General features: G+C 41.5%; 50 protein-coding genes and 1 riboswitch (2 of these 51 cut by a window edge). Of the genes, 42 read left to right on the forward strand and 8 right to left on the reverse strand.

Annotation, left to right across the window (positions count from 1 at the left end):
• Positions 1 to 604 carry the 3' portion of a lysozyme family protein gene (locus IRB79_RS12260; RefSeq protein ID WP_243508689.1) on the forward strand. 71 nt of this gene lie to the left of the window's left edge, so the window shows 604 of its 675 coding nt (coding positions 72–675); the start codon falls outside the window, past its left edge; the stop codon is at positions 602 to 604.
• A 671-nt stretch (positions 605 to 1,275) separates the two neighbouring features.
• Positions 1,276 to 3,282: a lipoteichoic acid synthase gene (locus tag IRB79_RS12265; RefSeq protein WP_243508691.1), complete on the forward strand. Its 2,007-nt coding sequence runs from the start codon at positions 1,276 to 1,278 to the stop codon at positions 3,280 to 3,282.
• 58 nt (positions 3,283 to 3,340) lie between these two features.
• Here IRB79_RS12265 and IRB79_RS12270 read toward each other — a convergent pair whose 3' ends face one another.
• The gene (locus IRB79_RS12270; protein WP_243508693.1) at positions 3,341 to 4,852 is read right to left on the reverse strand and encodes a NarK family nitrate/nitrite MFS transporter; all 1,512 of its coding nucleotides are present in this window, start codon (positions 4,850 to 4,852) and stop codon (positions 3,341 to 3,343) included.
• 322 nt (positions 4,853 to 5,174) lie between these two features.
• On the opposite strand from IRB79_RS12270, the gene nirB (IRB79_RS12275) reads away from it, so the two are divergent.
• The 14 genes from nirB (IRB79_RS12275) (at position 5,175) to IRB79_RS12340 (ending at position 24,856) form a co-directional block, all read left to right on the forward strand.
• Positions 5,175 to 7,526, forward strand: coding sequence for a nitrite reductase large subunit NirB (gene nirB, locus IRB79_RS12275; protein ID WP_243508695.1), 2,352 nt, complete (start codon positions 5,175 to 5,177; stop codon positions 7,524 to 7,526).
• A 55-nt stretch (positions 7,527 to 7,581) separates the two neighbouring features.
• Positions 7,582 to 9,717, forward strand: a complete 2,136-nt coding sequence (nasC, locus tag IRB79_RS12280) for an assimilatory nitrate reductase catalytic subunit NasC (protein WP_243508697.1) — start codon at positions 7,582 to 7,584, stop codon at positions 9,715 to 9,717.
• Positions 9,718 to 9,774: 57 nt separating this feature from the next.
• Positions 9,775 to 12,189: a nitrite reductase large subunit NirB gene (nirB, locus tag IRB79_RS12285; RefSeq protein WP_243508698.1), complete on the forward strand. Its 2,415-nt coding sequence runs from the start codon at positions 9,775 to 9,777 to the stop codon at positions 12,187 to 12,189.
• 15 nt (positions 12,190 to 12,204) lie between these two features.
• Entirely contained in the window at positions 12,205 to 12,531 is a 327-nt protein-coding gene (gene nirD / locus IRB79_RS12290) for a nitrite reductase small subunit NirD (protein WP_243508700.1), read from the forward strand.
• Between the two features lie 24 nt (positions 12,532 to 12,555).
• A complete protein-coding gene (locus IRB79_RS12295) occupies positions 12,556 to 13,371 on the forward strand; it encodes a uroporphyrinogen-III synthase (protein WP_243508701.1) in 816 nt (271 codons plus the stop codon).
• A 22-nt stretch (positions 13,372 to 13,393) separates the two neighbouring features.
• Complete coding sequence (gene cobA / locus IRB79_RS12300; RefSeq protein ID WP_243508703.1) at positions 13,394 to 14,875, forward strand: uroporphyrinogen-III C-methyltransferase; 1,482 nt, start codon at positions 13,394 to 13,396, stop codon at positions 14,873 to 14,875.
• 169 nt (positions 14,876 to 15,044) lie between these two features.
• A complete protein-coding gene (locus tag IRB79_RS12305; RefSeq protein ID WP_243508704.1) occupies positions 15,045 to 16,052 on the forward strand; it encodes a LacI family DNA-binding transcriptional regulator in 1,008 nt (335 codons plus the stop codon).
• An 81-nt stretch (positions 16,053 to 16,133) separates the two neighbouring features.
• Positions 16,134 to 17,366 (forward strand): ABC transporter substrate-binding protein, encoded by a 1,233-nt coding sequence (locus IRB79_RS12310; RefSeq protein WP_243508706.1) that lies wholly within the window; start codon positions 16,134 to 16,136, stop codon positions 17,364 to 17,366.
• Positions 17,367 to 17,428: 62 nt separating this feature from the next.
• Complete coding sequence (locus tag IRB79_RS12315) at positions 17,429 to 18,292, forward strand: carbohydrate ABC transporter permease (RefSeq protein WP_035330521.1); 864 nt, start codon at positions 17,429 to 17,431, stop codon at positions 18,290 to 18,292.
• A complete protein-coding gene (locus IRB79_RS12320) occupies positions 18,292 to 19,113 on the forward strand; it encodes a carbohydrate ABC transporter permease (protein ID WP_243508707.1) in 822 nt (273 codons plus the stop codon). The genes IRB79_RS12315 and IRB79_RS12320 overlap by 1 nt, the downstream gene beginning before the upstream one ends.
• A 28-nt stretch (positions 19,114 to 19,141) precedes the next feature.
• Entirely contained in the window at positions 19,142 to 20,827 is a 1,686-nt protein-coding gene (locus IRB79_RS12325; protein WP_243508709.1) for a glycoside hydrolase family 13 protein, read from the forward strand.
• Positions 20,828 to 20,885: 58 nt separating this feature from the next.
• The gene (locus IRB79_RS12330; protein ID WP_243508710.1) at positions 20,886 to 22,505 is read left to right on the forward strand and encodes a glycoside hydrolase family 13 protein; all 1,620 of its coding nucleotides are present in this window, start codon (positions 20,886 to 20,888) and stop codon (positions 22,503 to 22,505) included.
• Between the two features lie 95 nt (positions 22,506 to 22,600).
• The gene (locus IRB79_RS12335) at positions 22,601 to 23,401 is read left to right on the forward strand and encodes a PP2C family serine/threonine-protein phosphatase (protein WP_243508711.1); all 801 of its coding nucleotides are present in this window, start codon (positions 22,601 to 22,603) and stop codon (positions 23,399 to 23,401) included.
• A gap of 369 nt (positions 23,402 to 23,770) precedes the next feature.
• Positions 23,771 to 24,856 (forward strand): nitric oxide synthase oxygenase, encoded by a 1,086-nt coding sequence (locus IRB79_RS12340; protein ID WP_279401059.1) that lies wholly within the window; start codon positions 23,771 to 23,773, stop codon positions 24,854 to 24,856.
• 36 nt (positions 24,857 to 24,892) lie between these two features.
• On the opposite strand, the gene IRB79_RS12345 is transcribed toward IRB79_RS12340, so the two are convergent.
• On the reverse strand, positions 24,893 to 25,048 hold the full coding sequence (locus IRB79_RS12345) for a hypothetical protein (RefSeq protein ID WP_243508713.1): 156 nt from the start codon (positions 25,046 to 25,048) through the stop codon (positions 24,893 to 24,895).
• 134 nt (positions 25,049 to 25,182) lie between these two features.
• Here IRB79_RS12345 and IRB79_RS12350 point away from each other — a divergent pair, with 134 nt between their 5' ends.
• On the forward strand, positions 25,183 to 26,598 hold the full coding sequence (locus IRB79_RS12350) for an FMN-binding glutamate synthase family protein (protein ID WP_243508714.1): 1,416 nt from the start codon (positions 25,183 to 25,185) through the stop codon (positions 26,596 to 26,598).
• A gap of 32 nt (positions 26,599 to 26,630) precedes the next feature.
• Here IRB79_RS12350 and IRB79_RS12355 read toward each other — a convergent pair whose 3' ends face one another.
• On the reverse strand, positions 26,631 to 28,121 hold the full coding sequence (locus IRB79_RS12355; protein ID WP_243508715.1) for a spore germination protein: 1,491 nt from the start codon (positions 28,119 to 28,121) through the stop codon (positions 26,631 to 26,633).
• Between the two features lie 120 nt (positions 28,122 to 28,241).
• A complete protein-coding gene (locus IRB79_RS12360) occupies positions 28,242 to 29,132 on the reverse strand; it encodes a TetR/AcrR family transcriptional regulator (RefSeq protein ID WP_243508717.1) in 891 nt (296 codons plus the stop codon).
• A gap of 186 nt (positions 29,133 to 29,318) precedes the next feature.
• Here IRB79_RS12360 and IRB79_RS12365 point away from each other — a divergent pair, with 186 nt between their 5' ends.
• Entirely contained in the window at positions 29,319 to 30,860 is a 1,542-nt protein-coding gene (locus IRB79_RS12365) for a DHA2 family efflux MFS transporter permease subunit (protein ID WP_243508718.1), read from the forward strand.
• Between the two features lie 93 nt (positions 30,861 to 30,953).
• Here IRB79_RS12365 and IRB79_RS12370 read toward each other — a convergent pair whose 3' ends face one another.
• On the reverse strand, positions 30,954 to 31,136 hold the full coding sequence (locus IRB79_RS12370; protein WP_009334884.1) for a hypothetical protein: 183 nt from the start codon (positions 31,134 to 31,136) through the stop codon (positions 30,954 to 30,956).
• Positions 31,137 to 31,309: 173 nt separating this feature from the next.
• Between IRB79_RS12370 and IRB79_RS12375 the strand changes: the two genes are divergently transcribed.
• From IRB79_RS12375 to IRB79_RS12410, 9 genes are all read left to right on the forward strand, one after another.
• The gene (locus tag IRB79_RS12375; RefSeq protein ID WP_243508720.1) at positions 31,310 to 32,677 is read left to right on the forward strand and encodes a sigma-54 interaction domain-containing protein; all 1,368 of its coding nucleotides are present in this window, start codon (positions 31,310 to 31,312) and stop codon (positions 32,675 to 32,677) included.
• Positions 32,678 to 32,927: 250 nt separating this feature from the next.
• Entirely contained in the window at positions 32,928 to 34,475 is a 1,548-nt protein-coding gene (locus IRB79_RS12380; protein ID WP_243508721.1) for a class I adenylate-forming enzyme family protein, read from the forward strand.
• A 13-nt stretch (positions 34,476 to 34,488) separates the two neighbouring features.
• Positions 34,489 to 35,280, forward strand: a complete 792-nt coding sequence (locus IRB79_RS12385; RefSeq protein ID WP_243508723.1) for an enoyl-CoA hydratase — start codon at positions 34,489 to 34,491, stop codon at positions 35,278 to 35,280.
• A gap of 23 nt (positions 35,281 to 35,303) precedes the next feature.
• The gene (locus IRB79_RS28035) at positions 35,304 to 35,429 is read left to right on the forward strand and encodes a hypothetical protein (RefSeq protein WP_279401060.1); all 126 of its coding nucleotides are present in this window, start codon (positions 35,304 to 35,306) and stop codon (positions 35,427 to 35,429) included.
• Positions 35,426 to 36,925, forward strand: coding sequence for a sodium/proline symporter (locus tag IRB79_RS12390; RefSeq protein WP_243508724.1), 1,500 nt, complete (start codon positions 35,426 to 35,428; stop codon positions 36,923 to 36,925). The genes IRB79_RS28035 and IRB79_RS12390 overlap by 4 nt, the downstream gene beginning before the upstream one ends.
• Positions 36,926 to 37,043: 118 nt before the next feature.
• Positions 37,044 to 37,187 (forward strand): hypothetical protein, encoded by a 144-nt coding sequence (locus IRB79_RS12395; protein ID WP_243508725.1) that lies wholly within the window; start codon positions 37,044 to 37,046, stop codon positions 37,185 to 37,187.
• A 23-nt stretch (positions 37,188 to 37,210) separates the two neighbouring features.
• A complete protein-coding gene (locus IRB79_RS12400; RefSeq protein ID WP_243508727.1) occupies positions 37,211 to 37,372 on the forward strand; it encodes a hypothetical protein in 162 nt (53 codons plus the stop codon).
• Between the two features lie 171 nt (positions 37,373 to 37,543).
• On the forward strand, positions 37,544 to 38,575 hold the full coding sequence (locus IRB79_RS12405; RefSeq protein ID WP_243508729.1) for a VanW family protein: 1,032 nt from the start codon (positions 37,544 to 37,546) through the stop codon (positions 38,573 to 38,575).
• Positions 38,576 to 38,935: 360 nt separating this feature from the next.
• Entirely contained in the window at positions 38,936 to 40,624 is a 1,689-nt protein-coding gene (locus tag IRB79_RS12410; RefSeq protein WP_243508732.1) for a methyl-accepting chemotaxis protein, read from the forward strand.
• A 31-nt stretch (positions 40,625 to 40,655) separates the two neighbouring features.
• Here the strand turns inward: IRB79_RS12410 and IRB79_RS12415 are convergent, their stop codons facing one another.
• Both IRB79_RS12415 and IRB79_RS12420 read right to left on the reverse strand, forming a co-directional pair.
• Complete coding sequence (locus tag IRB79_RS12415; protein ID WP_243508734.1) at positions 40,656 to 41,642, reverse strand: TIGR03943 family putative permease subunit; 987 nt, start codon at positions 41,640 to 41,642, stop codon at positions 40,656 to 40,658.
• A gap of 10 nt (positions 41,643 to 41,652) precedes the next feature.
• On the reverse strand, positions 41,653 to 42,645 hold the full coding sequence (locus tag IRB79_RS12420; RefSeq protein WP_243508735.1) for a permease: 993 nt from the start codon (positions 42,643 to 42,645) through the stop codon (positions 41,653 to 41,655).
• 304 nt (positions 42,646 to 42,949) lie between these two features.
• On the opposite strand from IRB79_RS12420, the gene IRB79_RS12425 reads away from it, so the two are divergent.
• The 4 genes from IRB79_RS12425 (at position 42,950) to IRB79_RS12440 (ending at position 45,857) form a co-directional block, all read left to right on the forward strand.
• Positions 42,950 to 44,152 (forward strand): GTP-binding protein, encoded by a 1,203-nt coding sequence (locus tag IRB79_RS12425; RefSeq protein WP_243508737.1) that lies wholly within the window; start codon positions 42,950 to 42,952, stop codon positions 44,150 to 44,152.
• A complete protein-coding gene (gene rpmG, locus IRB79_RS12430) occupies positions 44,149 to 44,298 on the forward strand; it encodes a 50S ribosomal protein L33 (RefSeq protein WP_113883922.1) in 150 nt (49 codons plus the stop codon). Before IRB79_RS12425 ends, rpmG begins: the two co-directional genes overlap by 4 nt.
• Positions 44,299 to 44,648: 350 nt before the next feature.
• Positions 44,649 to 45,401, forward strand: coding sequence for an SDR family oxidoreductase (locus IRB79_RS12435; RefSeq protein ID WP_243508739.1), 753 nt, complete (start codon positions 44,649 to 44,651; stop codon positions 45,399 to 45,401).
• Positions 45,402 to 45,530: 129 nt separating this feature from the next.
• Positions 45,531 to 45,857 carry a hypothetical protein gene (locus tag IRB79_RS12440; RefSeq protein WP_243508741.1) on the forward strand — a complete coding sequence of 109 codons (327 nt, stop codon included), beginning with the start codon at positions 45,531 to 45,533 and terminating at the stop codon, positions 45,855 to 45,857.
• A gap of 52 nt (positions 45,858 to 45,909) precedes the next feature.
• On the opposite strand, the gene IRB79_RS12445 is transcribed toward IRB79_RS12440, so the two are convergent.
• Positions 45,910 to 46,188 carry a phage holin family protein gene (locus IRB79_RS12445; protein WP_345798935.1) on the reverse strand — a complete coding sequence of 93 codons (279 nt, stop codon included), beginning with the start codon at positions 46,186 to 46,188 and terminating at the stop codon, positions 45,910 to 45,912.
• 339 nt (positions 46,189 to 46,527) lie between these two features.
• On the opposite strand from IRB79_RS12445, the gene IRB79_RS12450 reads away from it, so the two are divergent.
• The 11 genes from IRB79_RS12450 to selB all read left to right on the forward strand — a co-directional run.
• On the forward strand, positions 46,528 to 46,728 hold the full coding sequence (locus tag IRB79_RS12450) for a cold-shock protein (RefSeq protein WP_009334826.1): 201 nt from the start codon (positions 46,528 to 46,530) through the stop codon (positions 46,726 to 46,728).
• Between the two features lie 116 nt (positions 46,729 to 46,844).
• A complete protein-coding gene (locus IRB79_RS12455) occupies positions 46,845 to 47,429 on the forward strand; it encodes a DUF421 domain-containing protein (RefSeq protein WP_243508746.1) in 585 nt (194 codons plus the stop codon).
• Positions 47,430 to 47,589: 160 nt separating this feature from the next.
• A riboswitch (SAM riboswitch) is annotated at positions 47,590 to 47,694 on the forward strand.
• An 85-nt stretch (positions 47,695 to 47,779) separates the two neighbouring features.
• Entirely contained in the window at positions 47,780 to 49,060 is a 1,281-nt protein-coding gene (locus tag IRB79_RS12460) for a Na+/H+ antiporter NhaC family protein (RefSeq protein WP_243508747.1), read from the forward strand.
• A gap of 183 nt (positions 49,061 to 49,243) precedes the next feature.
• A complete protein-coding gene (locus IRB79_RS12465; protein ID WP_243508749.1) occupies positions 49,244 to 50,389 on the forward strand; it encodes an exonuclease SbcCD subunit D in 1,146 nt (381 codons plus the stop codon).
• Positions 50,386 to 53,520, forward strand: a complete 3,135-nt coding sequence (locus IRB79_RS12470; protein ID WP_243508751.1) for an SbcC/MukB-like Walker B domain-containing protein — start codon at positions 50,386 to 50,388, stop codon at positions 53,518 to 53,520. The genes IRB79_RS12465 and IRB79_RS12470 overlap by 4 nt, the downstream gene beginning before the upstream one ends.
• A gap of 65 nt (positions 53,521 to 53,585) precedes the next feature.
• Positions 53,586 to 54,275, forward strand: a complete 690-nt coding sequence (locus IRB79_RS12475) for a Dph6-related ATP pyrophosphatase (protein WP_243508753.1) — start codon at positions 53,586 to 53,588, stop codon at positions 54,273 to 54,275.
• Between the two features lie 21 nt (positions 54,276 to 54,296).
• The gene (locus IRB79_RS12480) at positions 54,297 to 54,671 is read left to right on the forward strand and encodes an SET domain-containing protein (protein WP_061791647.1); all 375 of its coding nucleotides are present in this window, start codon (positions 54,297 to 54,299) and stop codon (positions 54,669 to 54,671) included.
• Between the two features lie 68 nt (positions 54,672 to 54,739).
• Positions 54,740 to 55,471: a YwaF family protein gene (locus tag IRB79_RS12485; RefSeq protein ID WP_243508755.1), complete on the forward strand. Its 732-nt coding sequence runs from the start codon at positions 54,740 to 54,742 to the stop codon at positions 55,469 to 55,471.
• Positions 55,468 to 56,064, forward strand: a complete 597-nt coding sequence (locus IRB79_RS12490) for an acetate and sugar kinases/Hsc70/actin family protein (RefSeq protein WP_243508758.1) — start codon at positions 55,468 to 55,470, stop codon at positions 56,062 to 56,064. The genes IRB79_RS12485 and IRB79_RS12490 overlap by 4 nt, the downstream gene beginning before the upstream one ends.
• Position 56,065: 1 nt before the next feature.
• Entirely contained in the window at positions 56,066 to 56,272 is a 207-nt protein-coding gene (locus IRB79_RS12495; protein ID WP_243508760.1) for an acetate and sugar kinases/Hsc70/actin family protein, read from the forward strand.
• 100 nt (positions 56,273 to 56,372) lie between these two features.
• A protein-coding gene (selB, locus tag IRB79_RS12500) for a selenocysteine-specific translation elongation factor (protein ID WP_243509379.1) crosses the window boundary here: on the forward strand, positions 56,373 to 57,671 show its 5' portion. Its footprint extends 555 nt past the window's final position; only the first 1,299 of its 1,854 coding nucleotides appear in the window; its start codon is at positions 56,373 to 56,375; its stop codon lies beyond the right edge, outside the window.

The following is a 57,671-nucleotide window of genomic DNA, read 5'->3' on the forward strand; positions in this document are numbered from 1 at the left end:
TTTGATCTTTGTCCTATTTGATCAATTCAAGCAGCTTAATATTAAGGAAACAGCGGTTTCCTTACTGCCTAATACTGTGTCAAGGGATGTTCAGAATTATACGCCAATCCTTCAGAAGGAGTTGAAGGAAGTTAACCTTGAAGAATATACTCTCGTATTGGCCGCGATCATGCAGCAGGAAAGCAAAGGGAAGGGCGGGGACCCGATGCAGGCTTCAGAATCAGCAGGATTACCCCCGAATTCCATTCGGGATCCGGAACAAAGCATTAAGCAGGGTGTTAAACACTTTCAGAAAGCATTAAATTATGGCAGTCAAAAAAAGGTAGACTTCCCTGCCGTTATCCAGGCTTACAATATGGGAATCGGCTATATTGACTTTGTTGCTGAACAGGGCGGAAAACACAGTGAAGAAATCGCGAAAGAATTCTCACTCAAACAGGCTGAAAAAAATCCGGAAGTTTATAATTGCGGAGGCGACAAAAATAATTTCCGCTATCCATACTGTTATGGGGATTTCACGTATACAACAAAAGTAACGAAAAATATTGAGATTCTTACGGCAAGTAACACAGGAAAATCCGGAGAATTTAAATCAGTATGGTGAAACGAAACATAATAATATTGTGAAACGAAACATAATAATATTATGGTAAACTAAAACCGCGCTTGTTAAAAAAGTGCGGTTTGTTTTGTGTTTCCATACAGGTTTTAATCGCCAAGTTTTTATGGATCCTGTTCCAACCTGAATTATGGCAATCGTGGTTATGAATAAAGAGGTTTAAAAATACTTAAAAAGAGGAATGGTTCTAGGTCATAACCGGTCTAAGAGCTGCATAAGTTAATTTCCTCCATTGTATTCATTTAAATGACTCGGCTTTTATGTATAATTTGTTTAAACGAATCATATATATAGGCTGTTGTCTGTTTTTTCTCTTCCTTGAAAAATTATAGATTTATAAGTTTTTACATAAAAAGTGAAACCAAATTGCATTTCATTCGTCTATATAGACGTGCAGCATTTATTAATGTGCAACAGCCAGCTTAGGCTGTGAACAGGGCACTCCCCTGTTTTATAGTCATTAAAGAGCATTTTATCTGGACATGCTTGACATTTTATCAAATGCGAGTATAGTTATATTCTTGTGCAGTGCTTTTTTTGCATGTTCATAGATTATTAATATTTATCAGGTAAACTAATAATTGGGCTGATTGCCAACATAAGATTTTTAAATTACTAGCGAAGTATGTTAGAATAATGTGCTAGAAGGCAGGTGTATGATTTTGAATACTTTACTTCATAAAAGTCAGGATATATTTAATAAATATATAGGCTTTTTCTTTTTAGCAGTATTTCTGCTCTGGATGAAAACGTATATTACTCAAATGACACAATTTAACTTAGGCATTGAAAGTGCCTTGCAGCAGTTCCTTTTATTCATTAACCCGCTTGGATCTTCATTGCTGTTTTTAGGATTTGCATTCTTTTTTAAAGGCAGAAGAAAATATATCGCCTTAATGGTAATGTATTTCTTGCTTTCGTTCCTGCTGTTTGCAAACGCAGTGTACTATCGTTTCTTTAATGATTTTATTACATTGCCGACTTTGACGCAGACACAGAATTTTGGTGACGTCAGCGGAAGCATCAGCTCATTATTACAGCCGACTGATATCTTTTTCTTCCTTGATTTCATCTTGCTTGCCGGCTTGCTTGTATTTAAAGCCGTTAAAATCGAAACAAAGGATATGACGCGCCGCCGATCTGCAGCTATAATTTATGCTTCACTGGCCATTTCCTTTGCTAACCTAGGATTGGCAGAAACAGACCGCCCGGAACTTTTGACAAGAGGTTTTGACCGCAACTATATTGTTAAGTATTTAGGCATGTACAATTATACGATTTATGATGCAGTTCAAAGCACGAAGGCATCCGCGCAAAGAGTTATGGCGGATAGCAGTGATACTACCGAAGTCATCAACTTTACAAAATCGAATTATGCTGAACCAAATCCGAAGTACTTCGGTAAAGGGGAAGGCATGAATGTAATCTACCTTCACCTGGAATCCATTCAGACATTCTTAATGAATTATGAACTGCACGGTGAAGAAGTAACGCCATTCTTAAATTCACTGATTGAAGAAGAAAATACAACGTATTTTGATAACTTCTTCCATCAGACTGCACAAGGGAAAACGGCAGATGCTGAGTTTATCCTTGAAAACTCCCTATATGGATTGCCGCAGGGTTCTGCTTTTACAACTAAGGGCATGAATACGTACAATGCTGCTCCTGCAATTCTGAAAGATAAAGGATATACATCTGCAGTCTTCCACGGTAACTCAGGAAGTTTCTGGAACCGTAATGAAATTTATAAATCATTTGGATATGACAACTTTTTTGATGCAGATTACTATGATTTAAAACCAGAAAACATGGCTGACTATGGTCTGATGGATAAACCGTTCTTTGAACAATCCATGCCGTACCTGAAGTCGCTAAAACAGCCGTTCTATTCAAAGTTTATTACAGTATCTCATCACTATCCGTATCATATGGATCAGGAGCAGGCAACAATTGAGCCGCATACCACTGGGGACAAATCAGTGGATAATTATTTCCAGACAGCCCGGTATGCTGATGAAGCACTTAAACAGTTCTTTGAACAGCTAAAAGCTTCCGGCCTGTATGAGAACTCAGTGATTGTCATGTATGGTGACCATTATGGTATTTCCAAGAATCATAATAAAGCAATGGAACAAGTGCTTGGCAAGGAAATTTCAGCGTTCGATAGTGCCGGTCTGCAGCGTGTGCCTCTGTTCATCCGAGTACCTGGCATGGAGGGCGGAGTAAATCATGAATTTGGCGGACAGATTGACCTTATGCCGACATTGATGCACTTGCTTGGCATTGATACTAAACAGTATTTGCAATTCGGTACTGACTTATTATCAGAAAATCATGATGACCTTGTGCCGTTCCGTAACGGAGATTTCATGAGTCCAACCATTTCATCTGTTGACGGCAAATTCTATGACTCAACAACTGGTGAACTGCTGGATGAAAGCCGTTTTGAAGAAGCGAAAAAACTTCAGGAAAGTGCCGAGCAGAAATTGGCGCTATCTGATAAAGTGGTAAATGGAGATCTTCTCCGCTTCTACACACCGGAAAATTTCGAACCGGTTGACCGTTCGAAATACGATTACAAAGCCGAAGGCAATGGAGTAAACAAGAAAAGCGAAGTAACTGAAGAAACGGCTGAAGCAGATAAGCCATCAAATGAATAACTAGTAAAGGCTGCCTGGAAATTCCAGGTAGCCTTTTTGGTTACAATTGGTAAAGTCCTTATAATGCCTTTTGTTCGCGGATGCTCTCTTTGGCATGTGCAGGCTTGTTATGCTGATGGTCCAGTTCGGAAAGATAGTATTCTGAGCTGAACGAGTTCTTCGGCTCCTCAAGCCAGAACAAACATATGGCAAAGCTTACCAGTGCTCCACCTGCAAGAATAAAAAAGAATGTTTGCGGTGAAACAAAGGTATATAGGGTTAAATATATCGTTGCGCCGACATTGCCATAAGCGCCTGCCATTCCGGCTATCTGGCCTGTTATACGTTTCTTTATCATCGGTATGACCGCAAAGGTTGCTCCCTCTGCCCCCTGTATGAACATGGATGTCAGAATGGTCATGAGAACAGCGGCAAGGAGGGGCCAGCTGGAATCGATAAAGCCCATTCCGAGGAGGCCAGCAGAGATTCCTAGCATATATACAAGCATCACCCGCTTGCGATTTCCCATCCTATCTGAAAGGATCCCGCCAAGAGGCCGGGCTATGAGGTTAATAAAAGCAAATGAAGCTGCGATTAATCCTGCTGTCGAGGGAGTCAGGGAAAAAGTCAGCTGAAAAAACATGGGCAGCATGGATACAATGGCAAGCTCTGCTCCAAAATTTGCAAAGTATGTACTGTTCAATGCTGCCACATTTTTAAAATTATATTGATCTTCATCTGGTACTCCTGCTTTTAGAATCGGGATGTTCACTTCCAATATCTTATAAAGCTGTATGATGAAAGCTATTCCAATCAGGCTCAAGACAATATATAAAGTGCTTTCCGCAATAAATCCCAGATTTTCGATCCTCCATGCACTGATTGCCAAAGCACCGCCAAGCGGAATCGACCACAAAATCAGTCTGAACATATCCCCCCAAGTGCTGACTTCCATTGCCCCCGATTTTTTCGGTTTAACAAGGGACTTTCCCTCAGGAGTATCCTTAACTGCCCAATAATAGAAGATTCCATAAGCAAAACAAATGAGTCCTGTAAGGGCTAAGGCATATCTCCAGCCATTTTCTCCGCCGAAAAGCGTAAGACCGATAAAGGGAAGTACCATCGCTGCTGCAGCTGAGCCGAAATTTCCCCAGCCTCCATATAATCCTTCTGCAAACCCTACATCTTTTGGCGGGAACCACTCTGAAACCATGCGTATGCCAATAACGAAGCTCGCTCCTATGCTGCCGAGCACTAAGCGGGAAATCATGAGCTGCAGCCAGTTATCTGCGAACGCAAAAATCAATGCAGGAACGGACATGACAATTAATAAAGAAGAATAGATTATCCGGGGTCCGAACCGATCCAAAAGGCTGCCAATAATAATTCTGGCTGGAATGGTTAAGGCTACATTCAAAATTCCAAGAGCAGCCATATGCTCGGCAGTAAGCCAATTCATTTCACTCAGCATCGTCGTGGCTAAAGGTGCCATGTTGTACCAGGTAAAAAATGAAATAAAAAAGGCTATCCATGTTAAATGCAAAATCTTCATTCGCTCATCTTTAAATTTAAAAATGTCCGCTAACTTCAATTAAAATCCTCCTTCAATTACCTGAATATTTTTATATCATTGCATAAAATTTAATTGAATGTGATTATTATGTAAGGTTTTCTTACATACGACAAAAGTCCTATTATTGATCAAACCTCTTGATATATCCGAGATTAAACGCTTTCATATCAATGTAAACTAAGGTAAAAAGTAGGAGTGGCGCCAATTGGAAAAGATAGGGCAAAAGGATAGTAAAAATAAAAATATTCAAAAAGTTATGTTAATTACGATTTCCATGTGATATTATCTAACATATCAAAAAAGAAATGAGGAAAGGCGGGGAATAGCTTGGGGAGGGAGTATGATGGCTAAAGAAAAGCTAGTTGTCATTGGAAACGGGATGGCAGGCGTACGATGTGTGGAGGAAATCATTCAGCATGATCCGGAAAGATTTTCGATTTCTATATTCGGAAGTGAAAAGTATCTCAATTATAATCGCATCTTATTGTCTTCTGTCCTGCAGGGGAATTCTTCAATTGAACAACTGACCATACATCACTCAGACTGGTACGCCAGAAACCATATCAATGTCTTCACAAATGAAACCGTATTGGATATTGACACCGCCAGAAAAACAATTTACACAATCAAAAATAGAATAGTTCCCTTTGACAAGCTGATTATTGCGACCGGATCAACGCCTATTGTCCCTTCGCTGGCAGGCGGCAGCAAAGATGGGATCCTGACGTTCCGTACGATAGAAGATTGCAGGCGGATTATGAATGCAACAGAAAAGGGCAGAAAAGCAGCAGTTATTGGGGGAGGTTTTCTTGGGCTTGAAGCTGCTCAGGGCCTGATCCAAATGGGTATGGACGTTCATGTCGTTCATAACGCTGAAAGAATTATGAATAAACAGCTGGATGATAAAGCGGCAAAACTCCTGCAAAACTCACTCGAAGCTCAAGGGATGAACTTTCTGCTGAACAGGGAAACGGAACGCTTTGAAGGAAGAGAACGAGTCGAAAAGCTTATTTTTACCGATGGATTGGAACTTGTGGCAGATCTGGTCATTATTGCTGCAGGTGTGACTCCAAATAGTAAGCTGGCCAAATCCTCTGGATTAAAAACGAACCGGGGAATTCTGGTCAATGATTTTATGCAGACAAGTAATTCAGCTATTTATGCAGTAGGGGAATGCGCTGAACATAGAGGGAGGATCTATGGGCTGGTAAAACCGCTGTATGAGCAGGGCAAAATACTCGCTGCACATATTTGTGGAAAGGATGTACCGCCATATCAGGGTTCAATTCTATCTTCAAAGCTGAAAATATCCGGAACAAATGTATTTTCTGCAGGCAATCTTTTTGAAAAAGGCTTTACTCAAGCCATGACACTTTACGATGAAGATGAAAAAACATATAAAAAAATAGTGTTTAAACATAACAAAATTGCCGGATTTTTATTAGTAGGAGACCTAAATGGCCATGTGAGGTTAATGGACATGATGGAAAAAAAGCAGAAGTTTTCAGATGAGGAAAAGCTGCTTTTGCTGAATTCCTCAAAAGAAGAATACCCTATCAGCTCAATGGCTAAGACCGGTATCATATGCAGCTGCAATAGTGTGACAAAAAAAGCAATTATTGAAGCTGTTTCAGCAAATGGGCTAGAAACTACTGAAGAAGTGAAAAAATGCACAAAGGCTTCGGGTACATGCGGTGGCTGCAAACCTTTGGTAGAAGAGCTGCTTTCCTATATAAAGAGTGATGATTTCCATGAGGATATTGAACCCGGCACATTCTGTTCCTGTACAAATCTAAGCGAAGAAGAGGTAATAGAAGAAATCCAGCTTCGAGGGCTGATAAGCATAAACGAGGTCTTTGCTGTTTTGGGATGGCGGAATCAAAATGGCTGCCGCTTTTGTGTGTCTGCTCTTCATTATATTCTTCGAATGGCTGTTCCTGGTTATGAAGGAGATGGGCAATCGGTCTTCTATGAAGATACACACAATGCTGTTAAGGAAGAAGACGGCACTTTTACCATAATTCCCCAAATAAACGGAAGTGAAGTGTCTGGCGGCCTATTAAAGAAGATAGGTGAGGCAGCCGAGCAATACAGCATACCTGAAATTGCTTTGAGCCATGATGGACGGATCCTATTAAAAGGGATCATGCAAGAAAATCTGCCGGCCATTTGGGAGACCCTGAATACGAAATTAATCCCTATTCCCATTGATAATGCCGTTCGTGTTTTGCTGGTGGCTGGTTTCAATGGCTGCAGCTGCACAAAAGACAGTTCAAGGAATATGGCTGTACGGCTTCAGGGAAAAACGGAATATTTGCTGTCGCCAAACAGGCTCGAGATTGGAATTGCGGCTTGCGTACATGGAAAAAATAGCATGGCCGGTCATGATATCGAGGTAAAGGTGCACGTGCAGGAATGGGAAATCCACATCGGCGGGACTGAAGGAAGCCAATTAAGGGGTGAGCTTTTGGCTATTGCTTCAACTGAAGAGGAAACGGAAGAACTGTTATGCTCATTGGTTCAGTATTTCAGAGAATCGGCCAGATACCAGGAAACCTTGAAGGAATGGACAGATCGAATGGGGATTATTCACCTGCGAGAAGTGGTGTTCGACTTTGAGCTGAGAAGCATCTTGCTTCGCCGTCTTGAAATAGATTCATCTGGCAGCCGGAGAAGATTGCCCGTTACCTAGCGGGAACCTGTCTATATCAATGAAAGAATATAGGAAAGGCGGAAAGGAACGGACTATGACAGAACTGTTATTAAAATATTTCCGAACAAAGCAGCGGGAGGTTCAATCAGAGAGAGTTTATGATACGCAATGTCCTTTCTGCAGTATGCAATGCAAAAAGCAGGTGATTGAACAGTCCGTCGTAACAAGGAAGAAATATCGGGTTCTAGGAAAAGAGAATCCTGCATCACACGGACGTTTATGCATTAAAGGGATGAATGCCCACCAGCATGCCATGCATCCGGACCGCCTGCAATATCCGCTGCTTAAAGTGAATGGGAAGTTCGAACAAATTCCCTGGGATAAGGCAATGAGAATTATGAAGGAAAAATTTCAATCCATTCAGGCTATGCATGGATTTAATGCCTTATCCGCGTATGGAGGGGGTTCCTTAACGAATGAGACAGCATACCTTTTGGGCAAATTTGCACGAGTGGCATTAAAAACGAAATATATTGATTATAATGGGCGGTTCTGCATGTCTTCAGCGGCAGCGGCTGCCAATCATGCTTTTGGCATAGACCGGGGAATGACGAATGGACTTAATGATATTCCGCTGGCTAAATGCATCATACTGGCCGGCTCCAATATAGCCGAATGCCAGCCAACACTTCTTCCTTATTTTGAAAAAGCGAAGGAAAACGGATCCTTTATTATCGTAATAGATCCGCGGGAAACAGCGACAGCGAAAATGGCTGATTTGCATTTAAAACCGAGGCCTGGCACTGATGCAGCATTGGCTAACGGGATATTACAAGTTTTGCTTGCAGAAAAAGAGATTGATCTTTCTTTTATTAAGGAAAGAACGAACGGCTTTGCAGAGCTTAAGGCTTTTGTGGAAACGATTAAGCTGGAAGACATTGAGGAATTGACCGGAGTGCCATCCAGCCAAATTAGAAAAGCGGCTATCCTGTTTGGCAAAGCTGCAACCGGGATGGTTTTTACAGCAAGGGGCGTTGAACAGCATACGAATGGATACCAAACTGTAAGAAATTTTATAAATATTCTATTAGTTACAGGGAAGATTGGCAAGGCCGGCAGCGGATATGGGGCAATTACCGGTCAGGGAAATGGCCAGGGGGGACGGGAGCATGGCCTGAAAGCAGACCAGCTTCCAGGATACCGTTCCATTGAAAATCCGGAACACCGCCGCTATCTCGCACGTGTCTGGAATATAGACGAATCGGATTTGCCCGGCAAAGGCGTTTCTGCTTATGAAATGATGGAGAAAATCAGCCAGGGTGAAATAAGAGGAATGCTGTTGATGGGCTCAAATCCAGTTGTTTCTAATCCCAATGCAGAGTTTGTTAAAAACACATTGGAAAAACTCGATTTCCTTGTTGCTGCTGATCTATTTATCTCTGAAACAGCCGAATTGGCAGATCTGATTTTGCCGGTGAGTTCTTATTTGGAGAATGAGGGCACGATGACAAATCTGGAGGGACGTGTCATGCATCGTCCCTGTGCCATGCCTAGCCCAGGATCAGTAAAACATGATTGGCAAATACTTTGTGAGATTTCCAGATTATTAGGGAAGGAAGAGTATTTTTCTTTTTCAGGTCCTGAAGAAATCTTCAATGAACTGAGAGAAGCCAGCAGAGGCGGTATTGCAGATTATTACGGAATTGATTATAAGCGCCTTAAAAATGGGGATGGGGTTCTGTGGCCTTGTCCGGATGCTGCCCATCCGGGAACAGAGAGGCTTTTTGATGACAGCTTTGCCCACGAAGACAAGAGAGCAGTCATGATTCCTGTACCCAGCAGGGCAGAAGCAGAAAAAGAGACACCCAATAGGAAATATCCCCTTTACCTTACAACAGGCAGAGTCGTTTCACATTATTTGACCGGAGTTCAGACAAGAAAGAGCGCTTCACTGGCAGCCAGAAATGTTGAATCTTTTGCCGAAATACACCCGGAAACTGCCAATCGATATAGCATTGGGAACAAGTCGCTTATCAAGATTGAATCAAAAAGAGGCAGTATTGTGGTTAGGAGCCATTTGACGGAGGCTATTAGGAAGGATACAGTTTTCGTTCCTTTTCACTGGGCTGAAACTCAAAATGTCAATCTCCTGGTATCGGATCAGCTCGATCCGGTTTGCCGTATGCCTGGTTTTAAAATAACAGCAGTGAACATAAGCCGTTTAGAATGACCATCAGCAGGACAGTGAATAATCCATAAAAAAATCAAATGACCGGGAGGCTTTTTAATGGAAAAAAAGAAATTGGTTCTTGTTGGAAATGGAATGGCAGGCGTCAGGACAGTAGAAGAAATTTTAAAAGCTGCTCCTGAGAAATTTGAGATTACTATATTCGGCAGCGAGCCTCATCCCAATTATAATCGTATTCTGCTATCAAAAGTTTTACAGGGGGATACAGATGTAAAAGATATTACACTGAATGATTGGGAGTGGTATAAAACAAATAACATTACTTTATATTCAGGAGAAACGGTAGTGAAGGCAGACCCGGACAGGAAAGTTGTCATCTCTGATAAGGGAAGAGCAGAGCCTTATGATGAACTTATTCTTGCAACAGGCTCTGTGCCATTCATTCTTCCTATACCCGGATCAGATAAGGAAGGGGTTACGGCTTTCAGGGATTTGGAGGATACCGATATAATGCTGCAGGCATCCAAAAAATATAAAAAGGCGGCGGTCATTGGCGGCGGGGTGCTTGGTTTGGAGGCTGCGAGAGGCTTGTTGAATTTAGGCATGGAAGTGTCAGTGATCCACATATCACCTTATTTGATGGAAAGGCAGCTGGACGAAACAGCTGGAAAGCTTTTGCAAAAAGAGCTAGAAGATCAAGGGATGAATTTTTTGCTTGAAAAGCAGACAGAGGCCATCATTGGGAATGAACGCGTTGAAGGATTGACGTTCACTGACGGTACAATGCTTGAAGCAGATCTGGTAGTCATGGCAGCTGGCATCCGTCCGAATATAAAGCTTGCGCAGGAGAGCGGTTTACAGGTGAACCGGGGCATCGTGGTCAATGATTATCTTGAAACGAGCATTCCCCATATATATTCAGTCGGTGAATGCGCCGAGCATAAAGGAATTCCATATGGCCTGGTCGCCCCGCTCTATGAACAGGGAAAAGTGCTGGCCAAACATATCTGTGGAAAGGAAACAGATCCCTATAAAGGGTCCGTTCTCTCTACCCAGCTAAAAGTATCGGGGGTAGAAGTATTCTCCGCGGGAGATTTTTTGGAGGATCAAGAGAAAAAAGCATTAAAAATATTCGATGACCATGAAGGAGTTTATAAAAAAATCGTCTTTCGTGGAAATAAAATCGTTGGTGCCGTTCTGTTTGGCGAGAGCCAGGATGGAAATCGCCTGTTCTCAATGATTAAAAAGCAGGCCGACATTTCTGATACGGCAAAGGTTTCCCTATTGCAGCCGATCGGGAGTGAAGAAGGAGGAAGCCATGCTGCTGAAATGACTCATGAGGAAATCATCTGCGGATGCAACGGTGTTACCAAAGGAATGATCGTTGAAGCCATACAATCGGAAGGCTGCACAACAGTAGATCAAATAAAAGCATGCACAAGTGCTTCCCGTTCATGCGGCGGCTGTAAACCACTTGTAGCTGACCTGCTTCAGCATACTCTTGGCGCGGAATTCGACGCGAGTGCTCAAAAGGAGGCGATTTGCAGCTGTACTTCATTTTCGAGGGATGAAGTGGTAGAAGAAATTCGATCGAAGGGACTAACCCATGTAAAAGAAGTAATGAGTGTCCTTGGCTGGGATTCAGAAGAAGGCTGTTCCAAATGTCGTCCTGCCATCAATTATTATTTGGGAATGGTCAACCCAACTCGCTATGAAGATGAACGGGAATCTCGCTTTGTTAATGAAAGGATGCATGCCAATATCCAAAAAGATGGGACCTATTCGGTTGTTCCAAGAATGTACGGAGGAGTGACAAATTCGAATGATTTGCGCAAGATTGCCGATGTCGTTGATAAATTTGCAATTCCGCTGGTAAAAGTAACAGGGGGCCAAAGGATTGATTTGTTCGGCGTAAAAAAAGAGGATTTGCCTAAAGTTTGGTCAGATCTGGATATGCCATCAGGGTATGCATATGGAAAATCGCTCCGCACTGTCAAAACATGTGTCGGGGAGCAATTCTGCCGCTTCGGAACGCAGGATTCAATGGGCATTGGGATAGCACTGGAAAAGAAATTTGAAGGACTGCAGACGCCGCATAAAGTGAAAATGGCAGTATCCGCCTGCCCTAGAAGCTGTGCTGAATCAGGATTCAAAGACATCGGCTTCATTGGCATTGATGGCGGATGGGAAATCTACGTTGGCGGCAACGGCGGCACCCATGTAAGAGGGGGAGATTTACTTTATAAGGTAAAAACAGATGACGAATTAATGGAAGTCACAGGTGCTTACCTTCAATTTTACAGAGAAACGGCTAATTATTTGGAACGTACCTCCGCCTGGGTGGAACGGGTTGGTTTGGCTCACGTCCAGTCTGTTCTGGATGATAAAGAGAAGCGAAAAGAGTTAAATGCACGAATGGATGAGGCCCTATCAGTTCACAAAGACCCATGGAAAGAGATTATTAATAACCATAAAACAAAAATGGAATTGTTTGAGAATCTCGTAAGAACATAAAAGGGGGAGTTTCGTTTGGTTAATAAAAGCATCATCAAGGTCCTGGTTGGCTCCATTCAAGGTTTGCCCGAAAAATTGGGGAAAACAGTGAAGGCTGGCGGAAAAGAAATCGCTGTGTTCCGGTTATCAAATGGCAAAATCCGTGCAGTGGAAAACCGATGTCCACATAAAGGCGGAGTACTGACTGAGGGCTTAGTCAGCGGAGACTCCGTTTTTTGCCCCATGCATGATTGGAAAATCTGTCTGGAAGATGGCAAAGTTCACGCGCCAGATACCGGCTGTGTCCAGACTTTTAAAACAATAGTTGAGAATGAGACAGTCTATCTTATAATAGAAGAATAATAAGATCAGGCTGGAGGTTTAAGAATGAAAAAGCTGGAAGGAAAGAAAATTGCTCTATTGGGGTCTAGAAAAATCGAAGAAATAACTAAAATTGTTGAAAACCTGGGAGGTGCCGCCATCAGCAGGCCCGCGCAGGGAACTTCCCTTCGTATAGACAAAAAATTGAAAGAACATATTGGCCTTATTACATCAGGCGAGTTTGATTGGATTATCTTTACAACTGGGATCGGAGTAGAGACCTTGTATAATACCGCTCAGGAAATGGGAATGGGAGAAGAATTTATTAAGGTTCTTCGAAATTGCCAAATTGCAGCAAGAGGGTATAAAACAGTTAATATGTTAAAAAAACTGGGTGTCACACCAGAGGTACGGGATGATGATGGAAGCACAGCAGGGCTTGTCAGAAGTCTCGGAGACTATTCACTGGAAAACAAGAAGGTGGCTCTGCAGCTTCACGGTGATCCTGCACCAAAGCTGATTCAATGGCTTGATGAACAGAAAGCTCAATATGAAGAAGTTCTTCCCTATATTCACAATCCGCCGGAAACGGAAGTAATGGAAAAACTTCTTTCAGAGCTGCTGGGAGGGGAAGTGGATGCGGCTGTTTTTACCAGCACCCCGCAAGTGAGACATTTATTGCATTTTGCGCGTGAAGAGGGTGCTGAAAATCAATTGAAAGATGTTTTCTCCCAAAAAGTAATTGCACTGGCAGTCGGAAAAGTAACTGCACAAGCTTTATTTGATGAAGGAATTGACAGGGTTATTTTTCCGGAACACGAAAGGATGGGGAGTGCAATTGTAGAACTGTCCAGCTATTATCATAAAAACTCCGGGGAATAAAAGGAAGCAAAGGGGTGGGATTTTGAAGAAAGGGAAAGTATATCTTGTTGGTGCAGGCCCTGGGGATGAAGGCTTAATTACGGTTAAAGGGTTAGCAGCCATTCAGAAAGCTGATGTAATCTTATATGACCGCCTAATAAATCCAAAACTGCTGGAATCTGCGCCTTCTCATTGTGAGCTGATTTATTGCGGGAAGTTTCCGAAACAGCATTTACTGAAACAGGAAATCATCAATGAGATTTTAATAGACAAAGCAATGAAGGGATATAATGTAATCCGTTTAAAAGGCGGTGACCCGGGGGTTTTTGGCCGGGTCGGGGAGGAAGCGGAAGCACTAGTGGAACAAGAAATCCCATATGAAATTGTACCAGGGATTTCTTCAGGAGTTGCGGTGCCTTTATATGCAGGGATCCCTGTGACACATCGCGAATATGGGATTTCCTTTGCGCTGGTATCCGCCCATGATAAATCCAATGAAGGGAAGCCTGATATTGATTGGAGCGGATTAGTCTCAAGCGTGGACACGGTTGCCTTTTACATGGGAGTATCCAATATTTCTTATATTGCAGATAACCTTATCCTTCATGGAAAGCCGAAAGAAACTCCAGTGATCCTTATCCAATGGGGGACATATGGCAGACAGAAAACACTGCAGGGTACAATAGGGGATATTGCAGAAAAAGTAAAGGAAACAGGAATACAAAATCCAGCAATTACTTTAGTTGGCGGTATTGTTTCTTTAAGAGATAAATTAAAATGGTTCGAAAACAAGCCTCTTTACGGAAGACAGATTCTTTTAGCACGTACAGGCACTGCAAGAAGCACTTTGGCAGCACAACTGAAAGAACAGGGGGCAGATGTGATCGAGTTTCCGAAATGGACGAAAAAAGATGTTCCTTCAAATGATAAAATACTCAATCAACTTTTCACGTATAAACGCATTTTATTCACATCCCCGGAATGCACGAATGAGTTCATTGATTTATTGATTAATAGAAAAATGGATATAAGAAATGTTCGGGCAGATTTATACTGTTTGTCCAAAAAATCATTGAAAGTCTTGAAGGAACGGGGATTAACCGGCCGGCTTGCAGCTGAAATGAACTTTTGTGGACCGCTTCTGATAGTGGGGAATCGGAGTTTGAATGTGAAAAAAATCCCTTATATCGAGCCGGATGGAAATCATGATATTCTCCAAACCAGTGAAACAATCCTTGATGAATCTTTTATTCCTGTTGTTGGACATATGCTAAGGGAGACAACTTTAGACACCATCATATTTCCCAGCAGTTCCTCTGTCGATGCCTTTATGAAGAGTGTGGGCTATTATGGCATAGAGCCAGATGACCTGATCAAAAAGCTAACAATCGTTTGTATGGGAAAGAGTTCAGGGCAGCAAATAAACGCATACGGTTATACACCTGATTCTGTCCTGTCAGAACCAAATGCGTTTGAATTAGCGAAGGCTTTAATTCAGGAGAAAGTGCTGGAAAGCATAAAATGATAATAAAGCTTTCCCCTGATCCGGACACCTATTTAGGTGCCGGCTTTTATTTTATTGGGAAGCTTATATTTTTTCAAAAAATTATTGAAAAGGCTTACACAACATGATATTATTACAACGTAAACGTTTTCGTAACAAAAATAATACAGCAATTTAAAGCAGGTGGGATATGTCTTATACCATCAAAGATGTTGCCAAAAAAGCAAATGTCTCCATTGCAACAGTTTCCAGGATTTTGAATGGCCAGGGAGGCTATTCGGAAAAAACAAAATTCAAGGTTCTTAAAGTGATTGAAGAACTGGGATACCAGCCAAACGCAGTGGCAAGAGGATTAATTAACAAAAGAACACATACGATTGGGGTGCTTTTCCCGAAGCTTTCCAGTTCTCTGGTAACCGATCTGCTGGATGGCATTGAAAAGGCTGCTAATGACAACGGTTCCAGTGTGATCGTCTGCCATACAGAATCAAATGGCGAAAAAACGATGAAATACCTCCAGCTGCTTATCGAAAAAAGGGTAGACGGGATAATTTTCGCAAGTGAAATATTAAAAGATGAGTATTATCAATTTGTAACCAAAACCAAGATGCCGATGATTTTGCTTTCGACAGAGTCCTATGCGTACCCGGTGCCTTTTGTAAAGGTCAATGATTTTCATGCAGCATATGCTGCAGCTAAGCATTTAATCGACAAGGGGCATACCAAAATTGGAATGATAAGCGGAAACAAGGATGATATCATCGCGGGAATTCCCAGGATTGAAGGCTTTAAGAAAGCTTTATCAGATCATGGCATACCGCTGGGTTCCGAAAATATTGTGTTCAGCAGGGGATTTACATTCCCTGATGGGGTTGAGGGCTTTAAAAAGCTTGTCGAACAGTTCCCGGATGTTACGGCGATATTTGCTGCAAGTGATGAAATGGCTATCGGTGCCTTATCCGCAGCATATCAATTGAGAATTAACGTCCCGGAAGAGTTGTCTGTTATGGGTTATGATAACTTGAGCCTGGCTGAGATGTCCATCCCGCCGCTGACTACAGTAGGACAGCCTCTCGCAAAAATGGGTGAGGCTGCTGCAGAAATGCTTTTTACCATCATGGAAACTGGCGAAACTCCGGAAAGCCGGATTATGCCGCATAAAATCATTGAAAGAATGAGTGTGAAAGAGAGGCAATAAAGAACTCTCTTTTTCTCAGCTCAATTACGTAAACGTTTACGTAATTGAGCTATAAAACAAAAACACATAGGGGGATATACCATGTTTAAAAAAATGACTGCAGGTGTGATGGCATTAACTTTAGGAGCCTCTTTATTGGCTGGATGTTCATCTGATGGTGCTGATGACGGAAAAGTAACGCTTGAGCTATTCTCCAATAAATCAGAAAGCATCGAGACATACAAAGGATTGATTAAAGAATTTGAAGCGGAAAATCCGGATATTAAGATCAAATTGGATGCACCGCCAGAAGCGGAAACAGTCCTGAAAACACGGCTTACCAAAAATGATCTTCCTGATATCATGTCCATTGCTGGTAATGCAACATACGGCGAGCTTGGACGTGCAGGCGTTCTAGAGGATTTTTCAGGCACTGATTTAGCTAAAACAGTCCAGCCATCTTATATCGACATGATCAATCGTCTTGTAGGACCTGAAAGTGAAGGTACTTTCGGACTTCCGTATGCTACAAATGCGAATGCGGTTATTTACAATAAAGCGAAGTTTGAAGAACATGGCCTTGAAGTCCCTGCTACCTGGGATGAATTCATCGCCAGTCTTGAAAAGGTGAAGGCTGCTGGTGACACACCGATTTACTTCACGTTAAAAGATGCCTGGACTGGCATGATTGCGTGGAACTCTCTTGGTGCGAATGTTGCAGGAGAAGATTTTTCCGAAAAGAAAAATGCCGGCGAAACATCATTCATGGAAAAATATGATGAAGTTGCAGACAAGATGGCTACATTAGTCCAGTATGGCCACAAGGGCAATATGGGTGTCGCTTATGGAGATGGAAACAATGCATTTGCGGGCGGCAAGTCTGTTTTCTATCTGCAAGGCAACTGGGCAATCCCTGAAATTCTAAAGGCAAATCCGGACATGGAACTTGGTGTATTCCCAATGCCTGTAACAAACGATCCTGCAGAAAACAAACTTGTTTCTGGTGTAGATGTTCTTTTAGCAGTCAGCGAAAGCACCGAGCACAAAGAAGAAGCGATGAAATTTGCTGAATTCATGATGAATAAAGAAACAGCTCAAAAGTATATTGACGAGCAGAAAGCTTTCTCAGCCATTGAAGGAGTGTATCAGGAAGACCCGGTATTTGAAGGAATCAAAGCAAACTTTGAAAATGGCACCATCACAAGCTTCCCTGATCACTATTACCCTGCAGGCATGGGAGCTGAAAACCTAGTTCAGGAATTCCTGATTAAGAAGGATAAAGAAAAATTCCTGAAGAAAATGGACAGCGAGTGGGAAAAAGTTCAAAACCGCTAGCTAATGGCATAGGCCAGGGAATCTCTTTAGATTTCCTGGCCTTCTAAAAAGGAGTTGTCAATATGAAAAAGAAAAACAGTGTGTTTCTCATCATCACGATACCCGCTTTCCTTCTTTTTTTCATTTTCCACAGCTTTCCCGCTTTGCAGGGGATTTTTTACAGCTTTACGGATTGGAAAGGGTATGGAGATTGGAATTTTGTTGGATTGAAAAACTACCTTAACGTTTTTAAAGATGAACGAGCAGGAGATGCTTACTTATTTACTTTTAAATTTGCCATTGTTGCGACCATTTTGGTCAATATCATAAGCCTTCTCGTGGCCATCGGGCTTAATTCCAAGATTAAGTTTCACAAAACGCTTCGGGCAATCTACTTCTTGCCTTACATTCTGAGTATCTTGATTGTTGGCTTTATCTTTAATTTTATTTTTGCTCATTTCCTGCCGCAGATTGGCGATGCATTCGGATGGGAATTTTTGACCCGCAATATTCTTGGAAACCCGGACCTTGCCTGGATCGGCATTGTCATCGTGGCCGTTTGGCAGGCTGTGTCCTTTAATACCATTTTGTATCTTGCAGGGCTTGTGACAATTTCAGAGGATTTATATGAAGCAGCCAGCATTGATGGTGCCGGAGTCTGGACAAAGTTCTGGAAAATTACATTTCCGCTGATCGCACCATTTTTCACCATTAATATGGTTCTGTCATTGAAAAACTTCCTTATGGTCTTTGATCAGATTGTTGCCTTGACTGGAGGAGGCCCGGGAAAGTCGACCGAATCCATTTCCCTGCTTATTTACAGAGGAGGATTTGAAGGCGGCGAGTTTGCGTATCAATCAGCCAATGCAGTCATATACTTCATCGTCATCATCGTCTTTTCTGTTATTCAGCTTAAATTCTTAAATAAAAGAGAGGTGGAAAACTAATGAATCGCAAAAAATCGAGCTGGCTGGTGACCTCTCTATTAATCTTAGGTTCATTGCTCATTCTTTTTCCACTGTATTTAACCATAACCATTGCGTTTAAAACGCCGCCTGAAATGGCAGGAAATTTACTGGCTCTCCCTAAATCCTGGTCATTTGACAACTTTGCACAGGCCATCGAAATGACTAATTTCTTTAATGCGTTTAAAAACAGTGCATTTGTTACAATTTTCGTTGTGATTTTTACAGTGTTATCGAACTCGCTTGTATCTTATGCCATTGCCAGAAATCTTCATAAGAAGTTTTATAAGTTTCTATACTTCTATTTTTTAAGTGCCATGTTCATTCCTTTTCCCATCATTATGCTGCCGCTTGTCAAACAGACCAGTGCCTGGGGTATGGATAACCTGGTTGGATTAATCATTTTGTATATCGTTTTCAACCTTTCCTTTAATGTGTTTATCTATATTGGCTACATTCGTGCTATTCCTGTGGAATTGGAAGAAGCGGCCATTATGGACGGTGCAACTACATGGGGTGTTTTCTGGAAAGTCATTTTCCCGCTTCTTGCGCCAATGAATGCAACCGTCGCCATCATCACTAGTCTGGGTGCATGGAATGACTTCATGCTGCCGCTCGTTCTGCTCAGTGACCGGGAAATGGCCACATTGCCGCTTGTCCAATACATTTTCCAGGGCCAATTCAGCACAGATTATAATCTCGCATTTGCTTCCTACTTAATGGCACTTGCGCCAATGATTATTGTGTACATTTTTGCCCAGAAATGGATTATTAGCGGTGTAATGAAAGGTTCAATAAAATAAAATTATTCTTTGATCGGAGTTGTAAAAATTGAACAAAACATGGTGGAAAGAAAGTGTCATTTATCAAATCTACCCAAGAAGCTTTAACGATTCCAATGGGGACGGAATTGGCGATATCAACGGAATCACTGAAAAAATTCCCTATTTAAGCGAACTGGGTATCGATGTCATCTGGCTATCCCCCGTTTACGAATCGCCTAATGATGATAATGGCTATGACATCTCAGATTACCGCAATATCATGGACGAGTTCGGAACTATGGAAAATTTTGACAGAATGCTGAACAAAGCCCATGAGTACGGCATCAAAATCATGATGGATCTCGTTGTCAACCACTCAAGCGATGAACACCGATGGTTCCAGGAATCACGAAAATCCAAAGATAATCCCTGCAGAGATTATTATATCTGGAAGAAAACAGACAACGGCGAACCTCCAACGAATTGGGGTGCTGCGTTTGGCGGAAGTGTATGGGAATATGATGAACAAACAGGCGAATATTACCTGCACCTTTTCAGCAAAAAGCAGCCTGACTTGAATTGGGAAAATCCTGTATTAAGAAATGAAGTGTATGAAATGATGCGCTTCTGGCTGGACAAAGGCATTGATGGATTCCGCATGGATGTCGTCAATTTCATTTCCAAAGATACCAGCTATCCACAGGGGGAGATTCGTGAAGGTCACAAATATGGGGACGGCAGCAAGTATTATATGAATGGACCAAGAATTCATGAATTCCTGCAGGAAATGAACAAAGAAGCCCTTAGCCCCTATGATACCATTACGGTTGGCGAGATGCCTGGTGTAACAGTTGAAGAAGGCAAGCTCTATACAGGCAAGGACAGAAATGAATTGAATATGGTATTCCATTTTGAACATGTAGGGCTTGGCGACGGGCAATACGGCAAATGGGATCCGCGTCATTGGAAACTAACTGAACTGAAAGAGATTTTCAGCAAGTGGCAAAAGGGTCTTGAGGAAGATGGCTGGAACAGCTTGTACTGGAGCAACCACGACCAGCCTCGTGCCATCTCCAGATGGGGGAATGACTCAGAGGAATACCGCGTTACTTCTGGTAAGATGATTGCGGCATGCCTGCATATGATGCAGGGGACGCCTTATATTTACCAGGGCGAAGAAATCGGCATGACAAACGTCAAGTTCAATGACATCAATGATTACCGTGATATCGAAACGTTAAATGCATACAGTGATCTTACACCGGATTCCTTAACACATGATGAAATCTTTAAAGGCATTCATGAGAGAGGCCGGGATAATGCGAGAACGCCTGTTCAGTGGGATGCCAGCCCGAATGCAGGCTTTACAGACGGAACCCCTTGGATCAATGTGAATCCAAATTATGAGGGGATTAACGCCGAAGCAGTTTTAAAAGATGAAGATTCCATCTTCCATTTTTATAAGAAGCTCATTCAGCTTAGAAAGCAAAATGAAGTGATTGTTTATGGCACATTCGATTTAGTCATGGAAGAAGATGAGCAGATCTTCGCCTATACAAGAACTCTTGGTGATGACCAGCTGCTTGTGATCTGCAACTTCAGTAAAGAAACTCCTGACTTTAAGCTGCCAGACCATGTCCGGTACTCCTCTAAGGAACTGCTGATTTCCAACCTGGATGCAGATGAAAATGAAGAAATTGAAAACCTGCCACTCAAGCCATATGAAGCAAGAGTGTATCGTTTGAAGAAATAGAGATAGGGCCTGTTTAGGGCTCTTTTTTACGAAGAAATGATGAAGTGAGGTGTCCAATGTGAATAAAAAATGGTGGAAAGAAGCTGCAGTTTATCAAGTATACTGGCGAAGTTTTTATGATTCCAATGGTGACGGCTATGGTGATTTAAGAGGGGTAATGGAGAAGCTTGATTATATAAAGAATCTTGGGATTGATGTGATTTGGCTAAATCCATTCTATCATTCACCAGACCGTGATAATGGTTATGACATCTCAGATTACTATGGGATTATGAAAAAAGCCGGTGACATGGCGGCTTTTGAAGAGCTGATTGGTGAAATCCATCATCGCGGAATGAAGGTGATTATGGATCTGGTCGTGAACCATACTTCAGATCAGCATCCCTGGTTTTTGGAATCAAGCTCTTCCAAAAATAATCCGAAAAGAGATTGGTATATCTGGAAAGATCCAAAGGATGGAAGGGAGCCGAATAACTGGCGTTCCTATTTTGCCCCGTCCTGCTGGGAATGGGACAAAACTGCAGGACAATATTATTATCATTCCTTTGCTGTCGAGCAGCCGGATCTTAACTGGAAAAATCCCGAGCTCCGTCAGGAAATTTACAAAATGATGAGATTTTGGCTGGATAAAGGCATCGATGGGTTTCGAATGGATGTGATTAATTTATTGGCAAAAAGAGAAGATTTATCAGATGCAGAAAATCCATATGATATAAGTTATTTGGCCAATAACCCTGGTATCCATGACTATCTTCAGGAAATGCATCATGAAGTCCTTCGGCATTATGATGTGATGACAGTCGGCGAGATCCCGTTTGTTTCACCAGAAGATGGCCTGCTCTATGTGGATGAAAGCCGGAATGAACTGAACACATTATTCCATTTTCAAGTGGCAGATGAAATGCCGGCATGGGATATGCTCAGATTCAAGGAAATCCAAACAAGCTGGTATGCAGGCCTAAAGCAGAAAGGGTGGAATTCGCAATTCCTTAACAACCATGATCACACAAGGCAGGTTACCCGCTATGGAAATGATGGCCAGTATCGTATTCAGTCTGCAAAACTGTTGGCAGCAATGATTCATACATTGCCTGGAACTCCATATATCTATCAGGGCGAAGAAATTGGCATGACAGGTGTAAGATTTGATTCCATTGAAGACTACAATGACATTGCCATGAAAAACAAATATCATGAAGAAGTTTCAAAAGGGCGTGACCCCCAGGAGGTCTTTGAAAGCCTATTGCTCCTGAGCCGTGATAACTCCAGAACCCCGATGCAGTGGAATGACAGCTGCCAGGCCGGTTTTACAGCTGGCGAACCATGGATCAAAGTGAATCCGAATTATAAGAAAATCAACGTCGAAGCAGCTCTGAAGGATCAAGACTCCGTATTTTATTTCTACAAAAAGCTGATTGAATTAAGAAAACAAAACGAGGTAATGGTTTACGGGGATTATAAAGATCTATTGCCTGATGATGAACACTTATATGTATATACACGCTCCTATAATGGTGTAACCTGGCTGATCGTATTAAACCATGGTGATGAGAAGCAGACATTTAATTTTGATGGCTTTACAAGCCGGGAGCTGATTCTCTCTAATTACAAGAGTGACACTGAAAAAAATGAAGAAGTATTGCTTCCGCATGAAGCGAGAATTTATGAGATAAATTAATGGTTAAAACAGAGGACCAGTGCGGTTCTCTGTTTTTGTTGACAAACTTTTCTAAACAAATATTATTATGTTAAAACATGGAAGGGGCCGTCTCAATGACTATATTAGAATATTCCTGGGTTGGCAGTGAGGAGCCGTACCTGGACGAAATAGGCATTCAGCATGTCGGAAGAATGGTATTAGGGCGTTTCGGAGGAGCTAGGACTGCTGGACAAGATAAAAATGAAGACGGCTGCCTGCTATGGACAAGTATTAACCAAGATTGGGAGTTTACTGTTTTACTGGATGCCCATACTACAGCTGAAAGCGCTGAGTTAGTTATTCAAACGGTCAAATCACTGAAAACGGAAATCATTGCTTTATTAGTGCTGCCGCCTGGGGAAGCGTTTGAACAGGTTGGCGGATTACTGCTAAATAAATTTAAAAGTCAGGATTTCAAGGCGAAATGCAAAAAGGTTAAAGGTGAAACAGCCTTCCTATGTGTGATCAGACAAAGCTCTTTTCTTTGGTGGCTATCAATCGGGGATTGTATTTTGCATTTATTCCACCCTGAACTGGCTGCATTTAACGAATATCAGCAAAACCACCGAAGTTTTTATGAGTGGGTGGGAAAAGTCAATACCTTTGATTTGCCGGTACCCTGCTATAGCTCGGGTACAAAGGAGCTCAGAAAAGGAAGAAATCATATTTTTTTAACTACAGATGGACTGACAGAATGCCCTAACACCAACTTTGCTGAGCCAAAAGAAATTTTTAATCTCTTTAGCATGTTCGGGAATGAGGATGGGGTCCGTGAGCTATTAAAGTTAATAAAAAATAAGGATGTCCGGGACAGTACGACCATCATATCCTGGATAATTGATGCAGAAGATGAAGGAAGCAAGCCCAGCAGCTGAATTGACAGATTAATGGCAGAAAATCGGCGGAGTAAAAGGAGATAAACCGGAGACAAAAGAGAATCTGGATGAATAACGACGAAAAAGAAGATGGTGCACTAAGAATGGTAGTTAATCAGAGGGAATAACACCAAAAAAGAAGATGGTGCACTAAGAATGGTAGTTAATCTGACGGAATAACCACAAAAAAGAAGCCATGCCGCCCAGTATGAGAGTCAACCACAATAAAACAATAATAAAAATTAATCCGCTCCTTCTCAAAAAGCATGTTAACCAAAAAAATCCGGGAAACCACAGAACATCATTTCTTTCTCCCCAACCCTCCCTATGCTATCATTAACAAATAGTCTATTCTGGGAGGATTCATCTTTGAAAAAGGACTTACTTGAAGAAGCAGCAGAATTTATAAAAATGTTTTATAGTGAACAGAATAAAAGTCCTGCTGAACTAAACAACAGACTAAGGGAAATCGAACATTCAATTGCAGAGCATGGGTTATATGAACAAACTTTTGAAGAACTGGAATTTGGTGCAAAAGCTGCCTGGCGAAATAGCAATCGCTGCATAGGAAGACTTTTTTGGGATCAGCTGAAGGTTTTGGACAAACGGAATGCGAAACAAGAGGATGAAGTATTTTCTGCTCTGTTTGAACATATTCAATTTGCCACGAACAATGGCAGGCTCCGTCCGGCCATCACCATCTTATCTCAAGACACTTCCGAGCAGAAAATCAGAATTTGGAATCATCAGCTAATCCGGTATGCTGGCTATGAGACTGCGGATGGCATTATTGGCGATCCCCATTCCATCCCTTTTACCAAGCAATGCATGAAATTGGGCTGGGAGCCCAAGTACGGCAAATTTGATGTGCTGCCATTAGTTGTACAAATGAACAATCAGCAGCCCCAATTAAGGGAAATACCTGAAGAGCTGATTCTCGAAGTAGGGATTGAGCATCCAGAATATAATTGGTTCAGTGACCTCGGTTTGAAATGGTACGCAGTCCCGATGATATCGGATATGAAACTGGAAATTGGGGGCATTTCCTACAAAGCAGCCCCTTTCAATGGCTGGTATATGGGTACTGAAATCGGTGCGCGGAACCTGGCAGACGATTTTCGTTATGATATGCTCCCGCAGATTGCCTCATTAATGGGGCTGGATACCAGGTCGCATTCTTCGCTTTGGAAGGATCGGGCACTGGTGGAATTGAATGCAGCCGTATTGCATTCCTTTAAAAAAGAAGGGGTCAGCATAGTAGACCATCATACTGCTGCACAGCAATTCAAAAAATTTGAAGAAAACGAAAAGAGCCAGGGAAGAGACCTGACCGGTGACTGGAACTGGCTGATCCCGCCCGTATCCCCTGCAGCTACACATATTTTTCATAAACAGTATAATAATGAAGTAAAAACGCCTAATTACTTCTATCAAGATACTCCTTATCAAAAATAAAAGCCGGCATCCGATCATGCCGGCTTTCTTCATTGGTTAAATCATTTCTTCATCACTGGTTCTCCGGTCTGTCTTCTCAGGAGGAATCTTGGAAAGCTGATCCATAGGCTCCATCATAGATTCAAGAAGACTTCCTTTAACTTGATTCTGTTCTTCCATACTATCCGGCTGAATACGCTCGCCTTTGTCCATCACTTCACCTCATTTAATATTTTTTCATATAATTTACTTCCCGCTTCATGATTATTCCAAAAACCGAGAAGTCATAGGTTAAATTCCCTGCCAATGGAAATAATGGAAGCTAAAAGATCTTTTGGAGAAAACATATGACAAATATATTATTGATTGCAACTCTGGCTATAATTTCTATATTATTTATCTTTTTAATTTTAATGCTGATAGGCTGGCGCTGGATCATGAAGCGGGTAGTTAAGCAGGCAGGGAAAATAATTATGACAGACAGCTACCAGGAAAATCTCATTGAGCTGATTCCCGGCTTCAAGCATATGGGCATTCAAAATGCACTTGAAAACAACCTGCGTGCCGAAACGGGTGATGTCCTGCACCGCCCATTTGGTTCATCGAAAAAATGGCCGCATTTCGATGAGATTACCTTTATCCCTGCACAGACATCTCCCTTTGCTACAGACGGAGATGAAGACGTTGATGTGAAAGTGACAATCGGGCCAAAAGCGAAAAAACCGATGAAAATCAAAATCCCCCTGATGATTAGCGGAATGGCCTATGGAATCGCATTGAGTGAGCAAGTGAAAATTGCACTGGCATCAGCTGCTAAGAATACAGGAACTGCCGTCAATTCCGGTGAAGGAGGAATCCTCCCTGAAGAGCTTGAAAGTGCAGGGAAGTATATCCTTCAGTTCTCCAAAACCGAGTGGGGAAAGGAAGAAAAAACCATCCAACGTGCAGACATGATTGAAATTAAGCTGGGGCAGGGAGCTGTAATGGGGATGGGAGGAAACATATCTCCTGAAAATTTAACCGGCCGTGCAAGGGAAGTAATGGGGTTAAAGGAAAATGAAACTGCCCATATAATGGAGCACTTTTTTGATAAACAGACATTGAAGGATTTAAAGGAACTGGTAGATGAACTCCGCAAAATGACTGGAGGTGTTCCAATTGGTGCAAAAATAGGGGCAGGAGGAAAAATAGAAGAAGACATTGACCATTTAATCGAAATGGGCGTTGATTTTATAGCAGTTGATGGGGGACAGGGAGCATCTGTCGGTGCGCCGCCCTTACTGGCAGATGATTTTGGAATACCAACCCTGCATGCCCTCATCCGTGCCTCCAATCACCTTGAAAAACGAAAAAAGAAGGGGGAAATCAGCTTAATTGTATCAGGCGGCCTTTTTACACCAGGCCACTTCTTAAAAGTTCTTGCTCTTGGAGCGGATGCAGTCTATCTTGGATCCGTCATGCTGTTTACCGTTTCCCATAAGCATACCTTGAATGCTCTTCCTTTTGAACCGCCAACACAGGCTGTCTGGAACCAAGGTAAATTCAAGGATACTTTTAGTATTGAAGATGGGACAAAATCTGCAGAAAAGTTCCTAACCGCGAGCACGGAGGAAATCAAAATGGCTTTGCGTGCAATGGGGAAAAAGTCAATAAAAGAATTATCCAAGAAAGACCTTGTGTCCTATGATGAGCTGACGGCGAAAATGATCGGGATTCCATTTTCATTTGAACCATGGGAGGACAAATTAAAGAAAACAGAATAAAAGCCTGGCTTTTGGAGCCAGGCTTTCTCCTGCTATTCATCAATGTCTCTCTTTACTTTTGATTTCTGCGGCGGCTGAAACCGATGCGGGTTTTGCGTTCTTAAATATACTGGCCTTAAAGGCTGAAACGGGAATCTGAGAAAAGAATCTTTCAGGTCTCGGTATCTAGGCGGATAAAATGGCTCCAGAAATGGTCTTCCTAAAGAAGTCAGTCTGATCATATGAGTCAGCAAAATGCAGGAGCAAAATAGAACACCTACAAAACCCCATAAGTTAGCGAAAAATAAAAACGGAAATCTTAGGAAGCGAATGGTGTTGTTCATCTTATATACAGGTGTTGTAAATGAGGCAAGAGCAGCCAGCGCGATTATGATTAAAAGGATATTACTTGTCAGGCCAGCCTGCACAGACGCAGTCCCGATAACGATACCGCCCACGATACCAATTGTCTGGCCGATTTTTGTAGGCAATCTGGCTCCAGCTTCTCTTAAAAGCTCAATTACCAGTTCAAGCATTAACGCTTCATAGAAAGGCGGCAAAGGAATATGCTGTCTTGAAGTCACCAGTGTTCCTAACAAATCCGTGGGGATGAGCTCCATATGATAAGTAAGCGTTGCAACATAAATGGACGTGATCTGTATGGAAAAAATAACAGAAAAGGCCCGCAATATTCTTGCAAAAGAAGCGATAGTCCAATTTAAAAAATAATCTTCAAAGGAACTGAAGAATTCAGAAAACGTTGTAGGGGTAATCAGTACATGCGGCGACCCCTCTATGGCGATCACGATTTTTCCTTCAGCAAGGACAGCGGCTGCCCTGTCCGGCCTTTCTGTATCCAGCAGCTGGGGGAAAGGAGAGTTCTTATTATCTGAAATGAGCTGTCCAATATAAGAACTGTCAGTGATTTCATCAAAATCGATATTTTGGATTCTTTCTTTAACCATGCTGACATAATCTGCATTCGTGATTCCCTCAATATAGAGAACGGCCACCACTGTTCGGGATATGCTTCCGATTATATATTCCTCAATGATCAGTTCAGAGATGGGAAGCCGTTTGCGGATTAAATTCAAATTATTGCCTAAGGACTCAACAAAGGCTTCCTTCGGTCCAATAACCGTTTGCTCGACTTCCGGATGCGTCAGCTCCCTTACATATGAACATTTAGCAGCCATAAAAGCCGCTTTTTGTTTTTCGGCTTCCACTGTAACCATCACATAGCCATTTAAAAGCAAATGCTCTGCTTTTGAAAGATCCTCACAAATTTGTATGCTTGCGGATGGCAAAAGCTTTTTCAAATCATCGATTTCGCTGAAATCACCCTGAAGAAGCTGAGGGAGCAAACTCTTGGTGATCATTTTTTGGTCAGTCAGTGTTTTAAAATAAATAAAAGAAAAACAGAGGCCTGTTTGTCTATTGCTATAATGTACTTTTTGAAAATCATGAGATCTTGAAAATGACTTTTCCAGCTCGTCAAATTCAATCTCAGATACACTTTTCTTCTTTTTTAACTCTTTTTTCATACACAAATCACCAGTTTGTTTCGGCATTATATGTTAGTGTTACCGTTTTTGGAAGGATTATGAATGAATAGACGGGGAAGAGCTAAAAAGCCTTCCTGAAAATGAGGAAGGCCTTGATAATTATACGGGTTCTTCTTGCGGCTGTTTAAAACAGGCAGAAACAAGAATTTCAAGATTCTCAAATTCTTTAGCATCCAAAAAGGAAATGCAGCTGCGCAAAGTATTCAGTGCGCTATCAATGAGAAATTTTCTTGGCTTTTTCGAATGAACCATTTCTTCCTGAATAAAGTCCAGAAGATCCATGCAATCGTTCTGATCTTCCTGCTGTATGGACTTTTTTAAAGTTAATATGGATTTGCAAAGAATATACACATTTCTATGATCTGTCTGCTTAAATCTGTTTTCAATCAGTTCAGGCTTCAGCAGGTATTCATCGGCAGAACTGACCTCTTCAACGACCTTCCTTATTCTTTCTACACAATAACGGACCACAGGATTAATGCTTGAAGAGAACTCAAAGAATTTTGTATAGTATTTTACGTTATGATGGAGGATTCCAAGGAACATCACGGCGCAGTCCAGTAAATAGGGTTTCTTGTCCTCGCCAAAGATTTCAATAAAACGGTTGAAAATCCAATCCACCATTCTAAGCTGGCCTTCCTTAATGAACTGCTTGAGTTCTGGGTCATTTGAAACAAGCACTTCTTCAAAAAGGGCAACTAATTTATTCGTCCTATTCATATTCATTTGTAATTCTATCTGCTGTGTGAAGACTTCTAAGCTGCTTGGATCCTGGCCAATAAGGAGCTTATTGCGTTCAGCTTCCATTTTTTTATGCAATGTTTTAAAAATGGACATAAGCAGCTCATTTTTTGAAGAAAAATAATTATAGAAAGTTCCTTTAGAGATCCCGCTGTATTCTAAAATATCCTGAATGGAGGTAGCCTGAAAACCTTTATCCAGGAATAATTGATGTGCTTTTTTTATTACATGCAGTTTCCTGTCATTCATTTATTATCACCTGTCATTTTATTTGAACTGTGTGTATAGTCTAATAGTACATCATTCTTAGATTTTCCACAAATCCTCTATTTAACAAGGGTTTTTTTGTTGCAAAAATTGTACTCATGGTATATTATATGGTTTGTGTGTAACGAGAGTATAAAAGAATGAACTGATAGTACAGGAGGAAATGTAATGGAACAAGCAATAAATAATAATACAGATCGACCGCCCTATGGGATTCTGGCTGTTTTAATGATTGGGGCATTTATTGCCTTTTTGAATAATACATTGTTAAATATTGCCTTGCCATCTATTATGGCAGATTTAGAAATTGAAGCGGCAACAGTGCAGTGGCTGACTACCGGCTTTATGCTGGTAAATGGTATTTTGATCCCGGCTACTGCCTTTTTAATTGAAAAATATACAGTCCGCAGGTTATTTATTGTGGCAATGGGACTATTTACAATCGGTACGCTTGTAGCGGGTGTTGCTCATGCATTCCCAGTATTGCTTGCAGGCAGAATGCTGCAGGCATCAGGATCGGCTATTATGATGCCTCTATTAATGAATGTTATGCTGATCAGCTTCCCGGTAGAAAAACGCGGGGCAGCCATGGGTGTATTTGGACTGATCTTAATGTTTGCCCCTGCAATTGGGCCTACTCTTTCCGGATGGATTATTGAACATTATGATTGGAGAATGCTATTCCATTTCCTTTCACCGATTGCCGGTGTCATACTAGTGCTTGGCGCCGTCATGTTGAAAGATAAAAAGGAAAAAGTGAATATTCGTCTGGACCTGTTTTCCCTCATCTTGTCAAGTGTAGGTTTTGGCGGAATACTTTATGGATTCAGTTCTGCAGGGAACAAAGGCTGGGACAGCCCTCATGTGTATTTGACAATTGCTGTAGGTGTCATCAGTTTAGTATGGTTTATCCTAAAACAATCGAAATCTGATCGTCCAATGCTCAACTTTGGCGTATATAAGTACCCGATGTTTGCATTGTCATCAGCCATCAGCATGACGGTAAATATGGCGCTGTTCTCCGGGATGATTCTGATTCCGATTTATGTTCAGACATTAAGGGGAATTTCACCGCTGGATGCAGGATTGATGATGCTTCCAGGTGCCATTGTTATGGCCGTGATGTCGCCATTGACAGGAAAGCTGTTCGATAAAATCGGCGGCCGGATATTGGCGATCATTGGGTTAGCCATTACAGTGGGAACTACTTATGTTTTCAGCAGGCTGACTCTGGAAACAACTTATACACAGCTGATTATTCTGAACTCAATCAGGATGTTCGGGATGTCCATGGTCATGATGCCAGTTTCTACGAATGGCTTGAACCAGCTGCCAAGAAGATTATATCCTCATGGAACAGCAATGAACAACACGCTGAACCAGGTGGCAGGTGCCATTGGCACAGCTTTATTGGTAACAGTTATGTCAACAAGAACGGAAACACATGCTGCGGAAATCGCGAAAGAAGCGATGAAAGGCGGGGCTATGGCTAATGGCGGCCAGATGACTGAAGCCGCTGTGGCGGAAATGCAGCAGCAAGTATTAATAAAAGCCATGCTTGAGGGAATCAACGACGCTTTCTTCGTAGCAACCTTTATCGCTGCAGCTGCACTGGTTCTGGCCTTCTTCATTAAACGCGCAACACCAATGGAAGACGCGGTCGAAGAGCCAAAGCAAGAGAATATGGTGCTTAAATTGGCAAAAAGTTAATTAATAGAGGGGGAATCTTGGGATTCCCTCTTTTTTATATAGTTATAAACGAAAAAGCCTGCAATGCTTTCTGAGCATTTGCAGGCTTTCTTATTATCTATTTTTTCCAACTAATTTGATTGATTGATGTCCGCTGTGAGGGTGAGGTGAAAAAAGAATATGATCCAGATACAGAGCTTCCAGCTTTCGATCACTTAAATTAAACAAGCTATGATTATGCTGGAATTTAGATAGAGATAATAATTTGCTGATTAACGTTTCTCTGTTTAATGGCATGTAATGAACCCTCCCTTTTGTTAGTTTTATTTTAATTCATATTTATCCGATTAGTCAAGTAGGGATTAAAAAGATTATGAAATCGTTTGGTTTTTAATTATTGGAATTTTCAGCCTTCAATTATCCTTTTATGCTAAAATATTTCTAATGAGTACATAAAAAAGGGGATTTATATGAAAAACACGGCACTTTTCATAAATAATCAATTGCTGGATTTAATTTTTGAAAGTACATATTATGGCATTGTGGTCGTGGACGCGGATGGCATAATCCAGTATATGAGCAATAATTATTGTGATTTTCTAGGTGTCCAAAGAAACGAAGTAATTGGCAGGCATGCCACAGATGTGATTGAAAATACCAAAATGCACCTGGTTGCACAAACAGGAAAACAGGATTTTGCTGATCTGCAATTCCTGCAGGGTGATTTTGTTATCGCCAACCGCATTCCGATTATCGAAAATAATGAAATTATCGGAGCAGTCGGGACTATTATTTTTCGTGATTTGGATGAATGGAAGAAATTGAACAGTCATATTAAAGGGGTATTATCCGAGCTTAATTATTATCGAAGCGAGTGGAATGAATCAAATGGATTAAGATATTCTCTTCATGATTTGATAGGGGAAACACCGGAGATTAAAGATCTGAAGGATAGGGTCATGCGCATTGCAAGAGGGGATATTTCCATACTATTGAGAGGGGAGAGCGGTACAGGAAAGGAGATTCTGGCCCAAAGCATTCATCAGCTGAGTGAAAGAAGCGAAAAACCTTTTGTAAAAGTAAACTGCGGTTCCATACCTGAGCATTTATTGGAATCTGAGCTGTTCGGCTATGAAGATGGTGCATTTACAGGCGCAAGAAAAGGCGGGAAGATAGGAAAATTCCATTTGGCTGATGGGGGAACCATTTTCCTTGATGAAGTAGGGGACATGCCTTTACATATGCAGGTGAAACTTTTGCGGGTTCTGCAGGAAAAGGAATTTGAGCCTATTGGGGCTCTCCAGCCTAAAAAAGTGAATGTGCGTGTTATTGCGGCTACAAATCGTCCGCTTGAAAAAATGATCAATGACCATTTATTCCGGGAAGACTTGTTCTACAGAATTAATGCAGTTCAGTTATTTATACCGCCTTTAAGATCGAGAAGATCTGATTTGCCGCTCCTGACCGAACACTTTTTAAGGAAAGCGACAAAGCGGATAGGCAAGAGGGTAACAGGAACAAGTCCTGAAGCAGCCGCACTGATTAAACAATATGACTGGCCGGGGAATATCCGTGAATTGGAGAATGTTCTAGAAGCCAGTGTCCATTTAACGGATAGTGAAACAATCGGAATGGAAGAGCTGCCTGATTACTTAAAAGGAGGGAAAAAGAAATCAGAAATAAAAAATTTAAAAATCCTATTGGAAGAAACTGAAAAGAATGCAATTGAAACAGCTTTAAAAAAATTCAGCAATGACAAAAATAAAGCTGCCGAATCATTGGGAATAGGCAATTCTACTATTTACGATAAAATAAAAAAATATAACATTACCTCATAATGCCAAAAATCCGGGAACTCGGAATATAATCCGAGATCCCGGATTTTTCCTTTATTCCTATTAACAATACATAGTAGAGTACATGCTTTAAAATTAATTTTCTGAAAAATCGGAAAAAATTATCCGAAATTTATCCGGAAATCAATTATCTAGAGTATTTTCAAACTGGCACAATACTTGCAACAAGTTTTGAGCACGAAAGCCTTTTTTTAAAATGTATACGCTTACATAAATGGAGGAGGAGGATATCTTGGATCTCGGATATTTTACACGGAAAATGGCACTTGATTTCAATAGTGATAAACCTGTCAAAGTAGCTATTAAAGAAGAAACAGGGAGGGAATGGACATACGACTGCCTTCATCGGACTTCAAACTCTTATGCAAATAAGCTTCAGGAACTTGGTGTCAAAAAAGGCGATCGTGTAGGGATCTTGCTTTATAACTGTCTTGAGTATTTCGCGCTGTATTTTGCAGCTGCTAAAATCGGCGCTATCGCTGTTCGTCTAAACTTCCGTCTGACCAGCACTGAATTTGAGTATGCCTTAAATGATTCAGGCACAAAAATCCTATGTTTTCATTCAAAGCTGACTCCCCAGCTAGAAGCCATTCGCAAACGTGTTGGAGTGAAAAGGTATATTTGTTTAGCGGATAGGGAGGAATCAATGCCTAAATGGTCTCAAAGCTGGAGTCTACTGGAGGGTGGCGACGAAGACGAAATTAATACAGACTCCATTCGGTTAAGCGATCCCGTTATGCTAATGTATACGTCTGGGACTACCGGGAGACCGAAAGGAGCCATATGGACACACGAAACCACTTATTGGTTTTCTGCCATGCAGGCGCTTAAATGGAATTTTAATGGGAAGGAAATCGGAATGACAACAGGACCGCTCTATCATGTGGGAGCCATGGAAGATATCGCACTTCCTATTTTAATGATGGGCGGTACCGTAGTGATTACCGGGAGCAAAGGCTTTGAAATAAGCAGGATCCTGGCAGTGATTGAAAAGGTATCAGTCACTGACTGTTTTCTCTTTCCGTTTATGATTTATGAAATGCTTAACCTGTCTTCACTTTCAGATTTTAAATTTACACATTTAAAAACAATTTATACAGGCGGAGACCCTCTTATGCCTTGGGCTCTTGAAAAATTAAAAGAGAATTTTCCTCATATCGGGGTGGTTCAGGTTTATGGACTTACAGAAGGGACGCCGATTGCGGTCTGTCTGGATCCAGAAGATGCCTGGAAAAAGGGAGAGACAGTCGGGAAGCCATTGCCATTGACTGAAATTAAGATTATTGATCAAAATAGAAGGCCTCTCCCTCCTGGGGAAATTGGAGAGATTTTGATCAAAAGTCCTGCAGTGTCAGCTGGCTATTGGCGAAAGCCGGAAGCTACCAAAGAAACGTTTACAGGTGGATGGTGCAGAACAGGTGATTTAGGGGTGCTGGATGAGGAAGGATACTTATCCATTGCTGGAAGGAAAAAAGATATGATCCGAAGCGGCGGAGAAAATGTGTACGCTGCTGAAATTGAAGATATTCTGTACCGCCTCGATGGAGTGAAAGAAGTATCTATTATCGGCCTTCCTGATCCGAAATATATTGAAGCAGTTTGTGCAGTCATAGTCAGAAAGGAAGGCTGTACGCTTACAGAAGAAGAGGTCATCGCCCACTGCCAAAAGTATCTTGCAAGCTATAAAAAACCGAGAAAAGTCATCTTTACAGAGAATCTGCCCCGCACACCATCCGGTAAAGTTCAAAAGTTCATGCTCAGAGAACAATATAGCTCATGAAGGAGGTATAGGCTTGGAAAAAACAAAAGCAGTTTCCTGGTCAGTTCAAAATAATATTGCCGTTATTAAGATTGCTAATCCGCCATTAAACGTTCTGAGTGCAGAAGTGATTGAGTTATTGTCAATTGCTGCAGATGAAATTGAAAGCGATTCCACTGTTAAGGCTGTTATCATAACAGGGGCTGGAGAAAGGGCTTTTGTCGCCGGCGGGGACATTAAAGGCTTTCCGGATTGGATGGGAAAAGGGATTGAATTGGCAAAAGAAAAGTCTCTTTGGCTGCAGGAACCACTAAATAAACTTGAAAGACTGCCCCAGCCAACGATTGCTGCGATCAATGGGTTTGCTTTGGGCGGCGGCTGTGAACTGGCTTTAATCTGTGACATCCGGATAGCAGAGGAGCACATAAAAATTGGGCTGCCTGAAATAAAGCTCGGCTTATTTCCAGGTGCAGGAGGAACTCAGCGGCTCTCACGGCTTGTTGGTAAATCAAAAGCAAAAGAGATGATTTTTACTGGTGAGCCGCTATCTGCACAGGAAGCCTGGCGGATAGGTTTAATTAACCGGATTGCTCCAAGAGGAGAATCACTTGGAGTGGCTTTGGACCTTGCTTATTCAATCAGCGCTCATTCATTGCCGGCACTTACTTTTGCCAAACGGTCGATCGATAAAGGTTATGAACAAAAGCTTGAAAATGCACTAATCACCGAGGCTGAATATTTTGGCCAGGTATTTCAAACTGAGGATGTTAAAGAAGGTGTCGGGGCATTTATTCAAAAAAGGGATCCTAAATTTATTGATCAATAGATAAAAGAATAGGAGGAATGGTTTTGTTTGGATTATCACCTTTAATGACTTTTATGTTATTTGGTTTTTGGCCGCTGTCATTGGCAGCCGCAGGGATATGGGGAGTATTGGCATTTAAGCATGCAGAGGAAGAGGGGGATAATATATGATATTGGCAATTGGAATTATCTATCTTCTTGTTATACTCATTATAGGATTATTATCTATGAAGCATCAAAAAGACATGGACACCTTTTATACTGGGGGACGGAGATTTGGCCCCTGGCTTGTCGCTTTGGCTGTATCCTCAACAACAATGTCTGGATACGGATTTATCGGATTGACCGGGCTTGTATATGAGCATGGATATGCCATTTTTATGATCGGAATTTTTGCTACTGCTGGGATCTTTGTAAGCTTCTTGATATTGGCAAAGCCGATGAGGAGAATTACACAAAAATTTGGTGCTTTAACTATTCCGGATTTATTGGAGATCCGCTATAACAGCAAAACAGTGCGGGCTATCACTGCGCTCGCCATTCTTGGCGGTGCGATTGGCTACCAAATGGCTCAATATAAAGCATTGGGCAATATGCTTGAAACGGTCCTAGGCGTTGATTATAAGCTTGCTTTATTTATAGGAGTGGCCATATTAACCGTATACGTGGTGGGCGGAGGAATGATCAGTGCCGTCTGGACCGATTTTATTCAAATGATTGTTATGATTGCTGGTGCTTTAATCGTATTTATTGGCGGGATGAGAATGGTTGGCGGCATGTCCCAAATGAATGCAGAGCTGACAGCTATTAATCCTGATATGGTGCAGGCTTTCCATACTACAGGGCCAATCGGAATTTTTGCATTCATTTCTTATTTCTTTATTTATGTAATCGGCCATCAGGGACAGCCGCATGTTGTAACCAAATTCTACATGATCAGAAAAATTTCCATGCTTAAGTGGGCTTGTATTATTGCGGCATCCACTTACGCAATAACAGCTTTATTGTGGTTTGTCGGCCTTTATACAAGAGTAATGGTAAATCGCGGAGAAATGGCAGCACCAGCAACACCTGATATGGTGGCGCCAATGTTTATCGAAAACTTTTTCCCGCCGGTTGTCGCGGGGATCATATTTGCAGCTGTCATGGCAGCGATCATGTCGACCAGCGAAGCATTTCTTCTCGTCGCAAGTTCATCGATTGTAAGGGACATCTACCAGCAGATCATTAAGAAAGGGGAAAAATTGCCGGAGAAAAAGGAATTGGCGCTATCCAGATGGTTCACTCTTGCGATTATTGCTGTCACATTCCTGCTTTCACTAAATCCGCCTGATCTCGTTGGCTGGCTGGGCAATGCATCATGGGGAATCTTCTCAGCATCATTGCTGCCTGTATTAAGCATCGGACTATTGTGGAAGCGCGCCACCAAGACTGCTGCTATTTGTTCATCTGCTTTAGGGTTCATCTCCAGCCTTGGACTATACATTCTGAAAGTAAAAGAGATTTATGTTCCGGCACTTGATACAGGGGCGATTGCCATGATCATCTCGACCTTATCATTAGTTGGAATCTCCCTCATCACAAAGCCTGCATCAAGCCCAATTTTTGAAGAAAAGCCAAGAAAAGCTGCCAAAACCGAAGATCCGGCTGCAGCTAACTTCTCATAAATGGTGCCAGGCACCTATACCGCTTTTACTGACTGGTATAGGTGCCTGGCACTTTTCACGAATAAAAAATCACCACTGATCCCAAAATAAAAACACTTACAAATAGGGAGGATTATTCATGAGAGAAACGTGTTTTTATTGTACGGAAGAAATCACAGACAAACAAATGCATTTGATTTCGTTTGATATGGCAGATACTGAACGGGAAGAAATCCTCTGCAAAGAATGTTATAGTGAATGGCTTCATGGGATAAAAGGTTAAGTAAGAAAGAGTGAGGTTTTAGCATGAAGTGGGACAAAGATGAAAATGAAAAATCAACAGGAGAACCGGCCGAAGTAGTGCTTGAAATCAGTTCAACAGGCTATGGTTTAGAATCTGTTTCGAAAAGTGAAGTTAATTCTGATGAAAAAGAACAGGAAAATCCGTCTGGCTGCGGAGGATTATAACAATTGATAAAACGTCTGCAATCCGCAGGCGTTTTTAAAATAGGTAAAAAGGTACAACTTAACTTGCGGCAAGGCAGGAATACCTCATTTCGCCGGTGAATACAATTAGAAAATGGAAACAGCTTCCTAAATAGAAAGAAGAAGCAAATAATTAAAAAAGCTGGGGGAAAAATGAGTAAGCGAAAATGGGGAATATCACTTTTGTTGATTGTCTGTTTCATAGGATTAGCCGGGTGTTCAGGGAAAGCTGCCGGCGATAATAAGCTGGAGAAAAAGCTAGCGGAAGAAAAAGCTAAAGAAGAAGAAGAAAAGGCCAAAGAGGAGGCGAAGGCAGAGGAGCAGGCCAAGGAGGAAGAAAAGAAGGAAGAAGTAAAACCGGTTGTGGTTAATGTCATCGACCCCAATACAAAAGCTGTTCTTAAAACCTTCAGCCCTGCTGAGATGGGCTTTGGAGCTGAAGATGAAAAATATAAGGCAGAACTTGCCCAATGGGCTAAAGAAATAGCACGGGGCACGGATGCAAAGCAAGGGTATGATCAAAGAATGACCCTTGATAAATTAGGTCCGGATGGGGAAATTATCAAGGGGCAGCCTGAAATCATCCTTGAAGAAAGTGATTTGGTGCAGAAGATTATTGATTCGTCTGTAAGCGGAGGCGATGTCGAACTGCCGCTCTATGTATCTGAAAGCGGGTATGACCCTGCAGATGTACCCTATCTGGGTGAAGTGGTCGTCGCGTCATATACAACCCATTTTAACAGCGGTGTGGCAGGCAGGACAAAAAATATTGAACTCTCTGCAGAAGCCATCAATAATATTATTCTAGGTGTCGGAGATCATTTTTCTTTTAATACAACTGTGGGTCCCAGTGATGAAGCTCATGGATATCAGCCTGCAGAAGAAGCCATTAATGGCAAGCTCGTGATGGGCATTGGCGGCGGTATTTGCCAAACATCCTCCACACTTTTCAATGCCGTCGATAAAGTCGGGGTCAGCTATGTCGAAAAACACCACCATTCCGTGACGGTGGGCTATGTCCCTAAGGGAAGGGATGCAACCGTGTCCTATGGAGGCAAAGACTTCAGATTTGAAAATACTACAGGCATCCCACTTCTTGTAAAAGCAAACTTTGGAAATGGTGTTTTAACGATCGAAATCAGAACGGCAAAAAAATATGAAGGATTACTGAAGAAAGCAGTATAATGGCAGCAGGCACCTGTACCATGTTTCCGGTATAGGTGCCTGACATGTTTTTAAAACATTTTAAACAGTGGAGAAAAATTGGTTGAAAAATAAGCAAATAGCGGAGGGGTTTGTCCACACCTTTTCAGTCCCTTTTAATACAATAATATAGAAGATCTCCTCCCTAAGGATCTTTGGTCTGCATAGTCGCCGCTAATCTGCCAGCCGGATTAGCGGCATTTTCTTTGTTATTATGTGCGAAAGGAGGAGAATTTTCTGTAAATATATGAACTGATAGGTAAAAAGTTCCTGACTTACCAGGCGTGTTCATGTTAAATTATAAGTAGAATATCCTATCTTATTTGGAAATGAGGAAAAGTCATGAAATTATCTGTGGCAAAAAAACTGTTCCTCGGGTTTTTGTCTGTCCTATTATTATTTGGTCTTGTCGCCGGTTTATCTAATTATGAACTCGGTAATGTTAACCGAAATTATCAAAGCTTAATAGATGAAAATGTCTCCGAAGTGATGCTTGTAAAAACATTGAAGGCAGAGCTTATGAATGAAGCAGGGGGAATACGCGGCTACCTCCTGACAGGCGACTCTACATATCTCAGTAACTATGAAAGTTCCCGCAAGAGAATGGAACATCATATCAATGAACTGAATAAATTAACCAGCAATAATGAAGAGAAGGAATTGGCGAAAGAGCTGAAAGTGCTTCATGATCGCTACCAGAGCATTATTGATAAAGAAATTAAGTTTAAGCTGGAAGATAATAATGCATATATGTCATTAGTTGAAACCTCCGATAAACAGGTCAGCCAGGATTTTAACAAAAAAGCGGATGAACTTGTAAAATTTTATGAAACCCAATTAGATGCTGGGATAAATGAAACAGTATCCAGCGTAAAATCTGCCCAGGTCATTACTTTAATTATTACGTTTGCAGCTATTCTGGCTGCGATGGCGATCGCTTATTTTATAAGCAGAATGATTTCAAGGCCGATAAATCTGGCTGCAGCTACGATAGACAAGGTGGCTGGAGGAGATTTAAGCCATGGCTCCATTAAAGTGAAAAACAGGGATGAAATAGGAGCGTTTATTTTATCCTTAAATAAGATGGTAAAAGACTTAAGGTCTGTGGTCACCCAGGTAAGAAGCACTTCAGAACAAGTTGCATCAAGCAGTGAGGAACTCGCTGCGAGTGCAGAGGAAAATTCTTTGGCTTCTGAACAGGTTGCAGCTATTTCGCAAAAAAATGCCCTTGGCACTGAACAGCAGCTTTACCGCTTTAGAGAAGTATCTTCTTCAATAGAGGAGATTGCTTCGGGAATGCAGCAGATTTCTTCAAGCAGCCAGCTGATGCTTGAAGCAGCAGAAAAAACTGATTTCTTAACTGAAAAAGGCACTAAATCAGTCGAAAATGTTGTAAGGCAGATGAATGAAATAAATACTTCAGTAGGCAATGCCACACAGTATATTAATACGCTCGAATCCCGATCAAAAGAAATCAGCAATATCGTGGAACTGATCACCACTATCGCCGAGCAGACCAATTTGCTTGCCCTCAATGCAGCCATTGAAGCTGCAAGGGCAGGTGAGCATGGCAGGGGCTTTTCGGTTGTAGCCGATGAAGTCCGCAAACTGGCAGAGGGTTCCAAACAATCTGCTGTTCAGATTCAGCAAATGATTGGACTTGTTCAGGAAGAAACAAAGCAGGCCGTTCAGGCAATGGAGAAAGGGAATGAACAGGTTAAAGAGGGGCTCGAAGATACGATGGAAGCAAGTGCTGCTTTTGCAGAAATTGCCCATTCAATGGGTGATGTAACATATAAAGTCGAGGAAGTTTCATCCTCAGTGGAGGAACTGACTGCCTTAACCAGCCAGATCAATGAAGTCATGACAAACGTGCAGGACATCTCAGAAAAAAATGCAGCAGCTTCACAGGAAACTTCAGCCGCAACAGAAGAACAGCTCGCCACAATGGAAGAAGTATCATCATCAGCAGGATCACTTGCAAAACTTGCTGAAGAGTTGCAGGAAGTTGTTTCGAGATTTAAATTATAAAAGGGACTCGGCTGAGTCCCTTTTATTTTTTCTATAAGATTCTAATGGTTAATGGATACAGATATGGAATAAACGGCTCCTCAATTTCTTTCCATTCTTTAATTTTAATCAGTGGAAGCTCTGTCCCATTATAGGCTGCCTTGTCTATGACTCCGCTAACTTTGACCCACATATTATCATAGAGTTCCGGAGCTTCCTCCATTTCTGAAAGAAAGCCAATCATACTTGCATCTGCCACACAATGCGTAATCAAAAACCTCGAAATGACAAGCTGATTGGAAGCCAGTCCTTCTTCTTTATAAATAAATCCCTGAAATTCAATTTCCCTGCCTACGAATTTATCAATATCCTTACTGATTTCCTCATAATATAAGCTAAAAACTTTATCATCCATCTTAATAGCAGGAGCCGAATACAGGTCCTTTTTTAATTGCTCAAATTCTTCATTGGATATTTCCTGTACCTCTTCATTTACAGATAGGTCATGCTCCAGCTCCTCGACTTCTTCCAGCTCTTCTTCAAGCGAATAATTCTCAAGGTTAATTTCTGATTGATCTTCTATTTCCTCAGAGTCCGACGAAACATTCTCCTCTTTATTTTGATTACCAAGTATGGCCAGCCCGCCTTTCTTTTCAGCAATGGAAGCATCAAGCGTCTTTGCAGGCAAGAAGAATCCTGTTAATAGCGGAAATAATATAATAGAATATGACAGCAGCTTTTTACCTGTAAACGGTGTATCTCCATGATCATGATGATGAGAACAGCTATGATCATCATGGTGGCAGCAGTCCTTACCGTGATGGTGTTCGTGACCCTCTTTTTCTCTTTTGGAACTCCATATCCTGGTAATCTGAATAAAAAATAAAAATAAAAACAGAATGGAAGCGGATTGACTTAACCGGACATATTTCGGATTAATATATTTGGTTATGTCGCCTGTATAGTGAAGCTGAAAAATCAGTCCGCAAAAAGCCAGTAGAATCAGCGCCCTTAATGTCTGCTGAAAATGGATTTTCATAGTAATCCTCCTAAATGAAATTCTGTAAAAGAAGCAGCGTGAAAAAGACAACGGAAGCAGTCAGCGCTAATACCCCAAGAACAAACTTCATCCTAAACACACTAAGCATCATAATTGTATTTTTAAAATCGATCATCGGCCCGAAGATCAAAAACCCCAGTACGGAAGACTTAGGAAATATGCTGCTGAATGAAGCACCAATAAAAGCGTCGGCCTCGGAGCATAGTGACAAAACATAGGCGAAGCCCATCATGATAAGCAAGGATACTACCGGATTATCGGCACTTTGCAGAAATGTTTTTGCCGGCATATAGACTTGTACAATGGAAGCTAATAAAGCACCAATAATTAAATATTTGGCCATGTCAAAAAATTCATCGATTGAATGGGTCAGCATCGACCAAATCCTGTCCAGGAAGGAACGATTTTTTTCGCTGCTGTGGGGTAAGTGAATACTTTCCTTCAATTGCCCGGACTTAAAGATGATGCTCACGCTAAAGGCAACTATTATGGCAATTAGGAATCCCAGTCCCATTCGTAAGCCCGCCATTTCAAAATCGTTTCCAAAAGCCATGTATGTAGAAGCAATGACGATGGGATTAATCAGGGGGCCAGTCAGCATAAAACCAATCGCTGCATATACTGGAACACCCTTAGACATAAGCCGGCGGATGATGGGGACAATACCGCATTCACACGCTGGAAAAAGGGCGCCTGCCACACAGCTCATGACAACAGCAGCCGTTCTATTTTTCGGAATCCACCTTTTTATATGGTCTTCTGTAATGAAAATTTGGATAAACCCTGCAATCAGCACACCTATCAGGACAAAAGGCAACGCTTCTATTAGGATGCTGATAAAGATAACATTCAGATTTAACAGAGAAGGGGGAATATCAAAAGATAAACCTAAGCCAGAGCTGAAAGATATGAAATATACCAGAATGGCTATCAAAATTATGCCCGTTATATCAATGATATGGCTGCGAAAAACTCGGTTCATAAGTATCCTCCTGTATTTAAAAATCGTAATGATTTCGTTTTATACTCTATATTAATTTTATGAAAATGTAAATGGGATTATGAGCATTTTGAAAGGATAGGAGAATCGAAGGGTAAAAAAATATAAAGTTTACCCTTGCAATCGAAAGAAAATTTTAATATGATTTAAATCGTAACAATTACGATTTGATAAAAACTCCTCAATATTCTCGAGTTAATACTGTATGTAGCTAATCCCGAAGAGGGAGTACTAATCAACTGTAAATCGGAATGGATACTATTTACGCTGAAAAGGAGAGAAATCTATGAAAAAGAAGATACCCGTCACTGTACTGAGCGGCTATTTAGGTTCAGGAAAGACCACTCTGCTGAACCACATTTTAAATAATCGCGGCAATAAGAAAATTGCAGTGATTGTAAATGATATGAGTGAAGTCAATATTGACGCATCCATGGTAAAAAAAGGCGGTTTTTCAAGGACCGATGAAAAACTCGTTGAGCTTCAAAATGGATGCATCTGCTGTACTTTGAGAGAAGACTTAATGATAGAAGTGGAAAGGCTGATTAACGAAGGGGATATCGAATATATCCTGATTGAATCCTCAGGCATCTCAGAACCTATTCCGGTTGCCCAGACTTTTACTTATATGGATGAAAGTTTAGGAGTTAATCTTTCGGAAAGATGCACGCTTGACACAATGGTAACAGTTGTAGATGCAAATCGTTTTTGGCATGACTTTGCATCAGGAGAAACTCTGCTGGACCGCAAACAGGGCACAGATGAATACGACGCCCGGGAGGTTGTTGACCTATTAATAGACCAGATTGAGTTCGCGAATGTCCTGGTGCTGAACAAACTGGATCTGGTTGATTCGGAAAGTGCTGATGAACTTAAGGCCGTATTAGAAAAGTTAAACCCTGAGGCAAAAATTATTAAAGCCGTAAATTCAGAGGTTGAACCGGAAGAAATCCTTGATACTCGTCTGTTTGATTTTGAAACGTCGAGCCAGGGAGCAGGATGGATCAAAGAGCTGAATGAAGAACATACACCCGAAACTGAGGAATATGGAATTTCCTCCTTTTTATATAGAAGAAAAAGGCCTTTCCATCCAGAAAGATTTATGCAGTGGCTTGAGGGTTTTCCTGCAGATATTGTGAGAGCCAAAGGCTTTTTCTGGCTTGCTTCCCGCCATGACATGGCCGGTCTCCTGTCCCAGGCAGGACCATCCATAACACTGCAAGGTGCTGGGGAATGGATTGCAGCCCTTCCAGAGGTGGAAAGAAACAAAATTTTAAAGGATGAACCAGAACTGCTTGATAGATGGGATAAGGATTTTGGAGACAGAATGACAGAACTTGTATTCATTGGCATGGGTATGAAACAAGAAGAGATTGCATCAAGTCTGGATGGCTGCTTACTAACCGATAAAGAAATGAGTTCAGACTGGTGCATGCTGGCAGACCGGCTGCCAGCTTTTAATTCTAATATGATGGAGGAAGTGAAATGAGAGTGAAAATTACTTTGGCATGCACAGAAACAGGGGATCGCAACTATATTACAACCAAAAATAAACGAAATAATCCTGATAGAATTGAATTAATGAAATACTCTCCAAAACTAAAAAAACACACCCTGCACAGGGAAACAAAATAACATTATCGTTCCCTTTAATGTCTGGCTGAGCACTGACGAAAACTAACAGAGCAATCTGAAAAATTTGTTGCTTTTTCCTGGTCTTGCAGATATGCTCAAAATAGGAGATATACGGAAGGGGAATTGAGATTCTATTATTTGGCAGAACTTGTAATCATTTAAAGCTTAAATAGAACAGCATCTCTTAATATAGGGAGAGGTTTGTCTATTCTTATAAATGATGAAACAAGGAATGCCTGCTGTGGAAACTCAAACCATGAATGGCAGATACCTTGTTGTGTATCTGCCTTTTTATTGGAATCTTTATCTCCAGGCTAGTCGCAGCAGGCCCAAAATGGAGGGAACGCTGAATGGATCAACAGAATAAAACCGCAATTGTTACAGGCGTCAGCAGCCATAAAGGTATTGGTGCTGCTATTTGCCGAAAGCTAGCCAGCCGAAGTTTTAATATTTTTTTTACTTATTGGGATGCTGAACCCCATTGGGAAAGAGAATTCAGCAAGGAAATATCGGCAAGCGGGGTTGCATGCAAAGGTCTTGAAGCAGACTTATCGGATGTTCAATCAGCAGAAAAGGTGCTGGGATCCGTTGCCTTTACAGTTGGAAAGCCGATGGTCCTCGTTAATAATGCAGCACATTCAACTAGAGATGGTTATCTTAATCTTAACGCAATAACTCTTGACGCACACTATGCGGTTAATATGAGAGCCGTATTTCTTCTTTGTACAGAATTCTCCAAAAGATTTCCGGATTGGAAGTTGCCTTACGGACGAATCATTAATATGACTTCCGGACAAGAGCTGGGACCAATGCCCGGTGAATTGGCATATGCTTCTACTAAAGCAGCCATAACGGCATTTACCAGATCTCTGTCAACAGAAATTGCTCATTTAGGAATAACCGTCAATGCGATTAATCCTGGTCCCACCGACTCTACATGGATGAATGAGGAGATAAGAAATCACCTTTCGCCTAAATTTCCAGCCGGCAGAATCGGCCAGCCTGAAGACGCAGCTAATCTGGCAGCATTTCTGGCAAGTGAAGATTCAAAGTGGATAACAGGGCAGGTGATTCATTCCGAGGGAGGATTCATTCGCGGTTAAACTAAAGGCAAGTGACATTTATTTAACAAATCTCAGCTATTTATATCATTTTCGATACAAAATACCCAAAAGGGTTTATGGATCTCCTCCAAATGTGTATAAATAGAAGTTAGTAGAGGGGAGAGACCTATGTTAAATTTATTAAATGACCCTGATTTTGTGCAAAAGTGTGAAATTGCTTCCCCGCTTGAAATGGTTGAACATTTAACAGGCGGCAATATTAGAGGATTGGAAAAAATCGCTTTGGGTACGCTTGCAAGCAGAAAACAGCTGCCGCCAAATGTCGTGAATGTCCTGATTGTTTATTTTTTCAGCACATTTGCCAATAAAGTATATGACCGAAATGATCTTGCCAGGCTTTATGATTACTGGGCATCGAATCATGTATACAGTTTTGCAAAAGCACAGGAAATGACAGCCGAAGATATTGAAAAAGTCCTGGCCGGCTTAAAATAATAGAGTAAATAAAAAGTTCAGCCCAAGTGGGATGAACTTTTTTTGATATAACCTATTTCTTTTTATTGCTGTATGCACCTTCTATTGTCTGTTTCATCATTTGATGTCCGAGCACTGCAACACCTGCCGCAACAATTCCGTTAAGGAGCCCTTCAATAGAAAACCCAAATGCAAGGCTGCCTGCGGAAACCGAAATGATCACAAGAATCCATACGATGGACCAATCAGGGACTTTTGGTGTCTGTTTCAATGCATACCCAATTACCCACAAAGCCGGAACCAGCATGTAATAATTCTGGTTTAAAAAATCAAATAAGTTCAATGCACTCACCTCCTGATATTGTTTTCTATATTTTATGTAAGCCTCTTATAATTGGTTTGTCTGCTTGTCTCTAAAAAGGAGAAACTATCTTTAATAGACATACACATAATTGGAAGCGGATAAATGGCGAAATAGTTTGAAAATTACCTTCCGCAGACGGCCAGGATAGTTGACATTCCTTCCTATAAGTGCTAAATTTGAATCAGCCGTTATGCATCGTGTTATATTTTGCTAGCTGCTTTTTCAACCGTTAGGCAATGGTCTGGATGAGTAATGAACGTAAAGTTATAAGCGTGTATATGGTGAATTTACACATGGCTTTTTCTAGCCAATAGGAGGATTTTTTTCATGAAAAACGGTAAAGTAAAATGGTTCAATGCTGAAAAAGGTTTCGGATTCATCGAAGGTGAAGACGGAAACGACGTATTCGTACATTACTCTGCTATCCAATCTGAAGGTTTCAAATCTTTAGAAGAAGGCCAAGAAGTTTCTTTCGAAGTTGTTGAAGGTGCACGCGGACCTCAAGCAGCTAACGTAACTAAATTATAATCGACAGACCCATACAAAAACAGTCTGGCCATTAGGTCAGGCTGTTTTATTTTGCGCCAATTTGAATATTCCTCCATCAATTCCGCACCCTATTAGAAAAAGGAAGGTGAATCCAGATGAATTTTGCCTGGCAATCAGTGATTCTGGTTTTCGCAGGAGTTTTGCTTTTACGAGTTGCCGGTAGGAAATCTATTTCACAAATGACACTGGCACAAACGGTAGTCATGATTTCCATTGGTTCTATCATCATTCAGCCAATCATAGAGACAAGTGTATGGAAAACCATCGTGGCTGCAGGTATTTTTGTTGGATCATTAATACTGATGGAATACTTGCAGGTGAGATTTAATTTTGTTGAAAAATTTATTACAGGCAAATCCAAAATTGTGATTGAGAATGGGAAACTTAAAACAGCAAATATGAGGAAATTGCGCTTTACTGCTGATCAGCTGGAAATGAGGCTCAGAACCAGCGGAATTACAAAAATTTCAGATGTCAAAATTGCTACCCTTGAACCAAATGGACAGCTTGGGTATGAGTTAATGAATGATGCGAAGCCTTTGACTGTTGGAGAATTTAAAAGGCTGATGGGAGAAATGATTTTGCAGTCACCCGTTCAGCCTGCACCTCAAGCATCAGATGATATTTTTCAGGAGTTGAAAAGGGGGCATTCCCCACCAAATTCCAAAGATCTGCACTAGTTTTAAGCCGCATTGCGGCTTTTTTTAATTCCAACCTCCATCTTTCCCCCTGTAAAGTATTATTCAGATTCTAAATTCACTACAAAAAAGTGCTTGAAGTTTCGCGAATTTCCTGTATAATTTTCAAACGTGAGTTATTTCAGAATAATTTCATACCATTCGCTTATCAAGAGAGACGGAGGGACTGGCCCGGAGATGTCTCGGCAGCGGGCTCTATAGAGCGCTGTGCCAAATCCAGCAAGCACAGAAGCTTGGCAGATAAGAAGAGAACGATTGATAGATCAAGATCTCTTCTTGCTTGAAGAGGTCTTTTTATTTTACTGGGAAAATCATTAGGAGAGGAGAATTTTATGAAAAAAAGGGGCAATCCCTGGGCTTTATTGCCGCTACCCGCTTTCCTTCTTATTTTTATTGGAAGCGGCATAGCAACAGGAGATTTTAATAGAATTCCAATCATTGTCATTGTATCTGCTGCAGCCGGAATTGCACTGGCAATGAACAGAAAAAAGCCATTCATGGAAAAAGTAGAGATATTCACTAAAGGGGCCGGACATCCTGATATCATATTAATGTCTATCATTTTTATCCTGGCAGGGGCCTTTTCTGGTACGGCTAAAGGAATGGGTGCGGTTGATTCCACTGTGAACCTTGCACTCTCTTTTATCCCACAGAATCTGCTGATGGTCGGAATTTTTATCATTGCATGCTTTATTTCATTATCGATGGGAACATCCATGGGAACAGTTGTGGCTCTTGCTCCAATTGGTGTAGCCCTTTCTGCAGAGACAGATATATCTGTAGCATTGGCCATGGCAGCAATAATAGGCGGTGCCATGTTTGGGGATAATCTTTCCGTCATTTCTGATACGACCATTGCAGCGGTTAGGACTCAAGGAACGAGGATGACCGATAAATTCCGTGTGAATTTCTTAATCGTCCTGCCTGCTGCATTGCTTACAGCTTTGATTCTTGGGATTTTAACAGCAGGTCAGGAAAGCGTGGTAACCAGCGGGGATTATAGCTTTTTGAAAGTAATTCCCTATCTGGGAGTATTGGCTGCAGCTTTACTTGGCATGAATGTCATTCTTGTGCTTAGCGGGGGTATCCTGCTTGCAGGCCTGATCGGAATCACAGACGGCAGCTATACTTTTGTATCATTCCTGCAGATGATTGCTGAGGGAATGGCTGGCATGCAGACTCTTGCGATAATTGCCATCCTCATTGGCGGATTGGTTGAGATCATCCGATTTAATGGCGGAATCGATTACTTGCTTCACATGGCTACAAGCAAAATAAAATCCCGCAGGGGAGCTGAATTTGGTATTGCGTCACTTGTCTCCCTGATAAATTTATCTACAGCTAATAACACAATTGCCATCATTATTGCAGGTCCGCTTGCCAAAAAAATTGCGGATCAATATGAGATTGACCCGCGTAAATCAGCAAGTATTCTTGATATATTTGCCTGTTTTGTACAAGGGACTATCCCATATGGGGCACAGATGCTCGCTGCTTCCGGGCTTGCTGCGATTTCGCCGGTGAGCATTATGGCATATTCCATTTATCCGATATTAATTGGCATTTGCGGTATTATTGCCATTTTAATCAACTTCCCAAAGCTAAAAAAATAATAGATGAAAGAGCCTATGTTGGGCTCTTTTTTCTTTTCGAACAATGCTATGTTCTGGGAAAAATTTCTGGTATAATTAGAACGAATGTTCTGCTGAATTTTGCTGAGCCACTGCCGTTTTTTGATTTGGTATAATGGTAACATTGCAGAAAGAATCTCAGGCAAGGAAAAGAGGGTGTTAGATATGAAATTTATCCATACCGCTGATTGGCATTTGGGCAAGCTGGTCCATGGTGTATATATGACCGAAGATCAGCGTCATTTTTTGCATCAATTTATTGATGTGGTAGAGGAAGAAAAGCCGGATGCAGTCGTCATTGCAGGAGACTTATATGACCGGTCCGTACCTCCGACTGATGCTGTTGAATTGCTGAATGAAATTCTCTTTAAAATAAATGTAGAGCTCAATATACCTGTGGTAGCCATAGGCGGAAACCATGACAGCGCTGAAAGGCTTTCCTTTGGAAGCTCCTGGTATAAACAAAGCAAATTCTACTTGTCTGGAAAACTGGTAAATGATTTTAAGCCAATACATATCAATGGTGTGAACTTTTATCTGGTTCCTTATGCTGAACCCGGAATGGTCAGGCATTTGCTTGATGATGACCGGGTGCACTCCCATGATGATGCAATGAAGGCAATTGTGAGCAGAATTGAAGAGTACCTGAACCCAAATGAACCGAATGTTCTTGTCGGACATGCTTTTGTTCTGGGCGGTGCTACCAGTGATTCGGAGAGGACCCTCTCTGTCGGAGGATCAGGCTGTGTCCATTCAAGCTGCTTTGATCCTTTCTCCTATGCGGCACTTGGACATTTGCATAGTCCTGATGCCATAAAGCATGACAAGATCCGCTATTCAGGCTCCCTATTAAAATATTCTTTTTCCGAAGCTAAACAGGAGAAATCCATTTCTATTATAGAAATGAAGGAAAATGGCGAATTTGACTTGCGTACCCGTTCACTTAAGCCCCAAAAAGACTTGAGAGAGATCGAAGGGCATCTGGATGAACTGATGGATCCAGCCTTCTATGAAAAACAGAATCTTGATGACTATCTGAAAATCACCCTTTTTGATGAAGGCGCTTTGCTTGATCCAATTAATAAGCTGAGACAGGTCTATCCGAATGTTCTTCACCTTGAAAGAAAGCTAGCCGTTGCAGATATGAAGAAAAAAAGCTCCTTCATATCAATGAAGGAAGAGAAAAAGTCGGAGCTTGATCTGTTTAAACAATTCTATGAACAAATGACCACTTCCAAATTTACGGAAGATAAACAGCGGGTTATGACCGATGTGATCGAAAAAGTGCTGAGGGAGGAGGTGCTGAAATGAAGCCATTAAGATTAACTATGCAGGCGTTCGGCCCATATGCAGACAGTGAGAGCATTGATTTTACCGAACTTGGAAATCGGACGATGTTTGTCATCTCCGGAAAGACGGGTTCAGGCAAAACCACTATTTTTGACGGCATCAGCTATGCGATTTATGGAAAGGCAAGCGGGGAGGATCGGAATGGCCCTGAACTTCGAAGCCAGTTTGCGAAAAATAATACACTAACCGAAATTTCCCTCGAATTCATTTTAAGAAATAAAAGGTATTACATTACAAGGTCTCCTCAGCAGGAAAAGAAAAAAGAGCGCGGCGATGGCACGACGACAGTGAGCGCCAAAGCAGAACTGTATATGTATGGTGAAAATGGAGAGCAAAGGCTCCTGGCTTCAAATGTCAGGGATGTTGATGAAAAGATAAAAGAAATCATGATCATCGACAGCAATCAGTTTAGGCAAATTCTGATGATCCCCCAGGGAGAGTTCCGAAAGCTCCTAACTTCTGAGAGCAAGGATAAGGAAATCATTCTTCAGCGGCTATTCCATACACAAATATACAAGCGCATAGAAGAAAAATTAAAAGAAGATGCAACTGAATTAAAAAGAACGGTGGAAGAACAGATAAAACTGAGAGATCAGTATTTTAATCAGGTGCAGGCTTTATACAGCGCGGAGCTGAAATCTTACCTCGAAGCAGGAAGTGTCAATGACACCCTGCTCCTGCGGCTTCTTGCAGAGGAAATTAAGGAGATGGCGGATGGCCTTGATGAAATGACAGAAGCAGGCAAGAAAAAGAAGGAACAGAGAGATCAACTTCAGCAAAAGCTCTATGAAGCTGAAATGGTGCTCAAACAGCTGAAGACGAAAGAAGAGTTAAAGCTAAGGAAAGAAGAACTGGAAGGGCAAAGAGACAGATTCGCCGGCAAAGAGAATGCCATAGCTCTTGCCCAGAAAGCAGCCCTGCTCAATCAGCAGGAGCAGCTCTGTCATGAACTGAAGAAAGATCTGGATGCGGCAAATGCCGATCTTAATGAGCTTCAGAAAAATATTGGCACTCTTGAAACTCTCCTAAAAGAAAAACAAGATAAATGGGAATCGGAAAAGAACCGCGAGGAAGAAAGAAAACAGGGTGCCGAACAGGTTAATCACCTGCAAAGTATGAAAGAGGACATTCTCTCTTATGCAAAAGTGGAAAAGCTGGTCCGTTCTCTTGAAAAAAATCTTGAAAACCTCCAGCTTCAAAAAAGACAGAAAGATGAAGCCCATCAAAAAGCTGATCTGCAAATAAAAACACTGGCTGAAGAAAAGCAGGACATTGAAAAGAGTAAGCTTGCACAGATTGAGAATGAACGAAACCTGGAGAAACTGACAGACGAAATAGAACGGCTTCATAGATATGAAGAGCTGCATAAAGAGCATCAATTATTAATGAATGCCTGCAGCAATAAGAAAAATTATTTTAAAAAGACTTCATACAGGCTGAAGGATGCCAAACTGCTTGTGGAGGAACTGGAGGGCAAGTGGCTTCATGGACAGGCATCAATCTTAGCAGACAGGCTTCAAAACGGGGAGGCATGCCCAGTCTGCGGCTCAGACCACCATCCAAATCCGGCTGTATCGCCACATGATATTCCGGATGAAAAAGACCTGAAGGAAGCAAAGAAACAGGAAGCTCAAATTGAAGCTGAGAAAGCAAAAGCTGAGTCGGCATTTTATGAAGCCCAGTCCCGCATGAATTCCAGCGAGAGTGGATTGGCTGAAATAACAGCCCAAATACAAAAACACCGTACTGATTTTAAACAGGAAAGTTTGCTTGTGCTGAAAAATACTCTTGCCGATCAAAAAAAGGATCTTCTGACACGTCATGCTGAACTGAAGAAGAAATCTTCAAGGCTGGAAAACTGTACTGCTGAGTTAGAAAAAACACAGCAGATGAAAGAAGCTCTAGCTGCAGAAATTGACCGGCTGCAAGACCAAATAAATGACGCAGCCATTATGCATGCGGAAAAGAAAAGCAACTTGGTGAGGATGACGGACGCAATTCCTGAAAACCTGAGGTCTATTGAAGCTTATGAGTCAAGTTTGAAAAATGCGGCTGAAAAACTTGAAATTATGCAAAGACAGCTGGAAACAGCCCAGCAGAATTATCAAGATGCAAAGTCGGCCCATATGGCAGAACAGGCAAAGCTGGAGACACTTCAAAAGCAGGCTGTTAAAATCGAGGAAAAGCTTGCAGCCGAAAGACGGAATTTTGTGCAGCGTATGAAAGACCAGGGTTTTGAGGTCTATGGTGAATACCGGGATGCAAAAAAAACAGAAGATCAAATCAGGCAGCTTGAAGGTGAAGTAAGGGAATATCGGGAAGAAGTCCGTTCTGTACATGATCGATACGATGAGCTGATGCAGCTCTTAGAGGGGATTGAAAAACCTGATCTGGAAAGCTTGCAGGTATCATTACAAGAAACTGATGAACAATTGAAACTGCTGCAGGATCAATATACAAATCTGTTTATGAAGAAGAAGCAAAACGAAGAAACGATGCAAAAAATTACAGAAATAAATGAAAATATGAAATCCCTTGAAGAAAGGTACAAAGTAATCGGGCATTTGTATGAAATTTCAAAAGGGCAGAACACATACCGAATTACTTTTGAACGATTTGTCCTGGCGGCATTTTTAGATGATATACTGAGGGAAGCCAACGGACGTTTATCGAAGATGACCAGCGGAAGATATATGCTGCTTCGAAAAACAGACCGGTCAAAGGGCAACGCACAAAGCGGCCTGGAATTGCTTGTGTTCGATCAATACACTGGACAGGAAAGGCATGTGAAAACTTTATCTGGCGGAGAAAGCTTTAAAGCCGCGCTCGCACTTGCTCTTGGTCTTGCAGATGTGGTGCAGCAATACGCAGGAGGCGTTTCCCTTGAGACGATGTTCATTGATGAAGGATTTGGGACACTTGATCCCGAATCATTAGATCAGGCAATAGAGGCATTGATCGAAATTCAGAGCAGCGGAAGGCTTGTAGGCATTATCTCTCATGTTCCTGAGCTGAAGGAAAGAATTGATGCCCGTCTGGAAGTAACTGCAAGCCAGACAGGAAGCCGTACACAGTTTCAATTTTTAAATTAGGATTCAGGGGAAAAAGGATAGACCTTCTATCCTTTTTCCCATACTATTAAAGTTGGTGATGACTGTTGAGAAAGAAAGTCGTTTTATCATGGAGCGGAGGCAAAGACAGCTGCCTGGCTCTTGATGTGCTGATAAAACAGGGGTTTGAGGTTGCATGCCTTCTGACAACGGTTCCGCAGGAGATTGGCAGAACCTTCGGGCATGGTGAAAAAAAGGAATTAATTCAGCTTCAGGCAAAAAGCTTATCCATACCTGCAGAGTTTATTTATTGTACTTTTGAAGATTACTCGGAGCGTTTCGTGAGTGATTTAGGAAAAATAAAAGATAATTATGGGATTACAGGCATTGCATATGGGGATCTTTACTTGGATGGACACCGCGAATGGGGAGAAAAAACTGCAGCTGAGGCAGGATTGGATGCGGTATATCCTCTATGGATGGAGGAGAAAGAAAGTCTTAAGGCTTTAAAGGCTTTTGTGGAATCAGGCTATAAAGCCAAAGTCATACGTGTCCGGGAAGAGGTATTGGACAGCTCCTGGCTGGGCAAAGAACTTAATCATGACTTTTTAAGCAAAATTGAAGCTGAACCTGTTTGCCCGATGGGTGAATCAGGTGAATATCATACATTTGTTTATGATGGTCCGCTATTTTCTAATAGCATCCAGCTGGACTCTCCTGAAATTATTCAGCTTGAAACCACAAAGAAATTGGAATTTGGTGAGTTTAGGCTCGTTGAAAAAAAAAAACGTCATTGACGAGAATGTGCAGGTAACGAAATGATTGAAATTAAGACATCAGCAGTAAGCGATGGCGAACATAACAGAGGAGTCTTTGCTACTCGCGATATTAAGAAGGGTGAACTGATTCATGAGGCTCCGGTCCTTCCTTATCCAAATAAGGAGCATCAGCATATTGAAAAAACGGCACTGGCAGATTATGCATTTGAATACGGGAAAAATCACAGTGCCATTTTATTAGGCTATGGGATGCTTTTTAACCATTCCTACAAGCCCAATGCAGTATATGATATCAATTTTGACAATCATACCTTTGACTTTTTCGCCTATAGAGACATTAAAGCAGGTGAAGAGGTTCTGATTAATTATAATGGGGAAGCTGATAATGATGATCCCCTTTGGTTTAATAAATAATTTTATTGGAGACTAGACTTTCTTGGCCCGGAGAGTTATAGTCTCCAGCCCAGAAGGGAGAGAATTTTTTGTCCGGAGTATTTTCTCATGATTATAAAGCTTTCCCTTTTTTGGTTTTTTCCGCCCCTCATATTGCCATGATTGTGTTATTTGCAGCGGCAGCCGTGCTTTTATTCATATTCAGAAAAGTGCTATACCGGCTTGATCAAAAATTCAGGCTGTATATGTTTCTATTGCTTTTTACATTGGAACTGCTTTACCATCTCTGGCTTTATCTTGGCGGGAAATGGGAAATTTCCTTCACTCTGCCGCTTCAGCTTTGCTCCATAAGCTTAGTTCTTTGCTTGTTATTATTAGCATCGAAATCTAAGGCCGTCTTCCAGATTGTCTATTTCATAGGCGTTACGGGGGCATTAATGGCCATCCTGACTCCTGAGCTGTTTTTAGGCTTTCCTCATTTTCGTTATTTTCAATTTTTTATTACTCATAATATAATCGTTTGGACTTGCCTTTATTTCGTGTTTGTTCATCAATTCAAGCCCACAGGGAAGGGGCTGTTCCAATCTTTTATCTTCCTGAATCTCTGTGCAGCGGCGGCATTTTTCGCAAACAAGCTAACAGGAGGAAACTATATGTTCCTGTCCCGTAAGCCGGAGAATACTTCTTTATTAGATTACTTCGGACCTTACCCTTATTACATAATAACACTGGAAATAGCGGCATTATTCCTGTTTTCATTACTGTTGCTGCCATTTAAAATGATTGGCAAAAATAAAGCTGGAAAGGCGGAATCTGCTTGAAACCTGCAAAAATAGGAATTGATGCTGGAGGTTCTCTGCTGAAAATGGCATTTGAAGAACATGGTCAAATCCATTACAAAAGCTATTCGATTGATGAGCTGTATAGTTCTATGAATTGGCTGAAGATGACTGCTCCTGATGCGCCAATTGCTTTGACAGGCGGGAAGGCTGAATACCTTCAAAAAGAGTTTTTTCAGAATGCCCGTATTATTCCTGAATTTGAGTCTTCCAGTATAGGTGCATCCTATTTGATGAAGCAAGATGGAATATCCTATGAAAATTTTCTCTTAATAAATATAGGCACAGGAACTTCGATTTGCCTAAAGAAGGAAAGGGACATTTCACGGTTGTCCGGGAGCGGCGTCGGCGGGGGCACTTTGATGGGATTGGGGAGATTGCTGACTGGTGAAAAAGATTTTTCCAAGCTCGTTTCACTGGCTGGCAGCGGGAAAGCGGAGAATGCAGATTTAATGGTCAAAGATATTTATTCACCATTCGATTCACCGTTAGATGGAAGCCTGACTGCAAGCAATTTTGGGAAAATTAAAGATGATCAAGTAAGCAAGGAAGACAAAGCTGCCAAGTTTAACTAACATGATTGCAGAAACGATTGTACTCCTAAGTACTCAGGCAGCAGTTCAGCACCAAATTGACGACATTATTTATATAGGAAGCACACTTCGGCATAATGCCCCGTTAAAGCACCTTTTAGAGAAGTATACCGCCATGCTTGGCAAGAAACCTCTCTTTATTCAAAATGGGGAGTCTTGTGGAGTATTAGGTGCGCTGCTGTCCTTATAAAACCAGATGATTGAAAGATTCTTTTTTTAAGGATACAGTTGAAAAAGAATGCAAAAAGAAGCAGGTGGCAGATTTGACGAAAAGATACTTTACAATCGGTATGGCTGGCCATATCGATCATGGAAAAACTACATTGACAAAAGCATTAACAAATGTGGATACAGATAGGCTTAAAGAAGAAAAAGAAAGGCAAATATCCATAGAACTAGGATTTGCCCCTTTATATGAAGATGAGGAAATTCAAATTTCAGTAGTGGATGTACCGGGTCATGAACGTTTTATCAGGCAAATGATTGCCGGTGTTGCAGGTATAGACTTAGTCATTCTGGCTGTCGCAGCAGACGAAGGAGTTATGCCGCAAACAAGAGAGCACCTGGAGATTCTTGATTTTCTGGGAATCCAAAATGGCATTGTCGCCATAACAAAGATTGATCGTGTGGACGAAGAGTTCACCGGCCTTGTAAAAGAAGAAATCCTTGAGGAACTGAAAGGAACTGTTTTTGAAGATGCTCCATTTATTTTAACAGATAGCCTGTCAGGCAAAGGGATTGAAGAGTTAAAGCAGATGATTATCCTTACGCTGAAAGATCGGGACACACGGGATGCTAAAGGCGCATTCCGTCTTCCAATCGACCAGGTATTTACGGTGAAAGGCCAGGGAACTGTAGTCAGAGGCACTGTTTATGAAGGAAAAGTCGAAGAAGGACAACTTCTGAAAATCATGCCAAATGGTATAGAGACCAGGGCACGCCAGCTGCAGGTACATCATCAGCCTGCAAAAGCGGCATTTGCAGGGCAAAGGACAGCTATTAACCTTTCGGGAGTTTCTAAGGAGGATATAGAGCGGGGCGAGGTCCTTGTATCCTCTGAGCATTTCAGCGTCACGAAAACCATTGATGTAGCAGTAAGAATGGTGGGAGATTTAGAGCATATCGTCAAACAGAGAATGCCGGTCAAATGCCATATTGGTACAGCTGAAGTCATGGGCAGAATCGTCTTTTTTGACCGTAATGAATTATCCAATTCAGAAGGAGAAATTCTCTGCCAGCTCCGTTTAGATGAGGAAATCGTCGCAAAAAGGGGAGACCGGTTCATTTTAAGAAGGCCTAGTCCCCAGGAGACAATCGGCGGGGGCTGGGTTATCGATCCCAACGGGGAAAAATACCGGTTCGGCCAAAAAACCATTGAGGACTTAAGCAGGAAAAAAGAAGGGACTCCGAAAGATCGCATAAAAGCGGTGTTGTCCGATGATAAGGTCCTTTCGGTTTCAGAGATTACAGCAAAAACTTCACTGGATGAATTGACGGTTAAAGAAATACTTAAAGAAGAAGATTTCCTGAGCATTAACAGCAAGGAATTCACCTTATTAGCCATAAGAGAGGCAATAGAGGAAGAAATA

The sequence above is a fragment of the Cytobacillus oceanisediminis genome, from assembly GCF_022811925.1.
Lineage (GTDB): Bacteria > Bacillota > Bacilli > Bacillales > Cytobacillaceae > Cytobacillus > Cytobacillus oceanisediminis_D.

Excerpts from the sequence above, each read along its gene's own strand:
- IRB79_RS12265 (WP_243508691.1), top strand. The coding sequence starts at position 1,276 with ATGATTTTGAATACTTTACTTCATAAAAGTCAGGATATATTTAATAAA.
- nirB (WP_243508695.1), top strand. The coding sequence starts at position 5,175 with ATGATGGCTAAAGAAAAGCTAGTTGTCATTGGAAACGGGATGGCAGGC.
- nasC (WP_243508697.1), top strand. The coding sequence starts at position 7,582 with ATGACAGAACTGTTATTAAAATATTTCCGAACAAAGCAGCGGGAGGTT.
- nirB (WP_243508698.1), top strand. The coding sequence starts at position 9,775 with ATGGAAAAAAAGAAATTGGTTCTTGTTGGAAATGGAATGGCAGGCGTC.
- IRB79_RS12295 (WP_243508701.1), top strand. The coding sequence starts at position 12,556 with ATGAAAAAGCTGGAAGGAAAGAAAATTGCTCTATTGGGGTCTAGAAAA.
- IRB79_RS12305 (WP_243508704.1), top strand. The coding sequence starts at position 15,045 with ATGTCTTATACCATCAAAGATGTTGCCAAAAAAGCAAATGTCTCCATT.
- IRB79_RS12310 (WP_243508706.1), top strand. The coding sequence starts at position 16,134 with ATGTTTAAAAAAATGACTGCAGGTGTGATGGCATTAACTTTAGGAGCC.
- IRB79_RS12315 (WP_035330521.1), top strand. The coding sequence starts at position 17,429 with ATGAAAAAGAAAAACAGTGTGTTTCTCATCATCACGATACCCGCTTTC.
- IRB79_RS12320 (WP_243508707.1), top strand. The coding sequence starts at position 18,292 with ATGAATCGCAAAAAATCGAGCTGGCTGGTGACCTCTCTATTAATCTTA.
- IRB79_RS12335 (WP_243508711.1), top strand. The coding sequence starts at position 22,601 with ATGACTATATTAGAATATTCCTGGGTTGGCAGTGAGGAGCCGTACCTG.
- IRB79_RS12345 (WP_243508713.1), bottom strand. The coding sequence starts at position 25,048 with ATGGACAAAGGCGAGCGTATTCAGCCGGATAGTATGGAAGAACAGAAT.
- IRB79_RS12350 (WP_243508714.1), top strand. The coding sequence starts at position 25,183 with ATGACAAATATATTATTGATTGCAACTCTGGCTATAATTTCTATATTA.
- IRB79_RS12355 (WP_243508715.1), bottom strand. The coding sequence starts at position 28,121 with ATGAAAAAAGAGTTAAAAAAGAAGAAAAGTGTATCTGAGATTGAATTT.
- IRB79_RS12360 (WP_243508717.1), bottom strand. The coding sequence starts at position 29,132 with ATGAATGACAGGAAACTGCATGTAATAAAAAAAGCACATCAATTATTC.
- IRB79_RS12365 (WP_243508718.1), top strand. The coding sequence starts at position 29,319 with ATGGAACAAGCAATAAATAATAATACAGATCGACCGCCCTATGGGATT.
- IRB79_RS12370 (WP_009334884.1), bottom strand. The coding sequence starts at position 31,136 with ATGCCATTAAACAGAGAAACGTTAATCAGCAAATTATTATCTCTATCT.
- IRB79_RS12375 (WP_243508720.1), top strand. The coding sequence starts at position 31,310 with ATGAAAAACACGGCACTTTTCATAAATAATCAATTGCTGGATTTAATT.
- IRB79_RS12390 (WP_243508724.1), top strand. The coding sequence starts at position 35,426 with ATGATATTGGCAATTGGAATTATCTATCTTCTTGTTATACTCATTATA.
- IRB79_RS12395 (WP_243508725.1), top strand. The coding sequence starts at position 37,044 with ATGAGAGAAACGTGTTTTTATTGTACGGAAGAAATCACAGACAAACAA.
- IRB79_RS12400 (WP_243508727.1), top strand. The coding sequence starts at position 37,211 with ATGAAGTGGGACAAAGATGAAAATGAAAAATCAACAGGAGAACCGGCC.
- IRB79_RS12405 (WP_243508729.1), top strand. The coding sequence starts at position 37,544 with ATGAGTAAGCGAAAATGGGGAATATCACTTTTGTTGATTGTCTGTTTC.
- IRB79_RS12410 (WP_243508732.1), top strand. The coding sequence starts at position 38,936 with ATGAAATTATCTGTGGCAAAAAAACTGTTCCTCGGGTTTTTGTCTGTC.
- IRB79_RS12415 (WP_243508734.1), bottom strand. The coding sequence starts at position 41,642 with ATGAAAATCCATTTTCAGCAGACATTAAGGGCGCTGATTCTACTGGCT.
- IRB79_RS12420 (WP_243508735.1), bottom strand. The coding sequence starts at position 42,645 with ATGAACCGAGTTTTTCGCAGCCATATCATTGATATAACGGGCATAATT.
- IRB79_RS12425 (WP_243508737.1), top strand. The coding sequence starts at position 42,950 with ATGAAAAAGAAGATACCCGTCACTGTACTGAGCGGCTATTTAGGTTCA.
- rpmG (WP_113883922.1), top strand. The coding sequence starts at position 44,149 with ATGAGAGTGAAAATTACTTTGGCATGCACAGAAACAGGGGATCGCAAC.
- IRB79_RS12435 (WP_243508739.1), top strand. The coding sequence starts at position 44,649 with ATGGATCAACAGAATAAAACCGCAATTGTTACAGGCGTCAGCAGCCAT.
- IRB79_RS12440 (WP_243508741.1), top strand. The coding sequence starts at position 45,531 with ATGTTAAATTTATTAAATGACCCTGATTTTGTGCAAAAGTGTGAAATT.
- IRB79_RS12450 (WP_009334826.1), top strand. The coding sequence starts at position 46,528 with ATGAAAAACGGTAAAGTAAAATGGTTCAATGCTGAAAAAGGTTTCGGA.
- IRB79_RS12455 (WP_243508746.1), top strand. The coding sequence starts at position 46,845 with ATGAATTTTGCCTGGCAATCAGTGATTCTGGTTTTCGCAGGAGTTTTG.
- IRB79_RS12460 (WP_243508747.1), top strand. The coding sequence starts at position 47,780 with ATGAAAAAAAGGGGCAATCCCTGGGCTTTATTGCCGCTACCCGCTTTC.
- IRB79_RS12465 (WP_243508749.1), top strand. The coding sequence starts at position 49,244 with ATGAAATTTATCCATACCGCTGATTGGCATTTGGGCAAGCTGGTCCAT.
- IRB79_RS12470 (WP_243508751.1), top strand. The coding sequence starts at position 50,386 with ATGAAGCCATTAAGATTAACTATGCAGGCGTTCGGCCCATATGCAGAC.
- IRB79_RS12480 (WP_061791647.1), top strand. The coding sequence starts at position 54,297 with ATGATTGAAATTAAGACATCAGCAGTAAGCGATGGCGAACATAACAGA.
- IRB79_RS12495 (WP_243508760.1), top strand. The coding sequence starts at position 56,066 with ATGATTGCAGAAACGATTGTACTCCTAAGTACTCAGGCAGCAGTTCAG.